A 55,975-nucleotide genomic window follows, 5' to 3' on the forward strand; every position below is an offset into this window, starting at 1 on the left:
ATCTGAATTCAGACCTGCTATTCTTCCTCCTGAATGGCAAAAAGCTGATGAATCCTTCCAGGACTTTATCCTTAACCTCGTTCTCCAAAGCTACTCCCCCAATAAAATCAAAGCCCTCTTGCAATCTATGAAACTCCCCTACTCCCCAGAACAAATAGAAGAAATTAAAGAAGAATTGTATAACCAAGCCAAAGAATTAAAAACCAAAGAATTGCCAGAAAATTTGTTTGCTATGTTTATAGACGCTTATCATACTCAGATAAAAGATACCGAAGCCAACAGAATCAGAAAAGCAGTTATTTATAATATCATCGGAATAGATATGGAGGGAAGAAAAAATTTACTTTCTTATTACATTTATTTTGGTTCAGAGACGAAGGAGGACTGGCTCCAGATACTTAATGATTTGATAAAGAGGGGAGTTAAAAGAGGGTTATGGTAATGGTGAGTGATGATTTCCCTGGCCTTACTCAAGCCATAAAAGCCCTTTTTTTCCTGAGACAGATGAGACACTTTGGTTTTAACGAAGAACATCCAAAAGAGGTCGAAGAACTAATCAAGAGATTAAATATAGATAAAAGCGTAGAAGAAGTAAGCAAACATTTTCGTGGGGGAGAGGAGGAAGCTTTTAATAGATTAGAAACTTTTATAAGAGAAAGGCTTCACAGGTATAAGGCCCTTCGATCAAACCCTGGTTATAACTATCAATCAGACTTAAGCCCATACTTGCATTTTGGACAAATATCTCCAGTTAGGGTTGTTTTAGAAGTTCTTAAGTTTTATGACAAAAGGGATGAAAATGTAGAGGCTTTTTTTTAACGAACTGATAGTGTGGAGAGAACTTGCACGCAACTTTTGCTATTACAACCCCTTGTACAACGAGTTTGAAGGAATCCCCAATTGGGCCAGACAGACTTTAGAAGAACACTTAAACGACAGGCGAGAATATTTATATAGCCTAAAGGATTTAGAAGAAGCCAACACCCATGATAGTTATTGGAATGCTGCACAAAAGGAACTTCTGAAGACTGGGAAAATGCATAACTACATGAGAATGTATTGGTGTAAAAAGTTGATCGAGTGGGCAGCTCACCCTAAAGAAGCCTTTAACATAGCCTGTTATTTAAGTACTCCTTAGATGGAAAGGACCCAAATGGATATTTGGGAATATCTTGGTGTTTTGGAACTTGCGACCATCCTTGGCCAGAAAGAAAAATTTTTGGAAAAATCAGATACAGACTTAGGAGAAAGTTTGATATGGACAAGTATTTACAAAGAATAAGCCAACTTTAGATAAAGTTAGATAAAGTCAACTCAAGGAACTAAACAATTGTCAATTCTTTAAAGTTTTTTATTAGTAGTTAAAAAGATATAGAAGAAAATGGCGGGGCTGACGGGACTTGAACCCGCGGCCTCCTGCGTGACAGGCAGGCGCTCTAACCGTGCTGAGCTACAGCCCCACGTTATAAACATAAAGATAACATATATTTCTAAAAATGCAACCCTCAACGTGTAGAGGTCTAAAAAATTTTATTCTCTTTTTTGATTTTCTGACATAAAAAATTTTGTATATAGCAGAAGTTACCATAGATCAAAGAGCTGTAAGGTAAAACTAAGGGCTAAGAAATAGTCAGTCCTTTTGTATTAGAACGATAAAGTATTTTTGGATGCCCTCTGATTGGCTTGACAAATCGTTCTTTTTTCTTAAAATACTTGGATAAATCAACCCAAAAGGAGTTTTAAATGTCTCAACCTCCCAAGATTGTTAAAACTTATCGAGATTTTGGACACATCAAACGTCCGAGAACCCTGTCTAACGAACAAAAGCAAGAACTTTTACAAAGGTTGTTTCAAAAAGATGCCTCTCTTTTTAGTTCTGACCCAGCAATTCAAGAAAAGATAAAAAAACGTTTAGATTGGATAGACGGAGTTACTCCTATTTTACCCAAAATAAAAGATTATCAGGCTTTTGCTGAAGAGGTAAAAAGTGAGTTTTCTCACATAGTTTGGTGTGGGATGGGTGGTTCTGCTCTTTTTCCGTTGGTGTTAGCTCAGATGTTTGGTCCTCAGCCAGGCTATCCTCAATTTTTGGTGGTTGATACCAACGACCCAGAGATTATTAAGCAAGTAGAAAACTTACCGTTAGAAAGAACCTTATTTTTTATCGTTTCTAAATCGGGGACTACGTTAGAGACCCTTTCTCATTTAAAGTATTTTTGGCAGAAATTAGAAGAAAAGGGCTTAAACCCTGGTAATCATTTTGTAGCTCTAACCGATCAGGGCTCTCCTCTTGAAGAACTGGCTAAAGAGCTTGGTTTTAGAAAGGTTTTCCCCCATCCTCTTTGTATAGGTGGAAGATATGCCGCTCTTTCTGAAATTGGTTTTTTACCTGCTGCTTTGATGGGTCTTGATCTGAATAAAGCCTTAAGCTATGCCCAAAAGATGTATGAGGCTTGTCATGCAGACATTCCTTGGGGATATAACTTGGCTGCCTCTTTGGCTGAGTTTTTGGTAGAGGCTTATGTGCAGGGGCAGGATAAAATTTCTTTTATTACTGATCCATTGCTTAAGCCCTTTGCCTTATGGTTAGAACAACTCTTAGCGGAAAGTTTAGGGAAGAACTTAACAGGATTAGTTCCCATAGTAGGAGAATCTCCAGGGTCTCCTACTGTTTATGGAAATGATAGAACTTTTATCTATCTTACCCTTAAAGGTAGAGAAAAGATTTATCAGAGGTTGATTTCAGACCTTACAGAAGAAGGTTTCAGGGTAAAAACCTATGTTTTGGATGAAAGATACGAAATTTTTGCTGAAGTTTTTCGCTGGATGTTAGCCACCGCCCTTTGTGGTTATTTTCTTACTTTAAATCCCTTTGATGAACCAGATGTGGTGCTTACCAAAGAAAAAACCAGAGAATTTTTAGAAAAGTTCAAACAAGAGAGGGATTTCGGCATAGAACTTTATTTAGACGAATCTACGGGTATTAGTTTCTATTATGAAGACACCATATCGATCGAATTTCCTAAATTTTCAGCCTTACTTAAAAAGTTCTTTAAGGATTTTTCTCCTTGGACTTATGTGGGATTTTTGGCTTATCTTCCCCCAACTTCTGAGATCGAAGACATTTTTAGGGATTTTAGGACCCTTGTTCGTGAAAGAAAGAATTGTAGCACCGTTTTTGGTTTTGGACCAAGGTATTTGCATTCTACAGGACAGATGCATAAAGGGGGTCCTATTCTTTCAAGGTTTATGATTTTTACCAGAAAAGGTAGAAACCCTGAGCAGATAATCTCAGGGGAAGGATATACCTTTTGGGACCAACAGTTTGCTCAGGCCTGTGCAGATTTTAAGGCCCTGGTAGAAAGGAAAAAGCCTGTTATCCTTATCCATCTTACAGAAAATTATAAGGAAGATTTGAAGACTTTTTATCATCTATTAGAAAAAGCCTTGACTTTTGAATAGGAGGAAAGATGTTTTTCCCAGAGTATAGACCAAGAAGACTAAGAAAAAACGAAAGCATCCGTTCCTTGGTAAGAGAAACCATTCTTACGGTAGATGATTTGATCTATCCTCTTTTTGTGTGTGAAGGTAAAGGGGTAAAACAGGAAATAAAATCTATGCCAGAGGTTTATCGGTTTTCTTTAGACCAGCTTATAGATGAAGTAAAGCAGGTAGTGGAATTAGGGATTAAAGCGGTTCTTCTTTTTGGCATACCTGATAGAAAAGATGAAGTAGGTAGTTCAGCCTATGCTAAAGAGGGTATAGTCCAAAAAGCTGTTAGAACTTTAAAAGAAAAATTTCCTGACCTTGTGGTTATTACAGACGTCTGTCTTTGTGAATACACTTCTCATGGACATTGTGGAATAATCAAAAATCATACGGTGGATAATGATGCCACCTTAGAGCAACTTGCTAAGATTGCTGTTTCTCATGCCAAGGCAGGTGCTGACATAGTTGCTCCTTCGGACATGATGGACGGAAGGGTAGGGCGGATTAGAGAAGCTCTTGATGAAGCAGGCTTCACTGACGTAGCTATCATGAGCTATGCAGTTAAATATTGTTCGGCTTTTTATGGGCCTTTTAGGGAGGCTGCTGAGTCAGCCCCTAAGTTTGGTGACCGCAGGTCATATCAGATGGATCCTGCTAACATAAGAGAGGCTTTAAGAGAGGCTTATTTAGACGTTCAAGAAGGTGCAGACATTTTGATGGTTAAGCCTGCTATGCCCTATTTAGATGTAATAAAAACAATAAGACAAGAATTTAACCATCCGTTAGCTGCTTATCAGGTTAGCGGAGAGTATGCTATGATAAAAGCTGCTTCTAAGTTAGGATGGCTTGATGAAGAAAAGATCATGTTTGAAAGTTTGATAGCCATTAAAAGAGCAGGAGCAGACCTTATCATCACCTATTTTGCCAAAAAGTTTGCTCAGACCTTAGCTAAGAGATAGTTTATGGTAAGAAGATTAGCCTGGGTGCTGGGTTTTTGTTTGTTTCTTACCGGATGTGCTAAACCTCCTAAACCAGTAGTTTTAAATGACGAATACAGTCGCTCAGTCCCCTCTTCAACCCTACCAGGCTGGTTAAAACCTTATACCATTAATGGGAAAACTTACTATCCTTTGCCTTCAGCCAAAGAATATGAAGAGGTTTGTGTGGCTTCCTGGTATGGGCCTGGTTTTCACGGTGAGTTTGCCGCAAGTGGAGAAATATACAACATGTATGATTATACCGCAGCCCATAAGATACTTCCTATGGGGACCTATCTTCTGGTTACCAACCTTGAAAACGGAAAGCAGGTAGTGGTAAGGGTTAATGATAGAGGTCCTTTTGTAGGAGAAAGATGTCTTGACCTTAGCTATGCTGCAGCTAAAGAGTTGGGACTTATCGGTAAAGGAACAGCTAAGGTTAAAATCATAGCTCTGGGAGAAGGAGAAATCAAGGACAATCAAATGGTATATACCTCTATTCCTGATTTTAATAAAGGAGAGTTTTATCTTCAGGTAGGATCTTTTAAACAAAGAGAAAATGCCTTACAATTTAAGAGACAATTGGAAAAAGAGTCCTTTAAGGTAGAGATAGAACCTTTTATCAAAGGAGACTGTATCTTTTATAGAGTACAAGTTTATCTTAGCAATGATTTACAACAGGCCTTAGCTCTTTCACAGACTCTTAAAAAACAAAGGTTTAAGCATGCCTTTCTGGTTGCTCGCTAACGGTGTTAATCTATGGAAAAAGATCTGGAAGAACTGGAAAAAATCATAGAATTTCGATTTCATAATAAAGACCTGTTGAAGAGTGCTTTAACTCATAAGTCTTATAAAATAAGTCATAAAGAACTATCTTTAGAAGATAATGAAAGACTTGAGTTTTTGGGAGATGCTGTGTTAAATCTTTGCATTTCTCAGTGGATTTTTCATAAATACCAAAAAGATCAGGAAGGTGTACTTACTAAAAAAAGGGCATACCTTGTGTGTAAAGCAACCTTGATAAAGGTAGCCAAAAAATTAAATCTTTTAGACTATCTTTATTTAGGTAAAAGAGAGCAATACCTCGATTTGAAGAGTAAAGAAAATATAGCTGCCAGAGCTTTAGAGGCCCTTATAGGGGCTATATTTTTAGAAGGTGGACTTGAAGTTGCCTGTGAAAAGGTGAAAACATGGTTTAAACCTTACTTAGTAAATTTTCCGAAAGTTATAGGATATGATTACAAAACAGAATTGCAGGAGTTTTTACAAAGTAGATATCATGAAAGACCTGAGTATGAGGTGGTTTCTGTTTCTGGACCTCCTCATAACCCTAAGTTTGAGGTGGTGGTAAAAATGAACGGAAAAATCTTAGGTAAAGCCAAAGGTCCTTCTAAAAAAGAGGCAGAAAACCTTGCAGCCAAAAAAGCCTTAAAACAGCTGAAGACTGAGGAAAAAGGGGAGTAAAAGGTGGAGGGTCTTAGAGGGCATCATCTAATTTGTTTACAATTCTATAAAGGTTTGGGGTATAATAAAGCTTTTGTAGAAAACCTAAACAAGGTGGTTGAGGCTTGGGAAAAATCTCCTGTGGTTATCGTTGAAGGCCCTGACATGGTTTGTAAAGCCTGCCCTTATCTTGAAGGCCAAGTTTGCAAACTAACCGATAAGATACCTCAAAAAGATCGTTTAGCCTTAGAGCTTCTTAAGTTAAAACCAGGTTTTTTGGTAGAAAAAGCAGAGGTAAAGGATAAGCTTCCTAAGGTATGGGATAGATGGAAAAATGAGGCTTGTATAGACTGTTTGTGGAAAGAGGTTTGTTTTAAATAGAAAAATTTTAAATACCGAGGTGTTTACAGATGAGTATAGAAACTAAAAGTTTTGAGGAAAAAAAAGAGTCTAAAACCAGATCTGGGTTTGTGGCTATCGTAGGATTTCCTAATGTAGGTAAATCAACGTTATTAAACCGGATAATAGGCACTAAGGTTTCTATCGTAAGTCCAAAACCGCAAACTACCAGGTTTAACATAAAAGGTGTTCTTACCCAAGACAACTATCAGATAGTTTTCATAGATACCCCAGGGATCCATGACGCAAAATCTCTCTTTAATAAAATGATGATAGAAGAAGCTTTAGAGGCTTTAGAAGAAGTAGATATCATTTTATGGGTAGTAGATGTGACCCATAGGTTACCTGAAGAAGAACGACTTTTAGACATCATCAAAAAAGCCAACAAGCCTACCATCTTGGTTTTAAATAAAATAGACCTTATCAAGAAAAGCGAACTTCTTCCTATGATAGACTATTTTTCTAAACTACATGACTTTAAGGCCATCATCCCAGTTTCTGCTTTGAAAAACGACGGAATCGAAAGAATAATCGATGAATTGGTGAAGCTTTTACCAGAAGGTCCTTTTTATTATGAACCAGAAAGGGTTACCGATTTACCTTTAAGTCTTTTGGTGTCAGAGATCGTCAGAGAAAAAATTTTTCAACTAACCTATCAGGAAATACCCTATAGTACCGCGGTTAAAGTGGAACAGATAAAAGAAGACGAAGAAAAGAACTTGCTTTATATCCAGGCAACGATATTTATCGAAAGAGATTCTCAAAAGGGTATCATCATAGGGAAACAAGGGCAGATGTTGAAAAAGATAGGCACCCTTGCAAGAGAAGAGTTAGAGTTCCTTTTAGGAAAGAGGATATACTTAGACCTTTGGGTAAAAACAATAAAAGACTGGAGAGAGAAAGAAACTCATATCAGAAACTTAGCCATCCCTTTTAGGGAGTAATCTTAGGTTTTTTTAAGCTCTGATATATAAATTTCTTCCATTTTGTTTAATAAGTCTCGCAATTTTTGGCTATCTTGTTCAAGCTCTTTTTCTAAGGCCTGAAGTTTTTCCGTTTGTCCGGAGTCATAGGCTAAAACAAGTTCTTTAGCTAAGAGATGACAACGTTTATGAACCTCTTCAAACTCCTTAAATACAGGTATATTTCTGAATTTAGCCCCTTCCTCCCCATAATACCATTTACCTATGCCACAGCCTTCGTAGTTTCCTATGAGTTCAGGGTTGAGTTTATCCCAACCTTTTAGATGAGCCTTAACTCTTAAAAACATCCTTTCATGATCTCCTTTAAAGATATCAAAAAGACTTTCTTTTAGTTTTTGAGTAACCACAGAGGTTGCTGTATGCCTTAAATCAGATGAAATCAAAATTAGGTGATAGATAGATTGTCCTAACTTTTCTATAAAACCATCTATTTCAGACGAAAGTTTGGCTACTTTTTCGATGTTTTTACTGATTTCTTCGCTGGCAACAGACTGTTGTTCTGTGGCAGCAGCGATTTGAGAGATAGCATCTTTAACGTTTTGAGAAGAGGTTACGATTTGGTTTAAAACCTGTTTTACTTTTTCTAAAGAGGCTAAGGCATTATCCACCTCTTTAGCGGTAGTTTCCATTTTGTTAAAGGCTTGGTGAGTATCCTGCTGGATGTTACCTATTTTTTCTGCGATTTCTTGGGTAGCCTTTAATGTTCTGTCGGCTAATTTTCTTATCTCATCAGCTACCACCGCAAAACCTTTTCCATGCTCCCCAGCACGGGCAGCCTCAATCGTTGCGTTAAGTGCAAGGAGATTGGTTTGGTCAGCTATATCTTTTATTAGCTGAACGATGTAATCGATTTCTTCAGCCCTTTGATTTAAGCTATCCATCACCTGCTTTAGGGCCATAGTTTCCTGATTAGCTTTTAAAACAATCCTACCTGATTCTTCTGAAAGGGTTTTACCTTCAATCGCAATCTCTATGTTTTGAGAGGCTAAGTCTGACACAGAGGTTGCGTTTTTAGCAATGTCTCCGATGGTAGCTGTCATTTCCTCGATTGCTGCCGCTATTTGGGAGGCTTGAGTTGCTAACTGTTTTGCATTCTCAGAGGTTTTATCTACATATTTAAAGTTTTCGTCTGTTGCCTCAGCTAAGCGATGAGAATAGGAAAGAGTTTTTTCGTTAAGTTCGATAAAAGCGGTAAGTAGCTTGTGAATGCTTCTTGCTACCCTTCCTGTGATGTCTTTATAGTCTATATAAGGCACTTTTACCGTTAAATCCCCATCAGCCATTTTTTGTAACACCAAGGCTAAACGGTCTAAAGGTTTATGGGAGACGATGTAAGCTATATAAACCGCCAAGAAAGCTCCTATGATTCCTAAAAATCCAAGCACTCCGTATGTGATTTGAGTTTTAGTGATGATAGAAAATATATCATTATACGGGAGGGTTAACACCAGAGCCCCTAAAACCTCCCCTTCGTTTACCTTGTGGCAACTCAAGCATCTGTTTTCAGCTTTAAGAGGATAAATCCCTTTTAAGGTATCTTTTTCTTTGACGAAAAATTCTTTACCAGCCAATACCGCTTCTTTCTCTTTTGATGGTAAATCAAAAGAACCTTCTTTATTTCCGCCAAATTGAGCCTCAATTTTGGGGCTTTTTAAAACTTTAACGTTACCCAGAGAATAGAGATAGTAATTTCTTAGTTCTTTATAATTAGGACTTGCCATATCTTTGATTAAGGCTTCTTTTACAGCCTTAGCATAATGGGGTAATGTTTTGGTTTTAGCTTGATAAAGATTTATATAGTATAGACTATAACTGGTTACAAAAACAGTAATTGCAATTCCTATAAAAAGAACCAAAACCAAAGGTATGGTAAGCTTCCACCTTAATCTGAGGTTCTTGTTTAAACTATCAAACATCCTATTACCTCCTAACTTTTAAAAGTTAATAAAAAATTTTTATATTTAAAAAATGATAAAAGTCAAGGATAATTTGTTTGAAAAAAGAAAAAATTTTTGAGAACTTCATAAAAACAAAAAAGAGGTATTTAAGAAAGATTGTTCTTACGATCTTTTGCAGTCCTTGCAAACACCGTAGGCTTGAATTTCTAAGGTTTCAACCTTAAAGTCAAAGTCTTTTTCTATCTTTTCGGTTAAATCCTTTAAAACCTGATATTCCTCAGAAGGCGTGTAGTTAATAATTTTACCACAAACTTTGCATATAAGATGATGATGGTCTCTTTCTTCCTGTTTTATGAATTCAAAACGGGCTTTACCTTCTTGAAAGTCTAATTTTTTGATTATGCCAAGCTGGGTGAGAAGTTCTAAAGTTCGGTATACAGTAGCCAGACCTATACCAGGTAATACTTCTTTTAGCTTCCAGAAAATTTCTTCGGCTGTAAGATGGCCTTCTGTTTGACTGAGAAGTTTAATTAAGGCTTCTCTTGCCTGGGTTTTTCTTAAACCACATTCTTTAAACCCATGTTTTTTCCAACACCATCCACCATGTCTCATAATCATTTAATTAAACAAAACTTTCTTAAAAATGCAACTCTATTTTCTGATATTCTTGATTAAGTAAATCTATGTATAAAAGTTTCTTGGAAAGAGGCTCTCCTTTGTTTAAGATTACCTTTAATACCTCACACACCTGAATACCAGCTACCACAGCAGGAGAAAAAGAAGGAGTCCCTAATTCTTTTTCTATCCCTTCTTTATGATTTTTGTAGACCATAGATAAAGTCCTATCTCCTGGCAAAACGGTTGTAACCTGACCATACCATCCTGCTACCGCACCATGGATCAGAGGTATTTTTAGTTCTTCACACACTTTTTCAAGAAGAATTCTATGGGGGATGCTATCAAGGGCATCTACCACCACCTCATGACCAGCAACAACCTCTTTTGCGTTTTTTTCCTCTATTCTGGTTAAAATAGGGTTTACTACTACATCAGGATTAACCTCTAAAATTCGTTCTTTAGCTACCAAAGCCTTTTTTTTCCCAAGAGTATTAACTGTACTAAAAAGCTGTCTATTTAGGTTGGTTTCTTCAAAGACCTCATCATCAACCACAGTTATCCATCCTATACCAAGTCTTGCAAGCATTTCAACCACATATCCACCAAGGCCTCCACATCCAGCAACCAACACCTTAGTTTTTTTTAATCTTTCTTGATCCTCTAAAGAAAGCATCTTAAAGTTTCTTAAATATCTTTTTGCTATCAAGGGCTAACCTCCTCCAACCGGTGGAAAAATGGCAATAACATCACCGTCTGAGAGAGGTTCGTCTAAGGAGTAATCTCTTCCGTTGACCAAAAATATGGCTACCTGTTTCTCTGGTATGGCAAGCTTTTCAAGAATAAACCTTCCATTTATCCCTGGGAAAAACTCAAAATCAATTTCATTTTCTCTACCTTCTCTTAAGGTGGCAAAAAGTTTGACCTTTATCATGTCTTAACCTCCTGCAGTTTTAAGGACATAGAGCAAAACCTCTGCTCCACAAACAGTCTCCACAGGAAGGCATTAAAGCATAACAGTCACACTCAGAAGTTTTTACCAGTTCACAGCCATCTACCAGGTCACAATCGATACAAGAAGGATATCTGTTTGCATAGATCCGGTAGTAAAAATCTCTATATTGAGGACTTCCAAAAATTTCTGTTAAACTTTTTTCCCTTAAGTCTCCAAAGGGATGTTTGTATATACGTTTTTTTCTACCAAAAACATATTCTATCATATTATGAGAAAACCGGTAGCAAGGATAAACCTTGCCGTCTGACCCTACTACCAAAGCTTTTTCCTCGATAAAAGGACAATATCTTTCAGTCTTAAGCTCAACCTTAGGTAAAACCAGTTTTAACCCACTTCTTAAAGCATAAAGCTTAACCTTTTCAAACAGATCCTTGAGTTCTTGGTTAAGGTACTTTTTATAGAGTATATTATCTTTATTGCTTTCTACCTGAGGCACAAGCTGAGAAATGATAAGTTGATAGGCTTTTATTTCATTGCAAAGGTCTATCATCTTAAGAAGTTCTTCTTGGTTTTCTTTGGATAGCACAAATTCTACCAATAAAAGAGGATGTTCAGACTTAAGTTTTTGTTTAATTTCACTCAAGGTTTTAAGATTTTCTATCAGATTGGTTAAGGGATATCCTCGTATCTTTTCGTAAACTTCAAAACTACCATCAATAGAGACCACCAATTTTTTTATTTTAGTAGCAACTATTTCTAACAGGTCATCTTTTAACAGACTTCCGTTGGTAGTTAGGGTAAGATTAAACTTAGAAAACAGTTTTATCGTTTCCTTTATGTACGGATAAAAAAGAGGCTCTCCTATACCCCCTAAAACTATTTCTTTTAAATCTAAGTGTTTTATTTCCCGATAAATTTTTTCTAAAAGAGAAAACTCTATATCTTGTAAGGTCTCTTCCCAGCCGTGACGATAACAGATTTTGCAGTTAAAGTTACATTTGTTGGTAAGTTCTAAGTATAATTTTTCAAAAATCAAGAAATACCTCCTATATAAGAAATGTTGAAAAGGATCGATCGTTAAAAAAGGGCTTCGGTAAAATTTACCGAAGCCCTTTTTTTATTCTACAGCTAACTCTTTTAATTCTTAGATTTCTAATCTTTTTAGGGTTTCTTCCTTAGGATAACCTTTTTCGTCCCAACCTCTTACCTCGTAGTATTTAGGCAAAAGGTCTGAAAGTTTATGTACTACACCTTTGGAAGGGCCTTCAGGGATTGGTTCTTCAAGCAACCTCTTGGGAAGGGTATCTTGAGATGGGTCTATACCGGCTTTTAAGTTAAACAGTCTTTCTAAATTATAGATTCTTTCTCCTGCGGCAAGAAGGGTTTCTTCTGTGTAGTCGGTACCACAAACGGCATTCATCAGGTCTACATAGTCTTTAAGCCCTAAAGCAAAGGAGGTGAAAAGGCACATTCCAAGAGAATCTATAACCGCGGTTAGGTCTTGGAAAATTTTTGCCCATTCAGCCTTGCCTTCTGTAGAGAACCTGTCAAGCTTTTGAGGAATACCCGAGATTTCAGCAGAGATAAGATATCCTCTCACATGGCATCCACCCCTGTTGGCTGTGGCATAAACTAAACCATGTCCTTGGACCCCTCTTGGGTCATAAGCAGGTAATTCTTGTTTTTTGACACTCATAGAAAGGTCGGGAGCACCGTAGGCCTCGCATAACCTGTAAGAACCTTCTGCCATCTTATCTCCTAAGCCTTCTCTTTTTCCTATTTTTATCGTCCAGCCTACTATTGCCTCAGGGTCTCCAAACTTAAGAGATAATCCATCTTTAGCTATCTCATCGTCTTTGATGTATCCTTTTTGATAAAGTTCCATAGCAGCTGCTATGGTAGCACCTGTAGAGATGGTGTCTAATCCATACTGATTACACCAGTAGTTAGCTTCAGAAATGGCATTTAAGTCATAAACCTCACAGTTGGCTCCATAAGACCATACAGTTTCATACTCAGGTCCACCAACCTCTTTTCCATCTTTTAACCTTACCACCCTTCCACAGGCTATAGGACATCTAAAGCAGGCATGTTTTTTGGTTAAAATAGTTTTAGCCATGGTTTCTCCACTTATCTTATCAGCCTCAGGGGTATAGGCTTTTTGAAAGTTAGCCACAGGGAAGATACCATGCTCGTTTATTATGTTTACCAAAATGGCTGTTCCGTATGCAGGAAGTCCTTCCCCAGTTACAGGGTTTTCACGAATGATTTTTATCTTGCTTGCTACTACATCTTTTACTTTTTGTTCGTCAGCCACAGAAACACCCTTACTACCTTTGGCTACTATAGCTTTTACGTTTTTAGACCCCATAACAGCACCCACTCCAGACCTTCCTGCTGCTCTATCATAATCGTTCATCACCGCAGCGATCCTTACTAATTTTTCCCCTGCTGGTCCTATCGCAAGGACTTTGGCTTTATCTCCGTATTCTTGTTTTAAAAGGTCGGTGGTTTCATAAACTAACTTTCCCCAGAGATGGGTAGCATCCTTTATTTCAACCTTATCGTCTTCTATGGCGATATAGACTGGTTTGGGAGCTTTACCTTCAAGGATTATCATGTCATAACCAGCAGCTTTAAGTTCAGCACCAAAAAAACCTCCGGAGTTAGAACAAGCTATGGCCCCTGTCAGAGGAGATTTAGTAACTACCATATATCTTCCACCTGTAGGGACAGAGGTACCGGTAAGAGGACCTGTGGTAATTATCAACTTATTTTCGGGGCTAAAGGGTTCTACTTTTGGGTTTATTTCCTCATATAAATACTTACTCGCAAGCCCTCTTCCTCCAATATACTTCTTAGCCCATTCAGCATTTAAATCTTCAACCTTAATGGTTTGATTGGTGAGGTTAATTCTTAAAATTTTTCCTGCATACCCGTACATAGTACACCTCCTATTTTTGATATGTTTGTACTTACTTACTTCTTTTTCTTTATATAAAAATTTTTTAAAAAGTCAAGTTTAATCCTGGGTTGTATATAAGATAGGACTTAACTCTTGGAATAACGGTAATACCTTATTAGGTTAGGAAGAGGGAGGCAATTTAAAACTGCCTCCCTCTCATGAAAACTAATTTTCTTTAGAGGTAACTTTAAAACTAAAGGTTTTATAAGCCCAAAAAGTATAAGCCAGAACTATAGGGACAAAAATCAGGGCTACCGCTGTCATGATTTGAAGGGTGAGAAGGCTTGAAGAGCTGTTATAGATGGTTAGGTTCCAGGCAGGATTAAGAGAAGAGGGGAGCATGTTGGGGAAAAGGCCTACAAAACCCCAGGCAGAAAAACCTAATATTCCTACAGCTGAGGCTAAAAAAGCCCCTAAAAAGTTTTTCCTGATTAAAAAGGGAAATACCATCAAGAAACCTATTACCGAGATTAAAGGTATAATCAAAAGTAAAGGACACTTAAAATAGTTTTCCCAAAGATTGGTAGAAAGATAAGCACCAAAGAAGAAAAGCCCAGCTAACACAAGTGTGATGGCCGTAAATTTTTTAGAAAGAGTAGCTGCTCTTTCTGATAGCTCTCCGTTTGTTTTAAAAGCTATCCAATTACAACCATGAGCAGCAAAACAAAACACAAAAAGAATTCCTCCTAAAATTCCAAAAGGATTAAGTAAGGTAAAGAGAGAGCCGTGATATATACCCTTTTCATCTATAGGTATACCCTGAAAAATGTTGGCAAAGGCTACCCCAAGAAGAAAAGGTGGCAATATACTTCCCAAGAAAAACCCTAAATCCCATAAGGTTTTCCAGAGAGGTTTGTCGTATTTATTGCGGTATTCTATAGAAACACCTCTAAGGATAAGAGAAAATAGCAATAAAAGTAGGGCTGAATAAAGGGAGCTAAACATAACGGCATAGGTTTTAGGAAAGGCTGCAAAGGTAGCCCCTCCTGCGGTGATTAACCAGACTTCATTCCCGTCCCAAAAAGGACCAAGGGCCTGGTAAATAGCCTTTTTTTCTTCTTCTTTCTTACCGAGAAGATAGAAGGCTGAGCCTGCTCCAAGGTCAAATCCGTCTAAAACAAAATATCCTGTCCAAAGTACAGCCCAGAGAACAAACCATATTATTTGGTAAATGTTGCCTTCCATTTTTTCACCCCCTTATTTTAAATTTTTATTTTAATATCCCAAGGTTTTTACCGCTTCTTTTTCAGGTCCTTTAATCGCAGTTTTAATGATTAACCAAAAACACACAAAGCCTAAAATTCCATACACTATGATAAAGGCCGGAAAAGAAATAGCTACCTGACTGACAGAAAGAGGGGATACTGCATCTTTAGTTTTCATAAGCCCATAAACTATCCAGGGTTGTCTTCCTACCTCAGCTACAATCCATCCAAGCTGACAAGCGATATAAGGTAAGGGTATGTTTACTATAAGTAGTCTTAAAAGGAGAGGGCAGTTTTCTGGACTGTTTCTTCTTATACAAGCCCATAGACCAAGAAAGAGAAAGAGAAAACCAAGGCCAACCATAAGCCTAAAACTCCAGAAGTTTAGGGCTACAGGAGGTCTTTCTTCTTTAGGCCATTCCTTAAGGCCTTTTACCTCTGCGTTAAAGTTGTGATAAGCAAGTAAACTTACCATCCCTGGAATTTTAAAAGTTTCTACCACGTTTCGTTCATTTTTTTCATCAGGTATAAGTAAAAGCGCAAAATCAGCACCTTTTTTGGTTTCCCAAAGAGCTTCCATCGCCGCTAATTTGGTAGGCTGAGTTTTAGCTACTATAGCCCCATGATGATGCCCAAGCACCACCACTATAATAGCCCAAACTAAAGTCCAAATAGCTGCTATTCTAAAAGATTTTTTAAAGAAGGTTACCTCTCTTTTCTTAAGAAGGTGATAACCACACACACCTAAAACAAAAAAGCCGCCAAGGGTAAAACTTGCTGGGACTACATGGAAAAACTGAGACCAGCCAAAGGGATTAGTTAAAAGGGCCCAAAAGTCAGTAAGTTCTGCCCTTCCATTTCTTATCTCAAAACCTACAGGGTTTTGCATCCAGCCGTTGGCAAGTAAAATCCAAAGCGCGGAAATGGTTGAGGCGATAGCTGTTAACCAAATGGCAGTGGTGGTAACCTTAGGACTAAGCCTATCCCAGCCAAACCACCACACCGCGATAAAAGTAGACTCAAGGAAAAAAGCTAAGGTAGCCTCTATAGCCAAAAGAGGTCCAAAAACATCCCCTACGTATTCAGAATAATAACGCCAGTTGGTTCCAAACTGAAACTCAAGGGTTATTCCTGTAACTACACCTAACCCAAAGTTGATTAGAAAGATTTTACCCCAGAACCTGGCAGCCCGCTTAAAATCTTCATCTCCAGTCTTAAGCCATAGGGTTTGATAGATAGCAGTCAAAAAAGAAAGACCTAACGTAAGGGGTACAAACAAAAAATGAAAAATGGCTGCTGCTGCAAACTGAAGCCTTGACAACCATAATACATCCATAAAGCCCCCCCTTTAGTTTTTATGTTTACTCTTTTTTAAGGGCTAATATTTCTGCCTCTGCAAGTTTATCAAAGGTGTAAGAAGAAAGTTTTTCTCTAAAACACTCGTTTATATCATGCAGTACCTTGTTTACCGGACAAAATTCGATTCTTTTACACTGTTCCTTTTTGATAAAACATCGGGTAAAGGTAATAGGGCCTTCAAACGCTTCGACTACCTCTAACAAAGAAATCTGTGAAGGTTTTTTTAACAACTGATACCCACCGGTTTTACCTCTTTTTATGGTTAAAATTCCTGCCTTTTCTAAAAACTGAGCAATCTTAGCTAAAAAGGCTTTGGGTATGTCCATCGCTTGACAAATTTCTTCTCGAGAAGCGATTTTTTTCCCTTGATATAAATAGATACAGGACAGATAAAGAACCATCCTTATCGCATAGTCCTGTGCGGCTGTAAACTCCACAATTCCCCTCTTAAGTAGATGTTTTTGGTCTACTTAAATTTTATTTTAAAAAAAATTTTTTTGACGTCAATACTAATTTTAAAAATTTTATCAAAAACTTGGTTAGGTTGTTTACATGGGAAAATTATGTTAAAATACTTTTAAAAAATTTTTTTAGGTGTTATGGAAAATTTCTTAACTTTTGCGGTTTGTAATTGCCAAAAGGATAGGTCTTTAGTTTGGGAAGAATTTGTTGATGGAATTGTAAAGAAAACAGGGTTAAAGATTGAGCTAAAAATCTCCAGAGATCTGGAAGAGGAGCTTAGGTATTTAGATTCTTTTCTTCCAGATATCTATTTTTCCTCTTTTGTTAACTGTTGTGCTCTTGTTAAAAAGGGCTTTATCCCTGTAGCTAAGGTGAAAGGTTTAGGTCATTCCAACTTTTGTTTGATAAGCAGAAAGGATTTTTTAGAGTTTAATCACAAAGAAAAAGAATTTTTAAAATTAGGACTTTTAAAAAATCCTTGTCTGATAAACTTGCTCTTAGTATTATATCAAGATTTCCCTATTTCTTTAAATAGAGTTTTGCCTATCTTGTTTTCCTCTCAAAAGGAGATTAAAGATTCTTTTTTAAAAAAACACATAGACCTTGCTTTACTATCAGCTGATTTTTTAAAAAATAATCAAGAAATATTTAGATCTAACTTCTGGTTACCCATATCTTACCATGATATACATTTTTTCATGCTCAACCCAGGTTCTCCTTATTTTTTATGGTTAAGAGACTTTTTTCTAAACCCCTTTACTTTAAAGGGATTAGAGGTTGATCTTGTCTCCCAAGAAGAACAGTTTATAAAAACCTTTGCTATACTGCCAGAACTTTTGTCAACCCTATGGGAAAAGGCCTTGATTTATGAACTTTTTTATAAATCTTCATATTTAGGTATGTTAATCTACCGAGATGACCAGGTTTTATTGGCTAATGAATATGTCCTAAAACGACTAAACTATGAACCTCAAGATTTTAAAGACTATAAAATGGAAGATCTCTTTTTTGAGGAAAAGATTAAAGAGGTGGTAAAAGAAAACATAAAAAGAAGATGCACAGGAGAGTTTTTTCCCACTGTTTACTATGAAATACCTGTAAAAACTAAACAAGGCAGAAAAAGGTGGTTTAACGTTTATGAAGATACCATAGTTTTTCAAGGAGATTTTGGGGGCTTATCTTTAGTAATAGACATAACCTCAGAGGTAAGGTATAAAAAGCTCATCGAAGTGTTAAAAGAGATTAATCATTTAATGATAGAAAGTTATTCTGAAGAGGAGTTGTTTGATAAAGTTGTGAAAACCTTGGTCAAGGTCCTGGAATTAAAAGGAACTTGGATAGGAGAGATAGATGAACTAACCAGAAGAGTTAAGTCTATTCTGTATTATCCAGAAACCCTAAGCTTTATAAATAGGCTTGATCCTTATCTTTTTTCTTTAGAAAATCAAACCCTCAGTTTTTATAAAGCTTTTCACGAAAAAAAAATAAACATAATACCTGATGTGGAAAAGTATCATTACCTTAAAGATGTTTCTGAGATCTTAAAGGCTTTAAACGTAAGATCGGTTTGCAGTGTTCCTATAATGAAAGGAAAACGGGTTTCTCATGTGTTGGTGCTTTGGGCGGATGAGCCCAACTTTTTTACAGAAGACTACTTAGAGCTTTTAGAAGAGCTCAAAAACAACCTTTCTTTTGCTCTAAAAAAATTAGACTTTTTTTAAGGATACAAGTTTTTAACGACTTTATCAAACAAAGTGAAGACATGTTAATCATTGCTGATGTAGACGGAAAGTTAGAATACTTAAATCCGGTTGCCTTCCATGAACTTGAGTTTGAGGAAGACCCTTTTGAAGTTAACATATTTAAGTTATTAGGTATTACCTCTGAAGAAATAAATCAGGTTTTAAAGGGTTTAAATACTATAAAAAAGATTATTTCTCTTTCTTCAACCAAAAAACGAAGTTTTTTAGAAATAAAATTAACTTTAGTTAAGTTTGCCGATTATAAGAAAGTTATCATCTTAGGTAAAAACCTCACCAAAGAAATAATTTTTGAAATAGAAAAGCAAAAGATGTTAACTCAGGACCTGCTTACAGGTTTGTTAAACTACCAGGGATTTGCTCAAAAAACAACCGACCTGTTGCAGGTGGTGAAAGAAGGTATCCTTGTGTTGTTAGATATATACAACTTTTCTTACATAAACCATTTTTACGGACTTGAGGCAGGAGATAAAGTTTTGACAACCGTTGCTCAGAGGTTGAAAGAGTCTTTTCCTAATGCGTTAATCTCTCGTCCGGTAGGAGATAGTTTTTCTTTATTTTTGATAGATTATGAAAAAAAAGATACTTATAGTTTGATAAAAAAAATTCACGAAATTTTTACCCTACCTATTGAAGTAAAAGAAGGAGAAAGGGTATTTTTAGAGTTTCAAGGAGGTATTGTTTTTTATCCAGAAGATGGGAATACTTTTATTGAACTTTGGAGAAAGGCTAATGTTTTATTAAGTGAGGTGAAAAAAAAGGGACCTAATCTGATAGAAGTTTTTAATCCTTATGTAGAAAAACACGTAGAAAACATATTTTTTGTAGAAAATCTGGTTAAAAAGGCTATTCAGGAACATCTCTTTGTTTTTTACTATCAACCTTATTTTTCGTCTGACCTTGAGGTTGCAGGGCTTGAGGCCCTGGTTAGGATAAAAGCGGATGGAAAAGTTTTTAACCCAGGAGATTTTATAGATTACTTAGAAAACAGCCCTTACTTGAAGGATTTTGAAGAAATAAGCATAGATAAAAATTTAGAAACCTTGGTAAACATTCAAAAACCTGTTTCAATCAACATTTCTTCTAAAAGCTTAGAATCTATGCACATTTTTGAAATACTCTCTAAAAAAACAGACCTGTTAAAAAACATACCTTGTTGCTTGGGGATTGAAATAACAGAACATGCTTTAGCTACTAATTTAGAAAAAGTAAACAAACTCTTGAAAATGCTCAAGTTTTATCGAATCAACATCTTGATAGATGATTTTGGGACAGGTTATTCCTCTTTACATTATCTAAAAGATTTACCGATAGACTTTATAAAAATAGACCAAAGTTTTGTCAGAGATTTCTTAAGAGACAAGAAAACTTTTTTTATCTTAGAAACCATAATAAAACTGGCTAAAAAACTTAACATTAAAACCATAGCTGAAGGAGTGGAAAACAAAGAACAATTTAAGGTTTTAAAGGAGTTAGGTTGTAACTATTTTCAAGGATTTTGGTTTGCCAAACCTATGCCAAAAGAAGAATGTTTCGCATACTTAAAAAAGCTTAGCAAAACCTAACTTATGAAAAAAATAAAGATAGTAGCCACTATAGGTCCCAAGACTCAAGATCTTTCTTTGATAAAAAAGTTGATAAAGGCTGGGGTCGATGTTTTTAGGTTAAACTTTTCTCATGGAGACCATGAATACCATAAGCAAAGTATAAAACTTATAAGAAGGGCTTCGGCAGAGTTAAAACTTCCGGTAGGTATTTTACAAGACCTTTCAGGCCCTAAAATACGGATAGGAGAAGTTAAAAAACCCTTTTTAGTCCATGCAGGAGAGATTCTGGAACTACATAAAACCAAGATTTTGGGAGAAAAGACAGGAGATTGTTCTAAGGTTTCTGTAGAGTATCCCGAAATCCTTGAAGACCTAAAAGAGAAAGACCTTATCTATGTAGCAGACGGTTTAATTAAGTTAAGAGTGGTTAAAGTTTTAGAGGATAAAGTTATTACTGAGGTATTGCAGGGAGGGGTTATTTCCTCTAAAAAAGGTCTTAATTTCCCTGGTATTTCTCTTTCCATACCAGCTTTTACTACTAAAGATAAAGAAGACCTATTGTTTGGACTCCAGAATGAAATAGATTTTGTGGCCCTTTCTTTTGTAAATAGAAAAGAAGACGTTTTAGCTTGTAAAGAGGTGATAGAGAAATTTGGTAAAGGTCAACCTGTGTTTGCCAAGGTAGAAACACAAACTGCTCTTGAAAACATAGAAGAAATTTTAGAGGTAGCTGACGGACTTATGGTGGCAAGGGGAGACCTTGGGGTAGAGGTTCCTATTGAAAAAGTTCCTGTGGTGCAAAAAATTTTAGTTGAAAAAGCCAATAAAAAGGGTAAACCTGTCATCATCGCCACCCAGATGTTAACCTCTATGATCAATTCTACCATGCCTACTCGAGCTGATGTTTCAGACATAGCCAATGCGGTTTTAGACGGGGCTGATGCTTTGATGCTTTCAGACGAGACAGCCATAGGCAACTTCCCTGTAGAGTGTGTAAAAATGATGGTTAAAATCATCAAAGAAACTGAAAAGCTATATCCTTACTTAGAAGAAACTTATCAGGAAGTGTCTTCAGATTTTGCCATTGCCTACAGTAGTTGTGTGTTAGCTTCTGAGGTTAAAGCCAAAGCTATCGTAGTTTTTACTAAATCTGGCAGTTCTGCCATGCGGATAGCTAAGTTTAGACCTAAGGAGTTGATTTTAGCCAACGTCCATGACGAAGAAATCTTAAGACGTCTTACGATAGTTTGGGGGGTTTATCCTTGTTTTGTGCTTTCTGAGGTAAAAACGGTAGACGGGATGGTAAAAGAATTTTTGGTAAGGGCCTATCAAAAAGGGCTTATTAAGAAAAAAGATACGTTAGTTTTAACCATGGGGTATCCTGTAGGAAAGGTTGGGTCTACCAACCTGATAAGGTTGGTTAAACCAGAACAAATCCAAGCTCTCTTAAAAAGCTAAATTTGTTATGCCAGTTTTAACCTTTTCAAAGGTTTTAGAACTTGCCAAACAAAAACGGATTGCTCCGGTTTATATTTTTATAGGAGAGCCACAACTTTGTAAAGAAAAAGCAAAAGAAATCTATAATATTTTACAGGACAAAGGTTCTACCATAGAAGTTTATAACCTAAACGATAAAGAAGATAAAAAGACTTTTTCTAAGATAAAAGGATATCAGGAAGGACTTTTTGGTTTGAGAAAAGTTTATTTAATCTTAGGAGGAGAAAACATAGAACTTTCTAAAGAGGAAGAGATAATAAAAAGCTTAGAAAAAGAAACCTCTGTTTTTACCTGGTTTATCATAGCAGAAAAATTTGAGGAAAATAGACCTTTATATCAATTTGCCTTGCAAAAAGGGGCGATAGTCTTTTTTAACTTTAAAAAAGAGGAGGATTTCTTAGAAACAGAGCTTATCCTCAAACTTAAAGAAACTGGAAAAACTATGGACAGAAAAACCACCGAACTTTTTTTGTCCTTGGTAGGAAAAGATTATCATCATTTTTTAAATGAGCTTGATAAACTTTTGCTATATACTGAAGAAAGAGCTGTGATTACAGAAGAAGATGTATGGAGCGTAACCATCCCTCTCGAAGAGGAAGTGCTTTTTATGGTGGAAGAAAGTCTTTTTCAGTCTGGCCCAGAGAAAGCCTACAGGATAGTTGCACAACTTTTGGACCATAAAGAAGAACCTCATAGAATTTTAAGTTATCTGTATAAATCTTTTAAGATTTTTCAGATATTAGCAGAATTTTTGGAAAAACACCCTGAATTGAAAAAAGAAGAAAGGTTTAGTCAATTTTCCAAAAAATGGGAGGAGATCAAAACCGACCCTATAGTAGAAATTCCTAAAGTGTTAACTGAACGGCATCCCTACCGAATCTTTAACCTTAAAAAGCATTTAGAAAAAATAAAAAATCTTCCTCAAGTGTTTGAGGAACTATATAAGGCAGACCTTTCTTTAAAAAGAGATTTTAAAAACCCTTATCAGGTTTTTAAAGAACTTTTCATCAACCTCTGGCAAAAGACCTTACAACCCTAAAGTTTTTAGATTGTTTCTAAAATTTTCTTGATAACTTCTTCATTTTGAGTTAAAAACTCAATTTTTTGAGAGAATTCTTGACTATCTTTAACCTTAAAAATAAGTTCTATTTCTTTTTTTTCTAAGTAAGGAGATAGTTTTACGTTTATCTGTTTTTTTTGTAATTTCTCAATATAGGGTTTTAAAGTCATCATTTTTGCGGATAAGTTAGGGTAATAAAGCTCTTTTAGTCTTTCAAAAAAAGTTTTTCTTCTCTGGTTAAACTCCTCATAGTTTAAGGCATCTTTTAGCTCCTCAGGTAATAAGGAAGTTAACCTTAAACGGCGCTTTAGGTCTAAAAGTTTTTCCAACACCTCTCGTTGTTCGCTAAAACTTAGATTGAGCCGAGTTATCACCAACAAAAACTCTTTTTTTTCTGTTTCATTTAAAAATTTAAAAAATTGCAAAATATGAAGGTTTAGTTTATCATTAATGATTAAATTTTTAAATTCAATGTCTAATTTATTTATTTCAAGTAAAATTTTAAGCCATATATTATTAGGAGGAAGATTAATTTTTTTCATCAGAATAAGGATTTCGTCTAAGGTGAAAAGAGGTATGGCTTTGTTTAGAAATTCAGCTTTTTCTACTAAATTCAGATTTCGGAAAAGATTGCTTTCTAAAGAAATAAGTAAGAGCTCTTTGGGAGAGAGGTTTTTTAAAACCAGAGCTTTAATCTCTTTAAATCCAATGGTTTTACAGGCTAAAACTCTACCTTCTCCGCAAATTATCTGAAAGGCTCCTTCTTTTGGAAGATAAAGGATAGGGGGTTGTAATAACCCCCAATTTTTGATACTTTCAATCAAAAAAATGTCTCTTTTAGGAAAAGAAAAAAGATAGGACCTATCTTCTGTCGACACAGAAGATAGGTCTATGGTTTTACATGTTATTGGGCCTAACACTACAAGGTCTTTCCTGTAAGCCTGTAGAGGGCTTCTAAATATTTTTCTCTGGTTTTTAACACGATGTCCTCAGGAATGGTAGGGGGATTTTGGGGGTCCCAAGAAATAGATTTTAACCAATCTCTTATAAACTGTTTATCAAAACTTTTCTGAGTTTTCCCAGGTTGATACTCATCTTTGGGCCAAAAACGTGATGAATCTGGGGTTAAAACTTCATCTACCAAGATAATCTTATCTTCGTAAATACCAAACTCAAACTTGGTATCTGCTATGATAATCCCTCTGCTTTCTGCATACTCAGAAGCTTTTTTATAAATCTTTAAAGAGGTTTCTTTTAAAAATTGAGCGACCTCACTGCCTACTAATTTTTCCATTTCTTGATAAGTGATGTTGACATCATGCTCTCCTATTTCTGCTTTGGTTGAGGGGGTAAAAATAGGTTCAGGTAGCTTATCAGCTTCTTTTAAGCCAGGTGGTAAAGGTATTCCACAAACTTGCCCTGTTTTTTGATATTCTTTCATGGCAGACCCGGTGATGTATCCCCGGACGATACATTCTACAGGTAAAACCTTAGCTTTTTTAACCAACATACTGCGTTGAGCTAATGTTTCTTTATATTCTTTTAAAACCTCAGGATACTCCTCGAGGTTTGCGGTAATAAGATGGTTGTCTACGATGTCTTTTAAAAAGTCAAACCAGAAAAGGCTCATCTGGGTTAAAATTTTACCTTTATATGGAATAGGAGTGGGAAGAACTACGTCAAAGGCTGAAATCCTGTCGGTAGCTACGATAAGAAGTTTATCCCCCAAGTCATAAATGTCTCTAACCTTTCCTCTTTTCAGAAGAGGTACTTTTTCTAGATTTGTTTCCCAAACAGGAAGACTCATTTTTTCCTCCGATTAAGCCATAGTTTTAGCAAGTTTCCTTGTTCTTTTCTTAAATTTAGCCGCCAATTTTCTGTATCTTTCATATTTTGTCCAGTCTTTATTTTTTTTAGCTTCTTCAGCTAAGGCCTTAAACTTTTTAACCTTAGCCTTGATTTCCCTCATAGAGGCACCAACTTTTTTAGGTTCTTCTTTTATACCATAAACTTTTTTAAGAGCAGAAATAAGTTCTTCTTTGTTCATTCCGTGAACACCTGAAATTTCTGGTATTTGTAAGGCAATTTCCCTTAATTCTTTGATGGTCATCTTCTCAAGTTTTTTCTCCAACTTAGGAAGTTCTTTGGTTTCTTCCTGTTTTACCTCATCCATAGTCTTTAACCTCCTTGTTGAGAGATAGTTTTAAACCCTAAAATCTCTTTTAAGTTATCATAAAATTAAAAGAAATCAATAAACTAACCCAAGAGTGTAATTATCTTAAACTTCTTTTTCAAAATTTTCTAATACTTTGAAAACTTCGGCCACAAAATAAATAGACCCAGTAACCAGAATTTTGGAGATAGGTTCGTTCAAAGCTGCTCTTAGAGCTTCTTGTGGTGAGGGAAAAAAGACAACTTCTTCTTGGGTATAATTTTTAATAGCTTTCTTCCATTCAGAAAGGGTTACTATTTTTCTGTGGGAGGAAAATTCACATAAAAAGGTTTTACGACTAATTTGGCTTAGCTTAAGAAACATATCTAAGAAAGGTTTTTGTCCGTCTTCATTGGTCACCCCAAAAATAACTAAAAATGCTTTATCACACCCTTTAGCCAAAAGGTCCTTTACCAAGGCTTCTACCCCGTCAGGGTTATGGGCTACATCAATTAAAATTTCCTTTTCTCTTATTTTTATTTTTTCGTATCGCCCTTTCCATCTTACCTCATTTAAAGCTTTTTTTACTGTCTCAGGGTCTATAGATAAGAGATTAAGGTTTTCAAGTATTTCGAGAGTTTTTAGTGCACAACCTAAGTTTTCTCCTTGATATTTTCCTGAAAGACTTAGAGAAAGATCTTTAAAGGTTTTTTCTCCGTAATAATTCCAGAGACCATGATCCTCGACTACAAAAAAATCTTTGTTTAAGAAATAACCTTTTGTTTTTAGCTGTGATAGTTTATGATAAAAAACTGGTAAAGCCTGAGGCTTAATGTTTCCAAATATGCATGGCACCTTTCTCTTTATGATACCTGCTTTTTCATAGGCTATTTTTTCTAAAGTATTTCCTAAGTATTTGGTATGATCAAAACCTACGTTAGTAATGATGGTTACTTTAGGAAAGACTACGTTTGTAGCATCAAGTCTTCCTCCCATACCACACTCAATTACCGCAAAGTCTACTTCTGTTTGACTAAAATAAAGAAAAGCAACGGCAGTGGTAACCTCAAAAAAGGTTAGATTGAAAGCTTGAGCCAGAGGTTTTACCTCAGAAATTAGAGCTTCAAGGGTTTCATCTGGTATGTCTTGTCCGTTTATCTTAAACCTTTCGTTGAGTTTAAAAAGATGAGGGGAGGTATAAAGCCCTACTTTAAACTCATGTTGTTTTAAAAGTTCAGCTAAGATAGCAGCGGTTGAGCCCTTACCGTTGGTACCGGCGATATGTATAATTTTAAGTTTTCTTTGAGGATTCCCCAGTCTGGTTAAAACTTGAGTAATTCTTGCTAAACCAGGTTTTATCCGGTGAAACCCTAATTGGTATAACCACTCTAAAGAAGAAGACATAAACTTTAATTATTGAAACTCTGGACTACTAAATAACCATACACTAAATAACAGATCCCTGAAATTATAAAAAGATAAACAGGAATTTTTTTAAAAAGGTTTAAAAAGAGGACATAGAGAATCCCTAAGGATATGGCAATTATCGCTGAAGTCAAAGCTAATCCTTCTACTATCCAATCGGTGAAAAGAAGACCTACGCTTACAGGAAAGGTTGACTGAAAAACCATAGCTCCGGTCATGTTTCCCAGAGCTAAAACGTCTCTCCCTCTTAAAGTCCAAATCAGGCTGTTAAATTTTTCAGGAAGTTCAGTAGCGATAGGAGCTACTAAAAGGGCAAAAAGAAGAGGGTCTAATCCCCAAGAATGAGATAAAACCTCTAATTTTTCTACGAAAAGATGTGCACCCTTTACCATCAGGATAAGGGCTAAAACTACCTGAACTGACGAAAAAAACACCACATTACCCTTGGTAGGGTTTTTAATCTTTAGTATTTTTTCTAAATACAGTTTTTCTTCTGATTCAACTTCCAAACTTTCTGCCCGAAAGGTAAAGAAAAGATAGATAAAATAGTTAATCAACAGTAATAAACCGATGATGTAATGCATAAAACGGGTGTTTTCAAAGAAAAAGGGAAAAAAGATAGCCAAGGAATAACTAATTAGAAAGAAAGTAAAATCTCTTTTAAAAGTTTTAGGTTCAAGATACACCTGTAAAACCTTTCTTCTTTTTAAAAGATAGCTCAAAAAAACCCCTATACCTACGAGAAACAATCCAGCAGTAACTAACATAAAAGGAGCTCCTAAAATCGCTCCTATGCCTATAGAAGAACCTCCTTCTCCTTTGTACATAAGGATGGCTACTAAGGGAATAATGGTTTCTGGAAGAGCTGTCCCTACGGCTGCAAGTACACTGCCTACCACTGCTTGGGATAAAGAAAGGGCTTTGCCTAAATTTTCAACCCCGTTAGTAAAGATCTCTGCACAAAACAATATGATTAAAAGTGATAACACTAACAAAATTATGTCCATATTCCAAGACCCTTTCTATAAAACTTGATCCACTATTAAAATAGGTACTTCAACCTTTCTTACCACCTCTCGGGCAATAGAACCTAAACCTTTTTTAACCATTTTACCTTTTTTTCCCATGATTAACAGGTCGATTGGTTGTTTTTTGACAAACTCTTCTATTTTTTCAAGCCTGTTACCTACCATTATTTCAAACTTTATTTTTTGGACAAAATCTTTTTCATCACTAAAGTTTGCTATGAGTGTTTTCCATAAAGCATATTTTTGTTCTCTTTCTTCTTTAATAAAATCTGAGGTTAATACAGGTTTTTTTAGAAAATCAGGAGGTTGTATTACATTTAGGCATGATATTTCTAACACGTCTTTTTTGCTTAAAAGAGAAGCCATTTTTAGACAAGATTCACTTGTTTCAGAAAAATCTATAAGACAACCTAATCTTTGGATCTTGGTAAGAGGATTTTCTTTAACCACTAAGAAATTACAGTTAAGCCTTTCGATCATTTTCTCCGCGGTAGGAACTTTTAGAAAATGAGGTACATACCCTAAAACTACTACAAAGGGTTTGACCTGCTCGATAAAATTGGTAAGGGAATACCAAAAGTTACCTAAAATGACTTTAGTCTGAAAAGTAAATCGTTTTTTGAATTTTTCGTCTAAATAGGAACTAACAAGTTCCTTTAAATCTTGGTCTAACTTTTGTTTTTCCTTTTCTAAATAAGGTTGAAGGTAGGCAGGAGGAGTTAGAAAGTATTCGATGGCATGAAAAAGTATGATGTTAGAAACCTCTGGCAAATGGTCAGCCAAGAAAAGGCCAGAGGTTATCACATTTGGGGTTAACTTTTTAAAGTCTATGGCTAAAGCTATGGTTAAACTCATGACTTTTTGTCCTAAAATTTATTTGTCTCTGTGCCAGTAAACTCTTACCAATTTATCACCTTTGGACCATTTAAATTCTAAATTTCCTTTATAGGCTCTGTAAAGAGCCCTTCCAAGTCTTTGAGCTAAATGGTCGGTGGTGGTCTCTATGACAGTTGTTCCGTCTTCTTCGTTTATGTTGATAATTTGATGGAGGGGATTAATGTTGCGAGCTCTTTCATACTCATTGTTTAACAATTTCATGATATCCCCTCTATGAGATTCCCAAAAACCACCTGAAATATAAAGGTATCCCATAGCATACTGTTCTATAGCCTTTTTACAACCTGGGCATATAAGCTGCGGAACTGTATCAATTTCTTTTAATTCTTCGTATAAATCTTCATCTATAACCCACCTTTTATCTTTAAACACCGCTTTACATCTGGGACAGATGGCCTCCCCTGCAGGAGCCTCTTTCATTGCGTAAGGGTCTTCAGTGGTCTCAAAAACATGCGTATGTTTTATCCATTTATCCCCTTTTTTACTCATATACCCTCCCTTTTTTTGAAATTTCTTCCCTTTTAAAATTATAAGTTCTTATAAAGACATTGTCAACAAAATATTTTTCAGCAAACAACATGGTTTAAAAACTATGGATAGTGGTAGTGTTTCATTAGTTGTGTTTAAATTTTAGGGGTAAGGGCTTCCTTTCCTGGTAAAAAGGATAAAGGTAAAAATGATAAATCTAAATTCAAATCAATTTAGAGAGGCTAATGAAGGATATCTCGATGAGAGCTAAGGTAATAGAGGTATTTTCAGGGGTGGATTCAGTTTATAAGGTGGTATATTGGGTATGGTTGGATGTTGGAGGATATATAACTTACCAATTTAAAAAACTATGATTGACTTTTAAACTTTATCTATTAAATTTACTGTTATGGCTTATCGATGGCTCCCACCATCGAAAAATCATAAGCCGTTATGGGAGGGAAAAATGGTTGATAGGATAGAGCTTGAAAATGGGTTAACTTTAGAAATATGGGATTATTCAAGACGACTGGCTGGGGATAGATGGTTGGTAGGGCTTTTAATCCAGGTAGGGGTTTCTCCTGAAAAGGAAGACTTTGCTAACGAAACTTATTATAAACTTTTTATGGAAAAAACCGACGGAAAGGTATACTACCGCTACAGAAAAGAAAGACATTTCGTACCTGAGGACCAAATTAATCAACTTTTTTCAACGATGAAAGAAGGATTTTTAAACGTAGCCCTTCCTTACCTTTCTCATCCAGAATTCAAAGAAAGATTGATAAAACATGAGGTAGACCTTTTTCAGAAAAAGATGGATTGGGAAAGGTCGATACAGGAAAAAGACGCAGAAACAGAACGTTTAGAAGAGATTTGGAAAGAAAAAGACATATACTAAGGATTTTCCGTCTTTTTTTCTTCTGTATTAGAATCTGGCTGAGGGATTTCTCTTAAAGGAGATTGTTCAGACCCAGGCGTTAAGGTAGGTCTATTAGGCGTGTCCTCAGGTTTTTCAGGTTGATTAGGTGTAGGCTCAGGTTCGGTAATGTCTTCTGTGTCTTTTTCTACGTCTTGATATTCCTCTTTGATGATACCTCTTTTTTTCATGATAAAGTAGATCAATCTACTTCTTTTTTCGACATATGGTTGATGCTTTAAAGGGTTATATTTTAAAGGATTAGGAAGCACAGCCACCAACCTGGCTGCTTCCCAAGGAGTAAGATATTTAGCACTTTTTCCGTAGTAATGTCTGGCTGCTGCTTCGGCTCCAAAGATACCCTCTCCCCATTCAGCTACATTTAGATAAAGTTCTAAAATGCGTTTTTTAGATAAAGTGTTTTCAAGCCTTATGGTAAGGATGGCTTCTTGAATTTTTCTTATAGGATTTTTAGAAGGACTTAGGTAAAGATTTTTAGCAAGCTGCTGAGAGATGGTACTTCCTCCATATTTAAGCTTTCCCTCTTTTAGGTTTTTCTCCAAGGCCTTTTTTATACCATCAAAATCAAAACCTTCATGTTTATAAAATTTGTCATCTTCTCCGATTAACACAGCTTTGACTAAGTAAGGAGAGATGTGGTTTAAAGGAACTCAAATCTGTTTTATTTGAACCTTTTTTCCTTCTTTTTCCCATTGTTTCATGCGGTATTTCATCATAGCGGTAAGCTTAGGATTTTGGGTTTTTAGAGAAGACACATCAACCAAAAGAGGATATCCTATCAGATAAAATAAAAAGGCTGCAACAAATACAAAAAAGATAAGTTTTAAGGTTTTCATGGTTTTATAATTATATGATAAAATGGTAAAAAAAACAAAAGGGAGGGCAAGATGGAGTTGGTTGAAAAACTAATCAAAAAGGGAGATGCTAAGATCGTAAAAGTGGTACTTGACGGAATAGGAGATTTGCCTGTGAAAGACGGAAAAACCCCTTTAGAGTTAGCTTATACCCCTAATCTTGACCAGTTGGCTAAAAAATCAGCCACAGGCCTTCATATTCCTGTAGATTATGGGATTACCCCAGGTAGTGGTCCAGGACATCTTGGGATTTTTGGTTATGACCCCTCTCAAGTTACTATAGGAAGAGGTGTATTAGAAGCTTTAGGTGTAGGAATAGAATTAAAAGATATAGATGTAGCTGTTAGAGGTAATTTCGCTACGGTGGAGTATCAAAACCAAAATCCTATCGTAATAGATAGAAGGGCAGGGAGGATTCCTACTGAGGAGAATCAAAGGTTAATTGCCAAACTTTCCGAAAAAATAAAAAACATAGATGGTGTTGAGGTAATTTTAAAATCAGGAATGGAACACCGATTTGTGGTGGTTTTTAGGTTTCAAGAAAAGCTTTCAGATTTGGTAAATAAACTAAACGATACAGACCCTCAAGTTTTAGGAAAACCTCCTATCCCGGTTTCTTCTCCTTATCCAGAGCTTAAAAAAGTAGTAGAGGTTGTCTCTAAGTTTATCGATCAAGCCTCTGAAATCTTAAAAGATGAACCTAAGGCCAATTACGTCTTGCTGAGAGGTTTTTCTGTAAAACCTGACCTTCCAACCTTACAACAAAGGTTTGGTATAAACCCATGTTGTATAGCAACCTATCCTATGTATAAAGGACTTGCAAGCCTTGTAGGTATGAAAGTAGTTCCTGTTAAAGGGACAGACCTGAAAGATGAAATCCAAGCTTTGAAAGAAGTTTGGGAAACTTACGACTACTTCTTTGTCCATATAAAAAAGACTGATTCTTACGGAGAAGATGGAAACGCTGAGGCAAAAATTAAAACTATAGAGTCTTTTGATCAATACCTTCCCGAAATTTTAGACTTAAATCCCCAAGTACTTTGTATCACAGGAGACCACTCTACTCCATGTATTATGAAAGCCCATTCTTGGCATTCTGTACCTACCCTTATTTGGTCTCCCTATGTCTTAGGGAATACCTCTGAAAGGTTTACAGAAAGAGAATGTCTGAAGGGAGAATTAGGTATATTTTATGCTTATAAACTGATGCCTCTGCTTTTGGCTCACGCTGGGCGGCTAAAAAAATTTGGGGCCTAATTATTAAAATGATATTGACAAATGTAGAATCAGGGTTATATCTATCCATTGTAGTTACTAATTTAAAAAAAGGAGGTTTAAAATGCTAAAATTTTTAAAAAATGTAATTTTAAGCACATCTATTGTAATGCTAAGTGCTACTTTTTCATCTGCTCATTTTGTGGTGTTAAAGCCCGATACAGACAACGTGGTTGATAAGAAGAAGCCAGTTAGAGTTGAAGCCTTGTTTACCCATCCTATGGAAGGTGGGCCTCACATGGATTTTAAGATTAAAAAAAGTGAACTTTTTGAAGAAGGCAAAAGATACCCTGTGGAATGGAAGGTAGAGTATATTCCTTCTTCTAAGGGAAGTAACAAAAAAGTACCTAAATATGTAACCAACTTAGGCCTTAACAAACCAGGTCTATATCAGTTATACGTAGATCCAGAGCCTTATTTTGAACCAGCAGAAGGTAAATATATTCAACAAATCACCAAAGTAGTTTTTTCCGCTTTTGGAAAAGAAAAAGGATGGGATGAACCTATTGGCCTAAAAACTGAGATCATCCCTCTGGTTAAACCTTTTGCCTTATGGGAGGGTAACTTGTTTAAAGGAAGGGTGTTGGTTGACGGAAAACCTGCAGCTAATGTAGAGGTTGAGGTGGAATATTTAAATACTCAAGGATTTAAAGCCCCTTATGACAGTTTGATTACCCAGGTAGTAAAAACCGACGAAAACGGTTATTTTGAGTATACACTGCCTTGGGAAGGATGGTGGGGTTTTTCCGCAATTACTGATGGAGGTACGATAAAAGGAGATGACGGAAAGGAATATCCTTTAGAATTGGATGCGGTTATTTGGGTAAAGGCCTATCCTAAGCCTAAGAAAGGTGGTAAATAAATGCATATTTCAGAGGGGGTTCTTTCCCCTCCTGTTTTGATAACAGGGTGGGGCTTAACGTTAATAGGTTTAACCATAGCCCTAAAAAAGCTTTCTCACAGAAAAATCTCAGAAGTAGCCGTGCTTTCAAGTGCCTTTTTTATCGCTTCTCTTATTCATGTGCCTATAGGGCCTTCAGCTGCACATTTAGTACTAAATGGGATGGTAGGGATACTCCTTGGCTGGAATTCTTTTGTGGCCATTTTTTTAGGTTTACTTCTTCAAGCCCTTTTTTTTCAATTCGGAGGTTTCACCACCTTAGGTATAAACACCTTTAATATGGCTTTCCCTGGTGTGATCTCTTACTACCTTTTAAAAAGATTTATCAGAGGAGAAAACCAAAAACTATCTTTTATCTCTGGGTTCTTAGCTGGCTTTCTAAGTATGTTAGGAGCAGGATTTTTTACAGCGCTCTCTCTTTATCTCACAGAAAAAAAGTTTTTGATACTCTGTGAAACCCTTATCATAGCCCATATACCTATTGCCGTGGTAGAAGGTTTGGTAACAGGTTTTATCGTGGTTTATCTGTTAAAAATAAAACCAGAGGTGTTTAAAGATGAGGTTTAGACTTATCTTGGGATTACTTTCTTTTTGGGTGTTATTTTTGTATAGCTATGGTTTCGCCCACAAGGTGAACCTATTTGTCTTTAGAGAAGGGGAAAAGGTTTCTGGAGAAGGATATTTTGCAAACGGTGCTCCCTGTATGAAATGTGCCATAGAAGTTTATACCCTGAAAGGTAAAAAATTAACTCAGACCACAACCGATGAAAAGGGTAGGTTTGAAGTTAAGATAAAAGAAAAAGAACCTTTGTTGGTAAGGTTGATAGCAGGAGAAGGACATTTAGCAGAGGAAAAATTAGAAGGTTCTATAGAGGTAGCTTCAAATGATAAAACAAAAGAAAATTTAACAAAAAAAGAGAGGGTTGATCTACAAAACAAAAAAGATGTAGAGAACATAAAAATAAATAATTCAAAAAATGTAGAAATCGATAGAGAAATGTTAAAAGTGGTGGTTAAAGAGGTTCTATCTGAGGAGTTAAGTTCTTTTAAAGGAAATTTTTTGGAGTTGAAAAAGGACTTAAACAGAGTTAGGTTTCAGGACATCATCGGAGGTATAGGTTATATAATAGGGGTTTTAGGTTTGTTAGCTATGTTAAAAGCCAGAAAAGAGAAGGCTTAGATTAAAAATGCATTTAGAGGTTTTTGCAGAGGGAAGGTCTCTTTTACATATCCTTGACCCAAGGGTTAAAATCGTAAGTTTCACAGTTTTTGTAATCTTTTGTGTAGGTGCTAAGGGTTTTCTACCCCCCTTCGTTTATTTTCTTATTGGTTTTGGGCTTGTGTTTTTGGCAAAGCTTGAATTTAAAAAGGTATTAGCCCGTTTACTTCCGGCCAATGTTTTTTTGGTGTTCTTTTGGGTTTTACTTCCTTTTATGTATAAGTCAAACCCTTACCTTATAGAGACTCCTTATCTGAAGATTAGTGCTGAAGGGGTATATCAGGCTTTACTTATTACTTTAAAGTGTAATGCTATCTTGATGGCTACGATTGCGTTACTTGGCACTTCAAATGTTTTTATGTTGGCTCACGCCATGCTTCATTTCAAGGTTCCTGCAAAACTTGTGACTGTATTTTTTGTTTTTTACCGATATATCACCGTGCTGCACGAGGAGTATCTTAAAATCAAGAGGGCAGCATTAGCCAGAGGTTTTGTACCTAAAAACAGTCTTCAAACTTACAAAACCTATGGTTATCTGGTAGCTTTTCTTTTGATCAAAAGTTTTGAGAGGTCCGAAGAGGTTTACCGAGCGATGCTAGCTCGCGGATTTAAAGGTTTTTTCCCTGTTTTAAACCATTTTTATCTAAAACCTTTAGACCTGTTTTTTGGGTTCTTTTTTTTAACAGTTATCTTTTTAATTTTCTTTTTTTAAGTATAATACCTTCTCTATGGAAAAAATTATAGACATAAAAGGTCTGGTTTTTAAGTATAACGACCGTGTGGTTCTTGATGATTTAGAGTTAGAGGTTAGGGTAGGGGATAGAATAGGTCTTATAGGTCCTAACGGAGCAGGTAAAACCACCCTTCTTTACATTATCATGGGGTTCCTTAAACCTTTAAAAGGAAAGATAATTATTTTAGAAAAAGAAAGAAAAGAAGAGAAAGACTTTATAGAGGTTAGACAAAAAATAGGGCTTTTATTCCAAGATTCAGACTCTCAACTTTTTTGTCCCACGGTTAAAGAAGACATAGCCTTTGGTCCTCTTAACTTGGGAAAAAGTCATGAAGAAGTTAAAGAGATAATAGATAAAGTAGCCCACTTTTTTGGAATAACCCATCTCTTGGAACGTCCAGTTTATAAACTTTCAGGTGGGGAAAAGAGGTTGGTGGCTTTAGCAGGGATTTTTGCGATGAACCCAATATGTTACCTTCTGGACGAACCTTCTGCAGGACTTGATGAACAAAGCAAAACCAAACTCATAGAATTTTTAAAAACACAATCTACCTATCTTATCGTTTCTCATGAGAAAGATTTTCTTAAAGAGGTTAGCAATAAAATCTTTAAGTTAGAAAAGGGTAAACTCTTTCAGTTACTTTGAGAGTAGTTTTTTAATATCTTCTACAGACAATAACTCCCCCTGAGAAACTAACTGTCCGTCTATCCACAAGCCAGGTGTTTTTAACACACCAAAAAGTGCCATTTGTTTGATGTCTTGAACCTTTTCTATAAAAACCTCTATTCCTAATTCTTGAGCAGCTTTTTTAACGTTTTTATAAAGGGTTTCACATTTTAAACAACCTGGTCCAAAAACTTTTACAAACCTCTGCATAACCAACCCCCCTAACTATTTTTAAAGTTTTTTAAGAGTTTATCATCCCAAAAATATATCCAGAAATAGTCCCTAAAAAGATTACTATAGCTGCATAAGTTAAAGTTTTTTTAACACCCCAGATACTTTTTAAGACTAAAAGGCTTGGTAAACTTACACTTGGACCGGCAAGCAAAAGAGCAAGGGCAGGGCCATATCCCATACCAGACCCTAAAAGCCCCTGGATGATCGGAACTTCGGTTAAAGTAGCAAAATACATCAAAACTCCCACTATACTGGCAAAAAAGTTGGCTAAAAGGGAGTTACCTCCTACTAAATAGTTGACATAGAAAGAAGGTATAAAGGCTTCATGTCCTGGTCTTCCTAAAAAGAATCCTGCTACAAAAACTCCAGCCAAAAGCAACGGTAAAATTTGTTTACCTAAAAGATAGGTACTTTGAAACCATTTTTCCATGTCTCCTTTTGTCTTATAAAGAGCGTAGCTAAAACCTACTAAACCTACAAGAAAGGATATCTCCTTTTCATGCAGCAACACTTGCGTTAAAACTACAAAAAACCCAGTAAATATTAAATAAATAGCTGAAACTTTAAACCAAAAAACCACTTGTATTCCAATTAATATGGCTAAAAAACAGACAAGATACCATTTTATAGAAAAGATAAATCCTGCGAAACCTTCTTTAGCACCCCAGGTAGCAAAAATAAGAATACCAACCAAAGCTGAGAGCAATCCAACTTTTTGGTAAAAAGGTATGGTTTCTGAGGTTTTAGGAATTTCTATTTCACCTAACCTTTTAGTTTCATCTTTTCTAAAAAGATAGGCCATAAGTAATCCTACTATGATACTTCCTGCTATAGCCCCTACGGCTCTTGCCACTCCTATGTGGATACCTAAAATTTTCCCTGTAAGCACTATGGCTAATACGTTGATAGCAGGACCAGAATAAAGAAAGGTAGTAGCAGGACCAATGCCTGCTCCTCTAAAATAAATCCCCGCAAAAATAGGAAGGACGGTGCAAGAACAAACAGCAAGAATGGTTCCTGAAACACTGGCTACGCTATAGGAAACAACTTTTGGAGCCTGTGCTCCTAAATATTTCATCACAGAAGCCTCTGAGAGAAAAGTGGAAATAGCGCCTGCTATAAAAAGTGCTGGTAATAAACAAAAAATTACGTGTTCTCTTGCATATTCGTGAGTTAAATAGACAGCTTCTTTTAAACCCTCTATAACCCTTTGTTCAGCAGGTAAAAAATAAAAAAACAAAAAAACAAACGCCGCAATCAACAAAAACTTTAGTTCTTTCAACATTAAAAATAGTCCTCCTGTTATCAGGTTTTATCTGTTTGTTTTTACGAAATCAGACTCAAGAGTAGTTTTAGCGGATAAACTGGTGTATAAAGATTGCTTTTTCATTTCTTCAAGCAACTCCTTTATGACTTTGGCTACAAAATCATCTTTTGGTGAAAGTTTATATATAATAAAAGCCTTACTTTTTTGATAAGAGGTTATTCCTGCCTCGGTTAATACTTGTAGATGTCGTGAAACGGTGGGTTGAGAAGACCCTATAAGGTTTACTAACTCACATACACAATGAGGTCTTATCGATAAATAAACGATGATTTCAAGTCTGGTTGGGTCTGAAAGGGCTTTAAATAACTTGGAGAATTGATACATTTTATTCATGTTATAAAATCCCTTTAGGTATAAATTTAAAAATATAGCAAAATAGCTATATGTCAAGATGTATTTTTAAAATTTAAAAAGTGGAAGGATTATCGTTTTTTGGGATAAGAGATTAATTAGTTTTTTCTCTAAGTTTTACCAGAAGGGTAATAAACTTGTTAACCGGAGTTTCTAATCCTTTTTGCTCTGCAAGGTTTACGATGGCACCGTTTAAAGCGTCTATTTCTGTCTTTTTACCGTTTTTGAGGTCATAATACATAGAGGGATAATGGCCGGCTGTAGGAGGAATAAGTCTTTGATAGAAGTGCTCTTTATATTCCTCAGAGGACTTCCATCTTATCTCGATGTTGTATGCCTTTAAAACTTCAAATATTTCCTCTATAACCTTATCCATGAGAAATTTTGTTTCGTAGCTTTTGGCAAGCTCTCCGTAGGTTCTTTCTAAAAGGGCACCCAAAGGGTTTAAGGCTGAGTTGTAGATGATTTTCTCCCAGAGTATGGCATATACATCTTCCGAGACCCTGGTAGGTATACCTGCCTGGGTAAAGATTTGGGCTAATTCTTCTAAAGTTTCCGTAGGGATGGCTTTTTCTGGTTGGCCTATAACTACGTCATCTCCAAAAACGGTTACTTCTGCCATTCCTGGTGAGATTACCTTAGCTCCAAAGATAATCCTTGAAAGGATTACCTGATTTTTAGGAATAAGTTTTATAGCTTTTTCGTAGTTTCCATAGCCATTTTGAGCTATTAAAAGTAGTGTATTAGGTTTAATAAATTTTTTTATCTGAAAAAGAGCATTTTCGGTGTCAAAGGCTTTTACAGTAAGGATTATCAAATCAAGGTCTAACAAGGTTAAATTTTCTGGGTTGGTAAAATATTGGTCTATATAAGCTTGTTTATCACCAAAAAGTCCGGTTATTTGAAGAGGTTTATTTTTTAGCTGATCAAGATACTTTTCTTTGACAAAGGTATAGACAGTGTGCCCAGCATTCTTTAGAGAAACAGCAAAAACCGTTCCTAAAGCACCTAAGCCAAAGATTAATATTTTCATCTTTACACCTCTATACCTCTTTTTCTCAATTCCTCAAGTTTACGTTCTCTACAGGTGGGACATCTGAATTCAGGTTCAGGGTCGTTGAGACGATCATAGTTTTTGGCTTTTACTACTCTATAACCTTCACCAACAGTCCCGCAATCAGCGCACTTTACGTTTTTTTCTATCTGCCAGAGAGTAATATGTGGAATACTAAAATAACCTTTAAAGATGGCTTTATCTATAAACCAGAATACATTAGCTAAGATGAATTGGTTGAGTAAAAAAGCGGGTATGGTATGGATTTTTAACATATCACTCAATAGATACTGCATCAAGGCCCCAGCTATTCCAGAAAGTAATATCCATCTCCCAAATACATAAATAATCCAGGACTTCAAGTTAAACCTCCTTGATAAGTAGTCTTTGGTGGTAATTATAACATCTTCCTTTATTTTATAAAGCTGCATTTCTTGTATTTTAAAAGAGTAGACGAAGTTTTCTTGTCTTATCATATGTTTTTAATTAAAATAAAATTAAAAACAAAAACAGGAGGTAGACTTTATGAAGATAGGTTTTATAGGGCTTGGTACCTTAGGTATAGAGATAGCTAAAAGATTAATTTCGCAAGGTGTTGGGTTAATCGTTTGGAATAGGTCTAAAGAAAAAGCTAAACAGTTGGGACTTGACTTGGTAGAAACACCCAAAGATTTGATTTCTATGGTAGATAAAGTTTTTATTATAGTTTCTGACAGTGAGGCTTCCAAAAAGATTATTTTTGGAAAAGACGGTCTTGTCGAGGGTGATATTCAGGGGAAGACCATCATAGATTTAACTACCAACCATTATCGATATGTGGTTGAAGCCGAAAAAGAGTTAAAACAAAAAGGGGCGTATTATTTAGAAGCTCCTCTGCTTGGTTCTGTTATCCCGGCACAAAGGGGTGAGTTAACTGTTTTGGTTGGTGGTGATCGAAATAAGTTTGAGGAAACAAAAGGTATTTTTGAAAAATTTTGTCGTAATATGATTTACTTAGGTGAAATAGGAAAAGCTACTAAACTTAAACTTATAAATAACATAGTATTAGGTGGTTACATGGCAGTTCTTGCTGAAGCTATGGCCATAGGAGAAAAGGCTGGTTTAGAAAAGGAACTTCTTTTAGAGGTGCTTTCTAAGGGTGCAGGACGGTCTTATGTTCTTGAAGTAAAAAAACAAAAGCTTCTTGAAGGGAAATTTGAACCGCATTTTTCTGTTGAGTTGATGTATAAAGACCTTCACTATGCTCAGGACTTATTCAAAGATTTTAAAGCCTTTAGCATGGTTCTGCAGAACGTAAAAGAGGTTTACGGTTTTGCCAGAAGCAAAGATTTAGGTCATCTAGACTTTTCTGTGGTGTATAAGATTTTTAAGACTGAGTAGTCTTTAAGCTTGGTTACAAAATTATTTTATATCGTCATATTTTGTTATAAAAATTATTGCAGGAGGAAAAAAATGATAAGTAAAATTGCAGAAGCTTTAAAAATGCAATTTAATCCAGTTGCTGTAATATGGTCGGATGTAAAACCTGAAAATGCTTTACAATTTAAAGAAGGAAGATGGGGATGTGTAATGTGGCTTTTTGTAAATGTAGCAAAAGGAAAAACAGCTGTTTTTGACAGAAAAACTTATGGATGTTGGGGTGGAGGAGTGGGGTTAGGTTTTGGAAATAAATATCTTGATTTCCCAGGAGGGATTGAGTGTTTTTATTATTTTCTTTCTTCAGGAAATAAAAACTGGGAGAAGGGTAAAATTGTAGCAGAAAATCTAAAACCGTATGTAACTAAAGAATTTCTTGAAGAATTTTTAGAAGGAGAAAGGTATTTGAAAACTCCTGAACAGGTAAAAAAGTTTGTAGAAGAGTTACCTATGATAGAAGTTCCGACAAAATATGTAGTATTTAAACCTTTAAAAGATGTAGACATTCATGAAGAAAGACCTGTTGTAATTGTCTTTCCTGTTAACCCTCATCAACTTTCTGCTCTTGTTGTTCTTGCAAACTATGGGAGAAACAGTTTTTTGGATAGTGTAATCATTCCCTGGGGTGCAGGGTGTCAGGCAATTGGTATCTATGCGTATAAACAAAGAGAATCAGTTCCACAAAAAGCAGTAGTTGGATTGACAGACCTTTCAGCAAGAAAAAACGTTAGAAAACACCTTGGGGATAACCTTTTTACTTTTGCTGTTCCTTATGAAATGTTTTTAGAAATGGAAGAAAATGTAGAAGGTAGTTTTTTCGAAAGGAATGTTTGGAAAAGTCTTTCTAAATTTTTATAATCTGTCTGTATAATTTACATCTGTAGTTCCTTAAAAACAACTTCCGATAATGTATATTATGTAAAATAAAGTTTCTGATTTTAAGAACCCTATAGGAACCCTGTATAAAAATCTTGGAAAAAACTCTTTGTTCTGTCTTGCCTTTATCTAAATTTTTAGTTAAAGTTATAAAAACTTTCTTGAAGTTTTTGGTAATCTATCAAGATTAAGGAGGTTTTATCTTATGGAGGCTATCGTTCAAAACTTAAAAACCACTCATATAGGAAGTCTTCCTTTTTCTGACCCTGAAAAAGCGGTAAAAATGGTTTTTGAATACTTAGACATACCTGCTTGGCCTCAACTATCTAAACGTAAAAACGAAGGAATGCTCGTTCAGTTTAACGAAGGCCTTCCAGGGTTTAACTGGGAAAAAGAAGTCTTAGACATATCTTCTTCTGATTTTGAAGAACAGATGATAATCTTTTATGAAAGCTATCTAAAAATCATCGAAGAAAATCAGTTGTCTGAGTTGGCTAACTTTGAACTCACAGAATCTACCGCCCTTGGTTTTAAGTTTTTTTTAGAAATAGCCTCTCAAGTTAAACCTGAGGTTGTAAAAGGCCAAATCACAGGCCCTTTTACCTTAGCCTCAAGCTTGAAACTTTCTACCGGAGAAAGTCCTATTTTTAGGGAAGACCTTAAAGACCTTATCGTCAAGTTTGTACTGATTAAAGCCTTGGCCCAAGGATTAAAACTTAAAGAGATCTCCCCTAACGTAATTCTATTTTTCGATGAACCAGGTCTTGCAGGTTTTGGCTCATCATCTTTTATTACCGTTACCAAAGAAGAAGTTCTAAAAATGTTAAATGAGGTGATCTCAGGATTAAAGAACTTTAACTGTACGACGGGCATTCATATCTGTGCTAATACTTCCTGGGATCTTCCCTTAAGTTCTGAAATAGATATCTTAAGTTTTGACAGTTTTAATTTTTACGAAAAATTAAGTATTTATGCTGAAGAACTTAGAAATTTTCTTGAAAAAGAGAATAAGTATTTAGCCTGGGGAGTTGTGCCAACAGATAGCACGCAGTTAAAAGAGACAAGTTTTGAAGAGGTTTTGAAAAAGTTTGAGACTCAGTTGAAGGATCTTGCTGTAAAGCTCGGATTTTCTGAAGAAGAGCTGTTAAAAAAGAGTTTGTTTACTCCTGCCTGTGGTTTAGGAAGTCTTTCTGAAGACTTAGCTTTAAAAGCCTTGGAATGGCTTAAACGATTTAAACAAACCCTTAACTTATAATAAATGAAAAAAAATGAAAAAATCGCTTTTAAACGAAAAGGTTTTAGTTTTAAACAAGTATTACCAGGCAATACAGATAACTACGGCACAGAAGGCTATATGCCATTTGGTTAAAGGTACCGCAAAGGTAATAACCCCAGATTGGACTACCCACACGTTTGAGGAATGGATAAAGGTAAGCAAGTTTTATGAAAATGGAGCTCAACTGATTAATAGTCCTTCTATCTCTATCCTTATACCTGAGGCTATCTATTTACCTTTTTATGAAAGACTTCCTAAAACCGAAGTTATTTTTTCCAGACAGAATTTGTTTTTACGTGATCGTTTTACCTGTCAGTATTGTGGAAAATTTTTAAAAAATCCTAAGGATAGAACTATAGATCATATAATCCCTAAAAGCCAGGGAGGAAAAACTGTTTGGACTAATGTAGTCCTCTGTTGTAAAAAATGTAACCTTAAAAAAGGTAACAAAACCCCTGAAGAGGCAGGACTAAAACTTTTAAAAACCCCAAAACCACCTAAATGGCAATCTCTTATTCTGGAAGAGTTCCCAAAACATAAAAAGGAAGTATGGAAGGTGTTTTTAGACTTTGCTGGGATAATAGAAGATTAAACCTTCTCTTCTTCTATCAACTCTACTACTTTTTTGAGTAAGTCTTTTGCTTTTGTAGTAAGTTTTTTAGGTAGATGAATATGGTAATCAACGATTAAATCCCCTCTTTTTCCGTTGGAAAGAAAAGGACCTCTACCTTTAAGGATTACAGGGTGGCCTTCTGTAAAAAGGGAAGAAGAAACTACCTCCTCCCCTTCTAAGGTTTTGATGGTGATGAAATCGTTTAACAGAATCTCCCAAAAGGGAATTTGACAGCGATATTTTAGGTTTCCATCTACCAAAGAAAAATAAGGATGTGGTTTAATGATTACTTCTAAGTAAAGATCGTAATCAACTCCAAGGATTTCTTTTTCTACATAAAGATAATCTCCTTCTTTTAATCCTAAGGGTATTTCTAACCAAAACTCATTAAGTATTTTAACGTATCCTTTACCTTTGCATTCTTCACACTTTTCAGTTAGTATAAACCCTTGACCTCTACAATAAGGACAGGTAAGATAAGAAATCATCTCTTTCCTTTGGTCATAAGTTTCTACAAAACCACTCCCTTTACAGAAACCGCATTGAGAAAGTGGACCGTCTTTTTTCTTACCTAATCCTTCACATTTTGGACAGATCTTCTCTTCTCCAGGAATGGTAATTTTCTTTTTTCCTCCAAGGGCTACCTCTTCTACCGTTAACTCTAAAACAGAAAAAAAATAATTTCCTTTTAAAACAGGATTTTTTAAAACTTTAACTTTAGAAGCCGTCTGATAAGATTGAAAAAACTCCTCATAACTTTTTAAAAACTCTAAAAATGCTTCTTTATCTCCTCCTCTATCAGGATGAAGTTTCTTAACCGTTTCTCTAAAAAATCTTTTAGCTTCTTCAAAGGAGTTAAATTGTCTAAAGTCCATAGGCTAAGTTTTTTAAAGTTAATCTTTTTTATAATAACAGACGGTTTTTCCTAAGATTTTCTTTTCCATATCTGGGAAAGAAACTGGAGCTATCTCTGTAGCTCCTAAAATTAAATAACCACCAGGTTTTAAAGCATTCCACAAATCTCTAAAAACTTTTTGTTTTGTTTCTTGGGCAAAATATATCAGGACATAACGACAAAAAATAATATCAAATTTAGTCTTTACTTTTTGCGAGACTTCAAGAAGGTTTAAAATCTCAAAACGGACCATATTTTTTAGGTTATCGTTTATTTTCCAGTGAGCTCCTTCTTGTTTAAAATACTTGACCAAAAAAACCACAGGTAATCCTCTGTTGACCTCTATTTGGTTGTAAACTCCAGTTTTAGCCTTTTCGATGCTTTTTTTGGAGATATCTGTAGCATAGATATCTATTTGATAAGTCTTTAAATAAGGTTGGAAGTATTCGTGAAGGAGTAAAGCAATGCTATAAGGCTCTTGCCCAGTTGAACAAGCAGCAGACCAGATAGATAGTTTCTTTTCTTTTTCTCTTTTTTGAAATAATTCAGGAAAAATTTGATTTTTTAAAGTATCAAAGGGATGTTGATCCCTAAAAAAATAAGTCTCGTTGGTAGTAAGAGAATCTACAATCTCGTTTATTAATTTATAGTCAGGTCTTGATTTTACTAATTTATAAAGTTCTTCTACATTGCTATATCCCAACGTTAGAGCAAGCTCGTTTAACCTGCTCTCTATCAAGTATTCTTTACCTTCTTTATAGGAAATACCACTTATTTTTTCAACCAGAGTTGTAAAAAACTCAAATATCTCTCTTTGCATTTTCTTACACCTTAAAAATTTCTTTTAACCTTTGAGGGATCTGCTCTAAACTTAAAACCTCATCTGCTAATCCTGCTTCTATCACCACCCTTGGCATTCCAAAAACAACCGAAGTTTCAGCATCTTGCGCTAAAATTACCCCACCCTGTTCTTTTATCTTTTTAGCCCCCTCTTTACCATCGCTACCCATACCTGTCAAAATAAGTCCTACCGAACTTCCATCATAGGTCTCGGCTATAGATTCAAACAGTTCATCTACCGCAGGACGGCAGAAATTTCTGGGTGGTCCTTGATGAAGACGAATTTTATGTATTTCGTTCTCTTTTTTAACTACCATATGAAAATCTCCAGGGGCTATGTAAACCACCCCGGATTTAACAGGTTCTCCTTGCTCTCCTTCTTTTACTTTAAGTTGCGAAAGACTATCAAGTCGTTCTGCAAGTTGCTTAGTAAAAATAGGAGGCATGTGCTGAACAATAAGGATAGGAACAGGGAAATTTTTTGGTAGTTTGGGGATGATCTGCATCAAGGTTTGTGGTCCCCCTGTAGAAACACCTATACCTAAAACTTTAAAATCTTCTCTCTTGAACGCCTTTTTTACCGTAGAAGGACGATAGATAGGTTGTATTCTTTTTAAAGGAACAACGCTTTTTATTTTAGGGATGAGTTGATCTTTAATTTGTTTTACACTTTCTAAAAAAGATTTGGTAGAAGGTTTAGGGACAAAGTCATAGGCTCCTATGGAAAGGGCATCAATGGTTGCTTTGGCCCCTTCTTGGGTTAAAGAAGAGAACATAATAACCTTAGAAGATGGTACTTCCTTTTTGAGGACCTTTAATGCCTCAAGTCCATCCATCTCAGGCATTTCGATGTCTAACGTGATAACATCAGGTTTTAAAGCTTTAGCCTTTTCTATCGCTTCACGACCATTTTTGGCGGTATCAACCACCTCTATATCTTTTTCTTCTTTCAAGATATCTACTATCAATTTTCTCATGATAGCAGAATCATCAACCACAAGGACACGGATCATAAGTTTAGAACCCCTCTAAAAGAAATTTAATTTTCGTTTCAAGCATCTCTTTATCAAAGGGTTTCATCAAGTATTCATTAGCCCCTGCTAGAATAGCATCTATTACGCTTTTTTGCTGATTCTCTGTGGTAACCATCATTACCTTAATATTAGACCACTTAGGGTTGGAACGAAGTTTTACTAAAAATTCATAGCCATTCATTACTGGCATATGCCAGTCAAGTAAAATAAGTTGAACGTCCGGATGCTCGTTAAGAACCTTTAAGGCTTCTTCGCCGTTCTCCGCCTCTAATACTTCAAACCCCATCTCTTCTAAATACTTTCGCTCTATCTGCCTTATAGCATTAGAATCATCTACTACCATCGCTTTTTTCATTCTTATCATACCTCTTTTAAACTTTTAAACACGTTTTTCTAATATAGACCCCGGTAAACTTTCTTCATAATATGTTTTAATTATAACCTGATTTTGACTGAAAATAAAGAGGTTTTTTAGATTTTTATGTTCTATCTTAGCAAGTTCATAGGCCTCTTTGTTATAAAAATAGAGCTCTAACAAAATTTCTTTTTCGTCATAACTTATGAAACATTCAACCAGTCCTAAGTATTCTCCATAAAACTTAAGGTAAAAAAGCTTGATTTTTCCCTTTCTTTCTCGAGGAGGCCCTAATTCTATGTATCCCCAAGAACGTTCATCATTAAACAGAAAGGGGATAAAAAAACTATCTTCCTGGTAAAAAAGAGTTGCAGCTTTAACTTTGTCACCTAAAAGTTCTTTGATGCCTTCTTCTAAGGATTTACTTTTTTTGTCTTTTTTGATAAAAAGATCTGTCAATAAATTAGAAAGGAGTTTTAACTCTTCTTTTACGTAAGGAATGTTAACTTCTTCTTTTTTACCCGCTTGAGAAAGAAGATATAAAATCTTTAAATCATTACTGGTTTTTTCTCCAGAAACAACCTGAAGTACCACCGGGTTTCCTGTTTGCAAAACTTTTACCCTGATATTTTCTCCGACCTTAAAATCCTCTGGATTTACTGTCCCAGCTATCCTTGCTTGAAATTTTTCTCCTCCTAACTCGAGATTTAAGGTTTTACCCTCTATTCCTACAACCCTGATAACTAACTCTCTACCCGGTCGACTAAAAAGAAACCAAAGGTTTTCTGGAAGATAAAGTATCGGTGCAGGGGCTGTTATTTGCATGGGTTTATCTTATTTTTACCTTAATTTTTTAGAGGATAAAATAACCTCTACCTCTGCTTCACTTATTTTAAGCTGCTTAGCTATTTCTTTAGGGCTTAAACCTCTTTCTGAAAGATAAAAAACCTGGTCTTTAACCGACCTATCTTTACTCCTTCCTTCTGCTAAAGGTTTTGATGCCTTTTGAAGTTTTTCTAATTTTTTTACCAACTCTTGAGCCCTTTCTATACTTTCTTTGATTTCTTCCCATGGAAGGTCAAACACCTTTTTAAATTTTAGATAAAAAAACACAAACCCTGCTATCATCAGAAGATCTACCATCACGAGAATGATCAAAAAAGTAATAGTCAAATCACCCATCCTTAACCCCTAAACACCACTCCCTCTATTTCTATTTTCTGGGGCACAGGAGTTATTCCCTTTTTTTTGATTTCTTCTTTTAAATTTTCTTCTAATTCCTTTTTCTTGTTTACATCAAACCAAACAGATAAAGGTACTTTTTGTAACTTTTCATAGATAAATTCTCGATAAGCTGTTTCTGAATTGACGATTTCTTTCATCGTAGTGCTATTATCAAAATAAAATACCAAATCTACGTTTAAATAGTCTTTGTTTCCTACAGGGATTAAAAGTTCTTTCATTTCAAGCTTATAGGGATAGTATGTGTCTTTTTGCTCTATTTGAGATATGATGATTTTAGAGACCTTGGAAGTTTCAGTGGCGTTTACAGGTGTTTTTTTCTCAACTGAAGATTCGGTTATTTCAGAAGGAGGCTCAACCTTAGAAGTTTGTTGCGGTTCTTTAAAAAAAAAGATTTTAAATACTAAAAAGATACCTGCCAAAAGAAGTACTGTAGAACCTAATATACCCCATATCCATGGATTTTTAAATTTTTCTAAATAACTTATTTTAGAGGGTTTAGGTGTCTCTTCTGAAGGTATTTCTTTAGAAACAGACTCTTCAGGTTTTTCTATCAATTCTTCTACTAATGTAGAGGCTTTTTCAGGAGGAAGAACTTCTTCCTTGGTTTCCTGTTCGACTTTTACCTCCTCTTGCTTTTCAGATTGAGATGGTTCTTTTATTTCTTCTGAAGAAGTTTGTTCTAAATCTTTTTTGATCTCTTCTAAGTCCTTTTTTAGTTCTTCTTCCAAACTATCCTCCTAAAACTTTTTCTAATTTTTCCTTTAAAGTTTCAGGGGTAAAAGGTTTAACTATATATTGATTAACCCCGTGTTTTATAGCCTCTATAACGTTGTCTTTTTGTGCCTCAGCTGTTACCATTACAAAGAGAATATCTTTAAAATTGGGGTCGTTTCTTACTGCTTTTAAAAGATCAAGACCACTCATCTTAGGCATGTTCCAGTCAGAAATGATAAGGTCTATTTTTTCTTTTTTTAATAGTTCTAATGCAGAACTTCCGTCGTCTGCTTCAAAGATGTTTTTAAAACCCAACTGGGTTAAGATGTTTTTTATGATCTTTCTCATCGTAGCAAAGTCGTCTACTACCAGTATCTTTAAATCAGTATTTAGAGCCATACCCCCTATCCTCCTCTCTTAGACTGATTTAAAACACTTCTAAGTTTTATGATAGCTTGGTTATGAAGTTGAGAAACTCTACTTTCTGTACACTCCAAAACTTTTGCAATCTCTTTCATGGTAAGTCCTTCATAGTAATAAAGAGCCAGAACTAAACGCTCTTTTTCGGTAAGATGTTCTAAAGCCTTTTCAAGCTTCTCCTGTAGCTCCTTTAAAGAGTATTTTTCAAAGGGATCTTCTTTGGTATCTCCTATAAACTCAAAAATGTCTTCTTCTTCTAACTCTGGGATTCTTTGTTTAAAGCTTTGAATGTCTATAAAAGTAATCCCTTTAATGTTTTCTAAAAGCCTGTGATATTCGTCTAAACTTAAATTCATAGCCTTAGCAATCTCTGTTTCTTCTGGCATTCTTCCTAAATCTTTATATAAATCTTTTACTTTATTTTCTAATTCAGAAATTTTATCTCTTATACTTCTTGGTATTATATCTATTTTTCGAATTTCATCAAGCATCGCTCCTTTAATTCTAAACTCAGCAAAGGTTCTAAATTTGACTTTTTTGGTAGGATCATATCGATGATAAGCCTCTATTAAACCTATAACTCCTGCAGACACCAAATCTTCTTTACTAATTACAGGCTGCCCTTGAAAAGAATATCTATTAGCCCAGTAGTTGATAGTTGGTAAAAACTCTTCTATCACCTTTTCTAAAGGAGGCTTTTGAAAAAGTACTTTATTAATAATCTTAGTAACCATACACTATCCTTTTTCGAGAAAGTTTTATCATAAAGACACTACCCTCTCTAAAAAAGCCTCTAACCCTTGAGAAGCTTGAGGATTGTATTTCATAAGTTTGTAGGCTATTTCTTTAATTTTTAAACTGCAAGGTTTATCTGGACACAATAAAAGATAAGGAACTTGCGAACGGATGGCTTTTTTTATACATTCATCATATGGAATTCCTCCGAGATAGGAAAGCTTTATCTCAGGTAAAAATTTTTCTTGTACATAAAGTAGTTGCTGATAGATTTTTTTTCCATCTTCTTCTTGATTTATCATATTTACTACTAAATAAAAATCTTTAATACGATGTTTTTTATAGGCTACTTTTATCAAGGCATAAGCATCGGCTATAGAGGTAGGTTCAGGGGTACAGATTACTATCCTTTCCCCCCCTAATAAAAAGAAAAACAACACGTTTTCTGAAATACCGGCTGAAGCATCAAAGATTAAGTAATCATAATTTTTAAAAGCCTCTTCCATTTGCTCTTTTAGAAGAAGTTTTTGCATAGAAGTTAGATGGGTAAGCTCTACTACTCCAGATCCTGCAGGTATGATGTCGATATTATAATCTGTAGAATAGATAATATCCTTAAGGCTCATTTCACCGTTTAACACATATCTTATATCATATTTCGGAGAAATACCTAACATAACATCCACATTTGCCAATCCTAAGTCTGCGTCAAAAATCAGTACCTTTTGTTGTAGTTGAGTAAGGGCTAACGAAAGGTTTATCACAAAGCTTGTCTTACCTACCCCACCCTTTCCACTAGCCACAGCTATGCTTCTCATAAAACCTCCTGCTTTTTTATTTTCAAATTATTTATTCAAAACCCCTTAAAAAAAGTTTTATCAAGACATCTTCCTCAGCCTTTAACAAATCTTCAGGCACTCTCTCTCCGTTAGAGATAAAGGTGAGAGGAGGAAGATTACTTTCTAACAACCAAAGTATAGGTAAACTATTTTTTATCTTATCTGTAAAGGTCAAAAATACACCCTCTACCGGAAGTTTTTCTATCTTTTCCCACAACCGTAAACCAAACTCAAAATGTTCTGTAGCCTTAACTACCCACTGGAACCTTAAAAACGGTAGCCTTTGCGCAAGTTCCTCTAAATCGTGGGTGCTAAACTTTTTGTTGAGCCCTGGTGTGTCTACTAAAATATAATCATATTTATTTAAACTTTGGGCTATTTCTTTAAAATCTTCTATGTCTACTATGTCAAAATCTATCTCCAAAAGTTCTGCTAACCTTTTTGTCTGGAAAGCGCCTCCTATTTTATAAGTGTCTAAACTTAAAACCAACACCTTAGCTTCATATTTATATTTATACCAAACAGCTATTTTAAAAATATTTGTGGTCTTCCCTACTCCACCCTCTCCTATAAAAATTTGGTATTTAGAATGAGGAACCACTCCTTTTTCTTTTATTTTAACAGAAATATACTCGGGAAGGTCCAGTTTTTTTTCAACCATTTCTTTAGCTATAAAAGCTGGTACTCCTTTTTCTAAGTATTTTAAGTAAGTGATATCTCTTAACTGGGGATGTAAAACCTTTTTTAAAAGCTCTTTGATTTCTTCTAAATCTTTCTTTAACTCTTGGTCAAGGGTATAAGAAAAGTTTTTAGACTTTTTGTCTTCGAGAGTCGGAGAGACAACAGGGACCTCTGTTTCTTCGATGGCTGCGGTAATCTCAAAAAAATCTCCTTCTGCGGTTTTTACTTTTTCTGAGTTCAAAATAACTGCATCTTCCCCAAATTCCTTTTTAACCTGATTTAAAGCCTCTAAAATCGTTCTACCTCTAAACTTTTTGATCTTCATCTTTTATCCTACTCTCTCACTATCTTTACTACTTCTAATACCTCAATGTTAACCTCAAAGGGTATTTCTGCTTGCGAAACTACCGGAACATAATAAAGACTTCTTTCTATTAATTTTCTAAGATGTCTTCTTATAGTAGGACTACAGATAATAACAGGGACTATGTTTTTTTGCCCTGCCCTTTCTACTGCTTGGGTTAAGGCTGCTACTATTTTGCTTCCTATCTTAGGGTCTATCATCAGAAAAACTCCTTGCTCTGTTCTTTGAAGTGATTTTCTTAAGGTTTCTTCTATATCATCTCCTACTACTAATGCAGGAAGCTTTCCGTCGATTAAATATGGTTTTACTATATACCTGTTTAACTTTTGTCTTACATATTCAGTAAGTACGTCAGGATCTTTTATAGAGGGAGCATAGTCGCTTATGGTTTCAAAAATGGTGACATAATCTTTCAACGGAATACCCTCTTTTATTAAGTTTTGTAATACCTTTTGGATTAAAGTTAAATTAGCATTGTTTAAGCATTCTTCAACTATTTTAGGATAATATTTACTCACACTGTCTAAGATCCTTTGAACTTCTTGTTTAGTCAAGAATTCGTCTGCATGTTTTTTTACCACCTCAGAAAGATGAGTAGTTATAACGGTAGAAAGGGTAACTACGGTAAAACCTGTCATTTCTGCTTCTTCCTTTTGGTCTTCAGGAATAAAATAGGCTGTCATACCAAAGGTAGGCTCTTTAGTAGGAATGGCTCCAGAAGGAGGAGAGAGGTCAGGGGTTGAGGGAAGAGCCATAAGATAGTTTGGCATAAGCTCTCCCTTAGCTATTTCGACTCCTTTTATCAGTATCACATATTCTCCAGGTTTGAGACTTAAATTATCTCTTACATGAACAGAAGGGATCCTTATCCCTAACTCTTGGGCAAGATGTTTCCTTAAGTTTTTAATCCTTTCAAGTAAATCTCCTCCTCTGTTTTCGTCAGCAAGATAAATCAAAGCATATCCTAACTCTAAGGCCAGAAGTTCTACAGGTCTTATTTCTTCTAATTCAGGTGGAGCTTGTGGAGCCTCTTCTTTAGTTACCTCTTCAGCCTCTACCTTTTGCTGATTTTTATAGGCTACATATCCTAAAGAAAAAAGGATTACGCTAAAAATAAAGAGAGGTAAAAAGGGAATTCCTGGTATCAAAGCTATAGCTAAAACTATACCACTTGCCAACCAAAGTACCTCTGGTTTTTGGGCAAATTGCATTACCAAATCTTTACCAAGCCCTGCTTCTGCTGCAGCCCTACTAACCAAAATACCTGCTGAAGTAGAAACAATCAAAGCTGGAATCTGGGAGACTAATCCGTCTCCTATGGTAAGGATGGTATAAGTTTTGGCTGAGGTCGCAAGGTCTAAACCTTTTTGTAAAGTTCCGATAAGAATCCCTCCTATAATGTTAATAGAAGTGATAATAAGCCCTGCGATAGCTTCCCCTCTTATAAACTTAGAGGCACCATCCATCGCCCCGTAAAAATCAGCTTCCTTAGCGATTTCTTCGCGTCTTCTTTTGGCCTCTTTTTCATCTATTAGACCTGCGTTTAAGTCCGCATCGATAGCCATCTGTTTCCCTGGCATGGCATCGAGTGTAAACCTGGCTGCTACTTCAGCAATCCTGCCAGCTCCTTTGGTAATAACCACAAAATTTATCAACACCAGGATTAAAAACACGATAAAACCAACTATATAATTGCCCCCTACCACTACTTCTCCAAAACTTTTAATGATATAACCGGCTGCTACCGTCCCTTCATGACCTTTAAGAAGGATAACCCTGGTAGTAGCTATGTTCATCGCTAATCTAAAAAGTGTGGTTAAAAGTAAAAGAGCTGGGAAACCTGTAAAATCAAGGGGTTTGTTAACTTGCATGGTCATGATTAGAATTAACACAGAAACAGAAAGATTAAGGCTTAAGGTAAGATCGATAAGATAAGGAGGAAGAGGAAAAAGCATGATCGCAAAAAGAACTACTATACCTAAAACAGCAAATATACTATAACGATCTGGAATGTATTTAACTATTAAACTTTTTTCCATCTGTTTACATCACCTTTTTGTTTTTTAGTTTATATACATAAGCCAAAACCTTGGCTACTACCTGATAAAGGTCTTGAGGAATATATTCTCCTAAATCTACTTTTTCATAAAGAAGCCTGGCTAAAGGTGGGTCTTCATAGATAGGTACTTTATGTTCTTTAGCGATTTCCTTTATTTTTTGAGCAAGAAAATCTTTACCTTTAGCTACTACCTGTGGAGCCGGATCTTTACCTATTTCATATTTAAGAGCTACAGCATAGTGGGTGGGGTTGGTAATAACCACATCTGCCTTGGGTACCTCGGCAAGCATCCTTCTTCTTGCCATCTCTCTTTGCTTTTGTCTTATCTTAGCCTTAACTAACGGGTCTCCTTCAGTCTGTTTAATCTCTTCTTTTAACTCTTTCCTGGTAAGTCTTAATTTTTTATCTAAATCCCAACGAGCATAAAGCCAATCAAGAATTCCTAAAAAAACAAGAAGTACCAAAAGCTTAGAAATAAAATCTTTTAAAAATACCTTAAAACTAAACGCTAAATAATTAGGAGAAACTCCAAAGAGTTTTAAGATATAAGGAAGATATTTTGCTATTATAAAATAAGAAACACCTGTGATGATGGCGAGTTTAACGATAACCTTTAATAGTTCAAACACAGCGGTAAGAGAAAAAAATCTTTTAAACCCAGAAACTGGGTTAATTCTGTCAAAATTTAACCCGATGGCTTGAGAAGCCAAAACTCCACCTCCGGTTTGCAAAAGGTAAACCAAAATCACCACAAAACAAAGTATAAAAAAGAAAGGTAAAAGAACCTTTCCTAAGGTTTTAAGCAAAAAATGTGCCAAATATATTAAAAAGGAGAGATTTAAGTCTGTGTAGTAACTGTTTATGCAGTGATAAAAAATTAGGTAAAACTGCTGAAAAAACAAAAAACTTAACAACATAAAGCCAAAAAAGCCGGTACCTAATACTGCTACTGAGGAAAGTTCACGGCTCTTGACAATCTGTCCTCTTTTTCTGGCTTCCTCTCGCCGTCGAGGTGTAGGCTCTTCTGTCCTTTCCTCAAAAGGCTCTTCTGGCATATGTTTCTACCTCTTTACCTAAAATATACTAAAATGCCATGTAACAGGTTAAAATAATTTTTAAGGCTTGGTACCATTATTTTAGGCAATAAGACCAACATAAGTCCAAAAAAGATTAAACCTATACCTATGGTTAGAGGAAAACTTACAAACATGATATTTATCTGGGGTAGTAACCTACCCACTATAGCCAAGCTTATGTAAACTAACATCATAAGCACCATCAATGGAGCAAGAAACCTTATTCCTAGATCAAACATCAATCGGCTTTTTTTTACCACCAAAAGCCCAAGATTGTTGTCTAACCAAAAACTTCCAGGAGGAATTTTTTCAAAACTATAATAGATAAAACTTATCAGATAGTGGTGAAAGTCAAACGTAAAAAACACAAGAAGAAAGATGATGTAGACAAACTGAGAGATTACAGGTAAGCTAAAGCCTGAAAGAGGGTCTATGGTTTGGGTAATACCAAATCCCATCTGATATCCTACCAGTTCGCCTCCTACCTGAATCCCAGCTAAGATAATCCTAAAAAGCAAAGATACCATAAAGATAAACAGAAAATCCGACACAAGCCATAAAAAGAGTTGATAGACGTTAAAAGACGAAGGGATGTTTATCTTAAGCACCGGGGTTAAAACCAATCCCAAAACTAAAGAAAGGGCTATCCTATTTTTAGTAGGAAAATAAACTGCCCCAAACACAGGAAAAAGCACAAAAAGAAGGAGGATTCTATAAAAAACCAAAAAAAACAGAAAAACCTGATTGTTAATCAATTCTAAAAGCTCCATCCTATCTTCAACTAATAAAATTTGGAATGTTTAAAATTAGATTTTCAGTAAAGGAAGTCAGTTTCTTTAATAACCAAGGCAAGGTTAACACAAACACAACAATAAGCGCCAAAATTTTGGGAACAAAAGTAAGGGTCATTTCTTGGATTTGGGTTACTGCCTGTAAGATACTGATGACCAAACCAACGATCAAAGCAGTAAGCAAAAAGGGGCCAGAAACCAAAATACAAAGTTTAATAGATTCTTTAGCTAATGTCAAAATGGTGGCATCTGTCATTTTGTCAACATCCTCCTTTAATGAAAACTTTTTACTAAAGACATTACGAGCAAATTCCATCCATCAACCAGCACAAACAACAAAAGTTTTACTGGAAGAGAGATCATCATAGGTGGGAGCATCAAGACTCCCATGGAAATTAACACACTTGAAATCACCACATCTATTATCAAAAAGGGTATGTATAATAAAAATCCTATCTGAAAGGCGGTTTTTAACTCACTTATCATAAAGGCTGGTACCAAAGTAAAAAAAGATACGTCATCAGGTGTTCTTGGACGCTCCTCTTGTCTGAGTTTAATAAAAAGTGCTAAGTCTTTTTCTCTGGTATTTTTTAACATAAAGTCTTTAAAAGGTTTTTGAGCTCTTTCCAGAAACTCTTTATCTCCTATCTGTTTATTAAGGTAAGGTATAAAAGCCTGTTCATAGACAGCTTTAAAGGTAGGGGTCATGATAAAAAAGGTGAGAAAAAGGGCTAAAGAAATTAAAACCTGGTTAGGAGGAGTTTGTTGGGTACCTATGGCGTGTCTTAAGATCGAAAAAACCACCACCAATCGGGTAAAAGAGGTTAGCATCAAAAGAAGGGCTGGAGCTATAGATAAAACAGTAAGTAAAATAAGTACTTGTACGATAGTAGAAAACTGTTCTGGGGTTTTAGCAGTTTCAACCCCTATCTTAACTGTAGGTAAAGCAATGGCCAAAAAACTAACCATCATGCTTTATCTCCCCTAAAAGGTTAAACCCTTTATCTGAATATCCTACCAAAAATTTTTTACCTTCAACCTCTATTAGCAAAATTTGTGCCTTATAACTTATAGGTTTAACCGCTAAAACTTTGATCGGGCTTTCTGACATATTTTTGACAGTATATTTTTTGTAAAAATGGAGGGCTATAGGAAATAGGCTTAAAATAAGCAGTAAGATTCCTATACTTTGTAAATAATAAAACCATTCCATAGGCTAAGACCCCAGTTTTTTAATCCTATCTTGAGCGCTTATGATCTCAGTAATTCTTACCCCGAACCTATCGTTTACTACCACTACCTCTCCTTTTGCCATCAGTTTGCCGTTTACATAGACCTCTACAGGTTCTCCGGCAAACTTTTCTAACTCGATGATAGAACCTTGGTTGAGTTTTAGCAGATCTCTTATTAGCATTTTGTTTCTACCTATTTCTACCGAAATCTCTAAGGGTATGTCTAAAATAAACTCTAAGTCTGGATGTAAACCTCCTTTTTGGGTTGGGCTAAGTTCCTCAAAGCTGGCTGGCTGTGTAGGAGGTCTTTCTTTAACTGAGGGTTCTTTAGGTTGAAAAAGGTCGTGGGATGGATCTTTAGAAACGGTTTGAACGCTT

The 55,975-nt window shown here is 35.5% G+C and carries 62 protein-coding genes, 1 tRNA gene and 3 pseudogenes (1 of these 66 cut by a window edge); 24 read left to right on the forward strand and 42 right to left on the reverse strand.

All coding sequences use genetic code 11. From position 1 onward, the window contains the following. The 3 genes and pseudogenes from H529_RS10955 to H529_RS11690 form a co-directional block, all read left to right on the forward strand. Window positions 1–492: pseudogene (locus H529_RS10955) on the forward strand (transposase); the annotation flags it as partial. A gap of 337 nt (window positions 493–829) precedes the next feature. Beyond that, window positions 830–1,138 (forward strand): hypothetical protein, encoded by a 309-nt coding sequence (locus tag H529_RS11685; protein ID WP_022855069.1) that lies wholly within the window; start codon window positions 830–832, stop codon window positions 1,136–1,138. Beyond that, a complete protein-coding gene (locus H529_RS11690; protein ID WP_158506215.1) occupies window positions 1,139–1,282 on the forward strand; it encodes a hypothetical protein in 144 nt (47 codons plus the stop codon). It abuts the gene before it with no gap. Window positions 1,283–1,382: 100 nt separating this feature from the next. Here H529_RS11690 and H529_RS0102930 read toward each other — a convergent pair. Next, window positions 1,383–1,460: transfer RNA gene (locus H529_RS0102930), tRNA-Asp, on the reverse strand. A gap of 283 nt (window positions 1,461–1,743) precedes the next feature. Here H529_RS0102930 and H529_RS0102935 point away from each other — a divergent pair. Genes H529_RS0102935 through era form a run of 6 tightly spaced genes read left to right on the forward strand, consistent with a single transcriptional unit; the run spans window position 1,744 to window position 7,252 of the window. Beyond that, window positions 1,744–3,462, forward strand: a complete 1,719-nt coding sequence (locus tag H529_RS0102935) for a phosphoglucose isomerase (protein ID WP_022855071.1) — start codon at window positions 1,744–1,746, stop codon at window positions 3,460–3,462. 8 nt (window positions 3,463–3,470) lie between these two features. Then, complete coding sequence (gene hemB, locus H529_RS0102940; RefSeq protein WP_022855072.1) at window positions 3,471–4,448, forward strand: porphobilinogen synthase; 978 nt, start codon at window positions 3,471–3,473, stop codon at window positions 4,446–4,448. 3 nt (window positions 4,449–4,451) lie between these two features. Then, on the forward strand, window positions 4,452–5,213 hold the full coding sequence (locus H529_RS0102945; protein ID WP_022855073.1) for a septal ring lytic transglycosylase RlpA family protein: 762 nt from the start codon (window positions 4,452–4,454) through the stop codon (window positions 5,211–5,213). 12 nt (window positions 5,214–5,225) lie between these two features. Then, the gene (gene rnc / locus H529_RS0102950; RefSeq protein WP_028843014.1) at window positions 5,226–5,930 is read left to right on the forward strand and encodes a ribonuclease III; all 705 of its coding nucleotides are present in this window, start codon (window positions 5,226–5,228) and stop codon (window positions 5,928–5,930) included. A 3-nt stretch (window positions 5,931–5,933) separates the two neighbouring features. Continuing rightward, complete coding sequence (locus tag H529_RS0102955) at window positions 5,934–6,290, forward strand: DUF1284 domain-containing protein (protein ID WP_028843015.1); 357 nt, start codon at window positions 5,934–5,936, stop codon at window positions 6,288–6,290. Between the two features lie 29 nt (window positions 6,291–6,319). Beyond that, window positions 6,320–7,252: a GTPase Era gene (era, locus tag H529_RS0102960; protein WP_022855074.1), complete on the forward strand. Its 933-nt coding sequence runs from the start codon at window positions 6,320–6,322 to the stop codon at window positions 7,250–7,252. A gap of 2 nt (window positions 7,253–7,254) precedes the next feature. Here the strand turns inward: era and H529_RS0102965 are convergent, their stop codons facing one another. The 9 genes from H529_RS0102965 to H529_RS0103005 all read right to left on the reverse strand — a co-directional run bounded on the left by H529_RS0102965 (window position 7,255) and on the right by H529_RS0103005 (window position 16,725). Further along, on the reverse strand, window positions 7,255–9,207 hold the full coding sequence (locus H529_RS0102965; RefSeq protein WP_022855075.1) for a methyl-accepting chemotaxis protein: 1,953 nt from the start codon (window positions 9,205–9,207) through the stop codon (window positions 7,255–7,257). Between the two features lie 144 nt (window positions 9,208–9,351). Further along, window positions 9,352–9,807 carry a Fur family transcriptional regulator gene (locus tag H529_RS0102970; protein ID WP_022855076.1) on the reverse strand — a complete coding sequence of 152 codons (456 nt, stop codon included), beginning with the start codon at window positions 9,805–9,807 and terminating at the stop codon, window positions 9,352–9,354. A 19-nt stretch (window positions 9,808–9,826) separates the two neighbouring features. Further along, window positions 9,827–10,480 (reverse strand): HesA/MoeB/ThiF family protein, encoded by a 654-nt coding sequence (locus H529_RS0102975; protein ID WP_033396771.1) that lies wholly within the window; start codon window positions 10,478–10,480, stop codon window positions 9,827–9,829. Between the two features lie 36 nt (window positions 10,481–10,516). After that, the gene (locus tag H529_RS0102980) at window positions 10,517–10,738 is read right to left on the reverse strand and encodes a MoaD/ThiS family protein (protein ID WP_022855078.1); all 222 of its coding nucleotides are present in this window, start codon (window positions 10,736–10,738) and stop codon (window positions 10,517–10,519) included. Window positions 10,739–10,757: 19 nt separating this feature from the next. Then, a complete protein-coding gene (locus H529_RS0102985) occupies window positions 10,758–11,795 on the reverse strand; it encodes a tungsten cofactor oxidoreductase radical SAM maturase (protein WP_022855079.1) in 1,038 nt (345 codons plus the stop codon). A 108-nt stretch (window positions 11,796–11,903) separates the two neighbouring features. Then, entirely contained in the window at window positions 11,904–13,703 is a 1,800-nt protein-coding gene (locus tag H529_RS0102990) for an aldehyde ferredoxin oxidoreductase family protein (RefSeq protein WP_022855080.1), read from the reverse strand. Between the two features lie 186 nt (window positions 13,704–13,889). Then, window positions 13,890–14,909, reverse strand: a complete 1,020-nt coding sequence (cydB, locus tag H529_RS0102995; protein ID WP_022855081.1) for a cytochrome d ubiquinol oxidase subunit II — start codon at window positions 14,907–14,909, stop codon at window positions 13,890–13,892. 30 nt (window positions 14,910–14,939) lie between these two features. Further along, entirely contained in the window at window positions 14,940–16,265 is a 1,326-nt protein-coding gene (locus tag H529_RS0103000; RefSeq protein ID WP_022855082.1) for a cytochrome ubiquinol oxidase subunit I, read from the reverse strand. A 25-nt stretch (window positions 16,266–16,290) separates the two neighbouring features. Beyond that, window positions 16,291–16,725, reverse strand: coding sequence for an RrF2 family transcriptional regulator (locus H529_RS0103005; protein WP_022855083.1), 435 nt, complete (start codon window positions 16,723–16,725; stop codon window positions 16,291–16,293). A 162-nt stretch (window positions 16,726–16,887) separates the two neighbouring features. Here H529_RS0103005 and H529_RS0103010 point away from each other — a divergent pair, with 162 nt between their 5' ends. The 4 genes from H529_RS0103010 to holA are packed head-to-tail and all read left to right on the forward strand — an operon-like array spanning window position 16,888 to window position 22,593. Next, window positions 16,888–18,471 (forward strand): GAF domain-containing protein, encoded by a 1,584-nt coding sequence (locus H529_RS0103010; RefSeq protein ID WP_022855084.1) that lies wholly within the window; start codon window positions 16,888–16,890, stop codon window positions 18,469–18,471. 41 nt (window positions 18,472–18,512) lie between these two features. Next, complete coding sequence (locus H529_RS0103015; protein WP_022855085.1) at window positions 18,513–20,075, forward strand: putative bifunctional diguanylate cyclase/phosphodiesterase; 1,563 nt, start codon at window positions 18,513–18,515, stop codon at window positions 20,073–20,075. 3 nt (window positions 20,076–20,078) lie between these two features. Next, the gene (gene pyk / locus H529_RS0103020) at window positions 20,079–21,515 is read left to right on the forward strand and encodes a pyruvate kinase (protein WP_022855086.1); all 1,437 of its coding nucleotides are present in this window, start codon (window positions 20,079–20,081) and stop codon (window positions 21,513–21,515) included. Window positions 21,516–21,522: 7 nt separating this feature from the next. Beyond that, a complete protein-coding gene (holA, locus tag H529_RS0103025; RefSeq protein WP_022855087.1) occupies window positions 21,523–22,593 on the forward strand; it encodes a DNA polymerase III subunit delta in 1,071 nt (356 codons plus the stop codon). A 5-nt stretch (window positions 22,594–22,598) separates the two neighbouring features. Here holA and H529_RS0103030 read toward each other — a convergent pair whose 3' ends face one another. The 7 genes from H529_RS0103030 to H529_RS0103060 all read right to left on the reverse strand — a co-directional run bounded on the left by H529_RS0103030 (window position 22,599) and on the right by H529_RS0103060 (window position 28,605). Next, complete coding sequence (locus H529_RS0103030; RefSeq protein WP_022855088.1) at window positions 22,599–23,534, reverse strand: ParB/RepB/Spo0J family partition protein; 936 nt, start codon at window positions 23,532–23,534, stop codon at window positions 22,599–22,601. Beyond that, the gene (locus tag H529_RS0103035) at window positions 23,534–24,421 is read right to left on the reverse strand and encodes a phosphoribosylaminoimidazolesuccinocarboxamide synthase (RefSeq protein WP_022855089.1); all 888 of its coding nucleotides are present in this window, start codon (window positions 24,419–24,421) and stop codon (window positions 23,534–23,536) included. Before H529_RS0103035 ends, H529_RS0103030 begins: the two co-directional genes overlap by 1 nt. A gap of 12 nt (window positions 24,422–24,433) precedes the next feature. Then, complete coding sequence (locus tag H529_RS0103040; RefSeq protein ID WP_022855090.1) at window positions 24,434–24,787, reverse strand: Rho termination factor N-terminal domain-containing protein; 354 nt, start codon at window positions 24,785–24,787, stop codon at window positions 24,434–24,436. A 105-nt stretch (window positions 24,788–24,892) separates the two neighbouring features. Further along, window positions 24,893–26,170, reverse strand: coding sequence for a bifunctional folylpolyglutamate synthase/dihydrofolate synthase (locus H529_RS0103045; protein ID WP_022855091.1), 1,278 nt, complete (start codon window positions 26,168–26,170; stop codon window positions 24,893–24,895). A gap of 5 nt (window positions 26,171–26,175) precedes the next feature. After that, window positions 26,176–27,198, reverse strand: coding sequence for a sodium:calcium antiporter (locus H529_RS0103050; RefSeq protein ID WP_022855092.1), 1,023 nt, complete (start codon window positions 27,196–27,198; stop codon window positions 26,176–26,178). A gap of 15 nt (window positions 27,199–27,213) precedes the next feature. Beyond that, window positions 27,214–28,074 carry a universal stress protein gene (locus H529_RS0103055; RefSeq protein WP_022855093.1) on the reverse strand — a complete coding sequence of 287 codons (861 nt, stop codon included), beginning with the start codon at window positions 28,072–28,074 and terminating at the stop codon, window positions 27,214–27,216. 18 nt (window positions 28,075–28,092) lie between these two features. Then, on the reverse strand, window positions 28,093–28,605 hold the full coding sequence (locus H529_RS0103060; protein ID WP_022855094.1) for a BCAM0308 family protein: 513 nt from the start codon (window positions 28,603–28,605) through the stop codon (window positions 28,093–28,095). A 445-nt stretch (window positions 28,606–29,050) separates the two neighbouring features. Here H529_RS0103060 and H529_RS0103075 point away from each other — a divergent pair, with 445 nt between their 5' ends. After that, entirely contained in the window at window positions 29,051–29,482 is a 432-nt protein-coding gene (locus tag H529_RS0103075; protein WP_022855096.1) for a hypothetical protein, read from the forward strand. Here the strand turns inward: H529_RS0103075 and mtgA are convergent. Then, window positions 29,479–30,159, reverse strand: a pseudogene (gene mtgA / locus H529_RS10965) (monofunctional biosynthetic peptidoglycan transglycosylase); the annotation flags it as partial. The gene H529_RS0103075 and the pseudogene mtgA overlap by 4 nt on opposite strands. Window positions 30,160–30,171: 12 nt before the next feature. Next, window positions 30,172–30,357 (reverse strand): hypothetical protein, encoded by a 186-nt coding sequence (locus H529_RS11810; RefSeq protein WP_051132403.1) that lies wholly within the window; start codon window positions 30,355–30,357, stop codon window positions 30,172–30,174. Between the two features lie 51 nt (window positions 30,358–30,408). Here H529_RS11810 and H529_RS0103085 point away from each other — a divergent pair, with 51 nt between their 5' ends. The 6 genes from H529_RS0103085 to H529_RS0103110 all read left to right on the forward strand — a co-directional run bounded on the left by H529_RS0103085 (window position 30,409) and on the right by H529_RS0103110 (window position 35,149). After that, the gene (locus H529_RS0103085; RefSeq protein WP_022855097.1) at window positions 30,409–31,632 is read left to right on the forward strand and encodes a 2,3-bisphosphoglycerate-independent phosphoglycerate mutase; all 1,224 of its coding nucleotides are present in this window, start codon (window positions 30,409–30,411) and stop codon (window positions 31,630–31,632) included. Window positions 31,633–31,714: 82 nt separating this feature from the next. Then, window positions 31,715–32,512 carry a DUF4198 domain-containing protein gene (locus tag H529_RS0103090; protein ID WP_022855098.1) on the forward strand — a complete coding sequence of 266 codons (798 nt, stop codon included), beginning with the start codon at window positions 31,715–31,717 and terminating at the stop codon, window positions 32,510–32,512. Beyond that, on the forward strand, window positions 32,513–33,118 hold the full coding sequence (gene cbiM, locus H529_RS0103095; protein WP_022855099.1) for a cobalt transporter CbiM: 606 nt from the start codon (window positions 32,513–32,515) through the stop codon (window positions 33,116–33,118). Next, on the forward strand, window positions 33,108–33,731 hold the full coding sequence (locus H529_RS11165; protein ID WP_022855100.1) for a hypothetical protein: 624 nt from the start codon (window positions 33,108–33,110) through the stop codon (window positions 33,729–33,731). The genes cbiM and H529_RS11165 overlap by 11 nt, the downstream gene beginning before the upstream one ends. A 7-nt stretch (window positions 33,732–33,738) precedes the next feature. Next, window positions 33,739–34,482: a cobalt ECF transporter T component CbiQ gene (gene cbiQ / locus H529_RS0103105; protein ID WP_022855101.1), complete on the forward strand. Its 744-nt coding sequence runs from the start codon at window positions 33,739–33,741 to the stop codon at window positions 34,480–34,482. A gap of 16 nt (window positions 34,483–34,498) precedes the next feature. After that, on the forward strand, window positions 34,499–35,149 hold the full coding sequence (locus H529_RS0103110) for an energy-coupling factor ABC transporter ATP-binding protein (RefSeq protein ID WP_022855102.1): 651 nt from the start codon (window positions 34,499–34,501) through the stop codon (window positions 35,147–35,149). On the opposite strand, the gene H529_RS0103115 is transcribed toward H529_RS0103110, so the two are convergent. From H529_RS0103115 to H529_RS0103135, 5 genes are all read right to left on the reverse strand, one after another. Next, a complete protein-coding gene (locus tag H529_RS0103115; protein WP_022855103.1) occupies window positions 35,141–35,380 on the reverse strand; it encodes a thioredoxin family protein in 240 nt (79 codons plus the stop codon). The genes H529_RS0103110 and H529_RS0103115 overlap by 9 nt on opposite strands. A 31-nt stretch (window positions 35,381–35,411) precedes the next feature. Continuing rightward, complete coding sequence (locus H529_RS0103120; RefSeq protein WP_022855104.1) at window positions 35,412–36,689, reverse strand: permease; 1,278 nt, start codon at window positions 36,687–36,689, stop codon at window positions 35,412–35,414. A gap of 27 nt (window positions 36,690–36,716) precedes the next feature. Next, the gene (locus tag H529_RS0103125) at window positions 36,717–37,064 is read right to left on the reverse strand and encodes an ArsR/SmtB family transcription factor (protein ID WP_022855105.1); all 348 of its coding nucleotides are present in this window, start codon (window positions 37,062–37,064) and stop codon (window positions 36,717–36,719) included. Between the two features lie 112 nt (window positions 37,065–37,176). Next, on the reverse strand, window positions 37,177–38,115 hold the full coding sequence (locus H529_RS0103130; protein ID WP_022855106.1) for a ketopantoate reductase family protein: 939 nt from the start codon (window positions 38,113–38,115) through the stop codon (window positions 37,177–37,179). Window positions 38,116–38,117: 2 nt separating this feature from the next. Then, window positions 38,118–38,498 (reverse strand): hypothetical protein, encoded by a 381-nt coding sequence (locus tag H529_RS0103135; protein WP_022855107.1) that lies wholly within the window; start codon window positions 38,496–38,498, stop codon window positions 38,118–38,120. 157 nt (window positions 38,499–38,655) lie between these two features. Here H529_RS0103135 and H529_RS12130 point away from each other — a divergent pair. From H529_RS12130 to H529_RS0103155, 4 genes and pseudogenes are all read left to right on the forward strand, one after another. Beyond that, window positions 38,656–39,516, forward strand: a pseudogene (locus H529_RS12130) (NAD(P)-dependent oxidoreductase); the annotation flags it as partial. A gap of 72 nt (window positions 39,517–39,588) precedes the next feature. After that, window positions 39,589–40,410 (forward strand): DUF169 domain-containing protein, encoded by an 822-nt coding sequence (locus H529_RS0103145; protein WP_022855109.1) that lies wholly within the window; start codon window positions 39,589–39,591, stop codon window positions 40,408–40,410. Window positions 40,411–40,633: 223 nt separating this feature from the next. Next, window positions 40,634–41,683, forward strand: coding sequence for a uroporphyrinogen decarboxylase/cobalamine-independent methonine synthase family protein (locus H529_RS0103150; RefSeq protein ID WP_022855110.1), 1,050 nt, complete (start codon window positions 40,634–40,636; stop codon window positions 41,681–41,683). A gap of 13 nt (window positions 41,684–41,696) precedes the next feature. Beyond that, window positions 41,697–42,296 carry an HNH endonuclease gene (locus tag H529_RS0103155; protein WP_022855111.1) on the forward strand — a complete coding sequence of 200 codons (600 nt, stop codon included), beginning with the start codon at window positions 41,697–41,699 and terminating at the stop codon, window positions 42,294–42,296. Here H529_RS0103155 and H529_RS0103160 read toward each other — a convergent pair. The 18 genes in view from H529_RS0103160 to fliN are tightly spaced (at most 31 nt apart) and all read right to left on the reverse strand, a layout consistent with a single transcriptional unit that may run on beyond the window. Then, window positions 42,293–43,192: a DnaJ C-terminal domain-containing protein gene (locus H529_RS0103160; RefSeq protein ID WP_022855112.1), complete on the reverse strand. Its 900-nt coding sequence runs from the start codon at window positions 43,190–43,192 to the stop codon at window positions 42,293–42,295. The two genes, H529_RS0103155 and H529_RS0103160, sit on opposite strands and share 4 nt — an antisense overlap. An 18-nt stretch (window positions 43,193–43,210) precedes the next feature. Beyond that, window positions 43,211–44,032 (reverse strand): CheR family methyltransferase, encoded by an 822-nt coding sequence (locus H529_RS0103165; protein WP_022855113.1) that lies wholly within the window; start codon window positions 44,030–44,032, stop codon window positions 43,211–43,213. A gap of 4 nt (window positions 44,033–44,036) precedes the next feature. Then, on the reverse strand, window positions 44,037–45,065 hold the full coding sequence (locus H529_RS0103170) for a protein-glutamate methylesterase/protein-glutamine glutaminase (RefSeq protein WP_022855114.1): 1,029 nt from the start codon (window positions 45,063–45,065) through the stop codon (window positions 44,037–44,039). Window positions 45,066–45,069: 4 nt separating this feature from the next. Next, a complete protein-coding gene (locus H529_RS0103175; protein ID WP_245540266.1) occupies window positions 45,070–45,450 on the reverse strand; it encodes a response regulator in 381 nt (126 codons plus the stop codon). Between the two features lie 15 nt (window positions 45,451–45,465). Beyond that, a complete protein-coding gene (locus H529_RS0103180; protein ID WP_022855116.1) occupies window positions 45,466–46,266 on the reverse strand; it encodes a hypothetical protein in 801 nt (266 codons plus the stop codon). Between the two features lie 15 nt (window positions 46,267–46,281). Further along, window positions 46,282–46,623 carry an RNA polymerase sigma factor gene (locus H529_RS0103185; RefSeq protein ID WP_022855117.1) on the reverse strand — a complete coding sequence of 114 codons (342 nt, stop codon included), beginning with the start codon at window positions 46,621–46,623 and terminating at the stop codon, window positions 46,282–46,284. A gap of 2 nt (window positions 46,624–46,625) precedes the next feature. Continuing rightward, the gene (locus H529_RS0103190; protein WP_022855118.1) at window positions 46,626–47,414 is read right to left on the reverse strand and encodes a hypothetical protein; all 789 of its coding nucleotides are present in this window, start codon (window positions 47,412–47,414) and stop codon (window positions 46,626–46,628) included. Window position 47,415: 1 nt separating this feature from the next. Beyond that, window positions 47,416–47,799, reverse strand: a complete 384-nt coding sequence (locus H529_RS0103195; RefSeq protein WP_022855119.1) for a response regulator — start codon at window positions 47,797–47,799, stop codon at window positions 47,416–47,418. Window positions 47,800–47,804: 5 nt separating this feature from the next. Next, complete coding sequence (locus H529_RS09955; RefSeq protein ID WP_022855120.1) at window positions 47,805–48,554, reverse strand: sigma-70 family RNA polymerase sigma factor; 750 nt, start codon at window positions 48,552–48,554, stop codon at window positions 47,805–47,807. A gap of 27 nt (window positions 48,555–48,581) precedes the next feature. After that, a complete protein-coding gene (locus H529_RS0103205; RefSeq protein ID WP_022855121.1) occupies window positions 48,582–49,373 on the reverse strand; it encodes a MinD/ParA family protein in 792 nt (263 codons plus the stop codon). A 31-nt stretch (window positions 49,374–49,404) separates the two neighbouring features. Beyond that, a complete protein-coding gene (locus tag H529_RS0103210) occupies window positions 49,405–50,400 on the reverse strand; it encodes a flagellar biosynthesis protein FlhF (RefSeq protein ID WP_022855122.1) in 996 nt (331 codons plus the stop codon). Between the two features lie 8 nt (window positions 50,401–50,408). Continuing rightward, window positions 50,409–52,478, reverse strand: coding sequence for a flagellar biosynthesis protein FlhA (gene flhA, locus H529_RS0103215; RefSeq protein WP_022855123.1), 2,070 nt, complete (start codon window positions 52,476–52,478; stop codon window positions 50,409–50,411). A 4-nt stretch (window positions 52,479–52,482) separates the two neighbouring features. After that, a complete protein-coding gene (flhB, locus tag H529_RS0103220; protein WP_022855124.1) occupies window positions 52,483–53,553 on the reverse strand; it encodes a flagellar biosynthesis protein FlhB in 1,071 nt (356 codons plus the stop codon). Window positions 53,554–53,567: 14 nt separating this feature from the next. Continuing rightward, window positions 53,568–54,344, reverse strand: a complete 777-nt coding sequence (locus H529_RS0103225) for a flagellar biosynthetic protein FliR (RefSeq protein WP_022855125.1) — start codon at window positions 54,342–54,344, stop codon at window positions 53,568–53,570. A 7-nt stretch (window positions 54,345–54,351) separates the two neighbouring features. Next, window positions 54,352–54,621 (reverse strand): flagellar biosynthesis protein FliQ, encoded by a 270-nt coding sequence (fliQ, locus tag H529_RS0103230; protein WP_022855126.1) that lies wholly within the window; start codon window positions 54,619–54,621, stop codon window positions 54,352–54,354. Between the two features lie 17 nt (window positions 54,622–54,638). Continuing rightward, window positions 54,639–55,337, reverse strand: a complete 699-nt coding sequence (gene fliP, locus H529_RS0103235; RefSeq protein WP_022855127.1) for a flagellar type III secretion system pore protein FliP — start codon at window positions 55,335–55,337, stop codon at window positions 54,639–54,641. Continuing rightward, window positions 55,327–55,578, reverse strand: coding sequence for a flagellar biosynthetic protein FliO (locus H529_RS0103240; RefSeq protein ID WP_022855128.1), 252 nt, complete (start codon window positions 55,576–55,578; stop codon window positions 55,327–55,329). Before H529_RS0103240 ends, fliP begins: the two co-directional genes overlap by 11 nt. Before the next feature lie 3 nt (window positions 55,579–55,581). Then, window positions 55,582–55,975 carry the 3' portion of a flagellar motor switch protein FliN gene (fliN, locus tag H529_RS09960; RefSeq protein WP_022855129.1) on the reverse strand. It continues 128 nt past the right edge of the window, so 394 of the gene's 522 nt are visible here — the last part of the coding sequence; its start codon lies off the right edge, out of view — the gene reads right to left on this strand; its stop codon occupies window positions 55,582–55,584.

Origin of the sequence: Thermodesulfobacterium thermophilum DSM 1276 (genome assembly GCF_000421605.1) — a bacterium.
GTDB lineage: Bacteria > Desulfobacterota > Thermodesulfobacteria > Thermodesulfobacteriales > Thermodesulfobacteriaceae > Thermodesulfobacterium > Thermodesulfobacterium thermophilum.

Bases quoted from the DNA above. Each gene is read 5' to 3' on its own strand.
- H529_RS0103000 (WP_022855082.1), bottom strand. From the start codon at position 16,265: ATGGATGTATTATGGTTGTCAAGGCTTCAGTTTGCAGCAGCAGCCATT.
- H529_RS0103055 (WP_022855093.1), bottom strand. From the start codon at position 28,074: ATGAGTTTAACCATAGCTTTAGCCATAGACTTTAAAAAGTTAACCCCA.
- fliP (WP_022855127.1), bottom strand. From the start codon at position 55,337: ATGATGGTTAGTTTTTTGGCCATTGCTTTACCTACAGTTAAGATAGGG.
- cbiQ (WP_022855101.1), top strand. From the start codon at position 33,739: ATGCATTTAGAGGTTTTTGCAGAGGGAAGGTCTCTTTTACATATCCTT.
- H529_RS11165 (WP_022855100.1), top strand. From the start codon at position 33,108: ATGAGGTTTAGACTTATCTTGGGATTACTTTCTTTTTGGGTGTTATTT.
- cbiM (WP_022855099.1), top strand. From the start codon at position 32,513: ATGCATATTTCAGAGGGGGTTCTTTCCCCTCCTGTTTTGATAACAGGG.
- H529_RS0103045 (WP_022855091.1), bottom strand. From the start codon at position 26,170: ATGTCTTCTTCTTTAGAGTGGTTATACCAATTAGGGTTTCACCGGATA.
- H529_RS0102990 (WP_022855080.1), bottom strand. From the start codon at position 13,703: ATGTACGGGTATGCAGGAAAAATTTTAAGAATTAACCTCACCAATCAA.
- cydB (WP_022855081.1), bottom strand. From the start codon at position 14,909: ATGGAAGGCAACATTTACCAAATAATATGGTTTGTTCTCTGGGCTGTA.
- H529_RS0103050 (WP_022855092.1), bottom strand. From the start codon at position 27,198: ATGGACATAATTTTGTTAGTGTTATCACTTTTAATCATATTGTTTTGT.
- H529_RS0103165 (WP_022855113.1), bottom strand. From the start codon at position 44,032: ATGCAAAGAGAGATATTTGAGTTTTTTACAACTCTGGTTGAAAAAATA.
- H529_RS0103175 (WP_245540266.1), bottom strand. From the start codon at position 45,450: ATGATAAGAATGAAAAAAGCGATGGTAGTAGATGATTCTAATGCTATA.
- H529_RS0102965 (WP_022855075.1), bottom strand. From the start codon at position 9,207: ATGTTTGATAGTTTAAACAAGAACCTCAGATTAAGGTGGAAGCTTACC.
- flhB (WP_022855124.1), bottom strand. From the start codon at position 53,553: ATGCCAGAAGAGCCTTTTGAGGAAAGGACAGAAGAGCCTACACCTCGA.
- fliQ (WP_022855126.1), bottom strand. From the start codon at position 54,621: ATGACAGATGCCACCATTTTGACATTAGCTAAAGAATCTATTAAACTT.
- H529_RS0103120 (WP_022855104.1), bottom strand. From the start codon at position 36,689: ATGTTGAAAGAACTAAAGTTTTTGTTGATTGCGGCGTTTGTTTTTTTG.
- flhA (WP_022855123.1), bottom strand. From the start codon at position 52,478: ATGGAAAAAAGTTTAATAGTTAAATACATTCCAGATCGTTATAGTATA.
- H529_RS0103130 (WP_022855106.1), bottom strand. From the start codon at position 38,115: ATGAAAATATTAATCTTTGGCTTAGGTGCTTTAGGAACGGTTTTTGCT.
- H529_RS0103110 (WP_022855102.1), top strand. From the start codon at position 34,499: ATGGAAAAAATTATAGACATAAAAGGTCTGGTTTTTAAGTATAACGAC.
- H529_RS0103075 (WP_022855096.1), top strand. From the start codon at position 29,051: ATGGTTGATAGGATAGAGCTTGAAAATGGGTTAACTTTAGAAATATGG.
- H529_RS0103040 (WP_022855090.1), bottom strand. From the start codon at position 24,787: ATGGATGAGGTAAAACAGGAAGAAACCAAAGAACTTCCTAAGTTGGAG.
- hemB (WP_022855072.1), top strand. From the start codon at position 3,471: ATGTTTTTCCCAGAGTATAGACCAAGAAGACTAAGAAAAAACGAAAGC.
- H529_RS0103155 (WP_022855111.1), top strand. From the start codon at position 41,697: ATGAAAAAATCGCTTTTAAACGAAAAGGTTTTAGTTTTAAACAAGTAT.
- holA (WP_022855087.1), top strand. From the start codon at position 21,523: ATGCCAGTTTTAACCTTTTCAAAGGTTTTAGAACTTGCCAAACAAAAA.
- H529_RS0103125 (WP_022855105.1), bottom strand. From the start codon at position 37,064: ATGAATAAAATGTATCAATTCTCCAAGTTATTTAAAGCCCTTTCAGAC.
- H529_RS0103010 (WP_022855084.1), top strand. From the start codon at position 16,888: ATGGAAAATTTCTTAACTTTTGCGGTTTGTAATTGCCAAAAGGATAGG.
- H529_RS0103090 (WP_022855098.1), top strand. From the start codon at position 31,715: ATGCTAAAATTTTTAAAAAATGTAATTTTAAGCACATCTATTGTAATG.
- H529_RS0103180 (WP_022855116.1), bottom strand. From the start codon at position 46,266: ATGCAAATAACAGCCCCTGCACCGATACTTTATCTTCCAGAAAACCTT.
- era (WP_022855074.1), top strand. From the start codon at position 6,320: ATGAGTATAGAAACTAAAAGTTTTGAGGAAAAAAAAGAGTCTAAAACC.
- H529_RS0103240 (WP_022855128.1), bottom strand. From the start codon at position 55,578: ATGGAATGGTTTTATTATTTACAAAGTATAGGAATCTTACTGCTTATT.
- H529_RS0103150 (WP_022855110.1), top strand. From the start codon at position 40,634: ATGGAGGCTATCGTTCAAAACTTAAAAACCACTCATATAGGAAGTCTT.
- H529_RS11810 (WP_051132403.1), bottom strand. From the start codon at position 30,357: ATGAAAACCTTAAAACTTATCTTTTTTGTATTTGTTGCAGCCTTTTTA.
- H529_RS0102975 (WP_033396771.1), bottom strand. From the start codon at position 10,480: ATGCTTTCTTTAGAGGATCAAGAAAGATTAAAAAAAACTAAGGTGTTG.
- H529_RS09955 (WP_022855120.1), bottom strand. From the start codon at position 48,554: ATGGTTACTAAGATTATTAATAAAGTACTTTTTCAAAAGCCTCCTTTA.
- pyk (WP_022855086.1), top strand. From the start codon at position 20,079: ATGAAAAAAATAAAGATAGTAGCCACTATAGGTCCCAAGACTCAAGAT.
- H529_RS0103145 (WP_022855109.1), top strand. From the start codon at position 39,589: ATGATAAGTAAAATTGCAGAAGCTTTAAAAATGCAATTTAATCCAGTT.
- H529_RS0103115 (WP_022855103.1), bottom strand. From the start codon at position 35,380: ATGCAGAGGTTTGTAAAAGTTTTTGGACCAGGTTGTTTAAAATGTGAA.
- H529_RS0102935 (WP_022855071.1), top strand. From the start codon at position 1,744: ATGTCTCAACCTCCCAAGATTGTTAAAACTTATCGAGATTTTGGACAC.
- H529_RS0103195 (WP_022855119.1), bottom strand. From the start codon at position 47,799: ATGGCTCTAAATACTGATTTAAAGATACTGGTAGTAGACGACTTTGCT.
- H529_RS0103060 (WP_022855094.1), bottom strand. From the start codon at position 28,605: ATGAGTAAAAAAGGGGATAAATGGATAAAACATACGCATGTTTTTGAG.
- rnc (WP_028843014.1), top strand. From the start codon at position 5,226: ATGGAAAAAGATCTGGAAGAACTGGAAAAAATCATAGAATTTCGATTT.
- H529_RS0103210 (WP_022855122.1), bottom strand. From the start codon at position 50,400: ATGAAGATCAAAAAGTTTAGAGGTAGAACGATTTTAGAGGCTTTAAAT.
- H529_RS0103170 (WP_022855114.1), bottom strand. From the start codon at position 45,065: ATGATCCGTGTCCTTGTGGTTGATGATTCTGCTATCATGAGAAAATTG.
- H529_RS11690 (WP_158506215.1), top strand. From the start codon at position 1,139: ATGGAAAGGACCCAAATGGATATTTGGGAATATCTTGGTGTTTTGGAA.
- H529_RS0103035 (WP_022855089.1), bottom strand. From the start codon at position 24,421: ATGAGTCTTCCTGTTTGGGAAACAAATCTAGAAAAAGTACCTCTTCTG.
- H529_RS0102970 (WP_022855076.1), bottom strand. From the start codon at position 9,807: ATGATTATGAGACATGGTGGATGGTGTTGGAAAAAACATGGGTTTAAA.
- H529_RS0103185 (WP_022855117.1), bottom strand. From the start codon at position 46,623: ATGGGTGATTTGACTATTACTTTTTTGATCATTCTCGTGATGGTAGAT.
- H529_RS0103015 (WP_022855085.1), top strand. From the start codon at position 18,513: ATGTTAATCATTGCTGATGTAGACGGAAAGTTAGAATACTTAAATCCG.
- H529_RS0103085 (WP_022855097.1), top strand. From the start codon at position 30,409: ATGGAGTTGGTTGAAAAACTAATCAAAAAGGGAGATGCTAAGATCGTA.
- H529_RS0103205 (WP_022855121.1), bottom strand. From the start codon at position 49,373: ATGAGAAGCATAGCTGTGGCTAGTGGAAAGGGTGGGGTAGGTAAGACA.
- H529_RS0102945 (WP_022855073.1), top strand. From the start codon at position 4,452: ATGGTAAGAAGATTAGCCTGGGTGCTGGGTTTTTGTTTGTTTCTTACC.
- H529_RS0102980 (WP_022855078.1), bottom strand. From the start codon at position 10,738: ATGATAAAGGTCAAACTTTTTGCCACCTTAAGAGAAGGTAGAGAAAAT.
- H529_RS0103160 (WP_022855112.1), bottom strand. From the start codon at position 43,192: ATGGACTTTAGACAATTTAACTCCTTTGAAGAAGCTAAAAGATTTTTT.
- H529_RS0103225 (WP_022855125.1), bottom strand. From the start codon at position 54,344: ATGGAGCTTTTAGAATTGATTAACAATCAGGTTTTTCTGTTTTTTTTG.